Source organism: Alsobacter sp. R-9, assembly GCF_054612375.1.
The window spans coordinates 112,050-167,653 of sequence record NZ_JBTSWJ010000012.1; the positions used below are offsets into that span (position 1 = coordinate 112,050).

Annotated in this window: 52 protein-coding genes, 1 pseudogene and 1 riboswitch (2 of these 54 cut by a window edge); of the genes and pseudogenes, 14 read left to right on the forward strand and 39 right to left on the reverse strand. The window is 69.2% G+C overall.

Translation table 11 applies throughout. From position 1 onward, the window contains the following. Together ACX9GQ_RS18845 and ACX9GQ_RS18850 are read right to left on the reverse strand one after the other, a co-directional pair. A protein-coding gene (locus tag ACX9GQ_RS18845) for an MBL fold metallo-hydrolase (RefSeq protein ID WP_459631123.1) crosses the window boundary here: on the reverse strand, nt 1-187 show its 5' end (the start). The gene continues 1,397 nt to the left of window position 1, outside the view; the window shows 187 of its 1,584 coding nt (coding positions 1-187); its start codon is at nt 185-187; its stop codon lies off the left edge, out of view. 78 nt (nt 188-265) lie between these two features. Then, a complete protein-coding gene (locus tag ACX9GQ_RS18850; protein ID WP_459631124.1) occupies nt 266-961 on the reverse strand; it encodes a VIT1/CCC1 transporter family protein in 696 nt (231 codons plus the stop codon). A gap of 227 nt (nt 962-1,188) precedes the next feature. On the opposite strand from ACX9GQ_RS18850, the gene bktB reads away from it, so the two are divergent. Further along, nucleotides 1,189-2,370 (forward strand): beta-ketothiolase BktB, encoded by a 1,182-nt coding sequence (gene bktB / locus ACX9GQ_RS18855; RefSeq protein ID WP_459631125.1) that lies wholly within the window; start codon nt 1,189-1,191, stop codon nt 2,368-2,370. 38 nt (nt 2,371-2,408) lie between these two features. Here the strand turns inward: bktB and ACX9GQ_RS18860 are convergent, their stop codons facing one another. The 13 genes from ACX9GQ_RS18860 to ACX9GQ_RS18920 form a co-directional block, all read right to left on the reverse strand. Beyond that, entirely contained in the window at nt 2,409-3,041 is a 633-nt protein-coding gene (locus tag ACX9GQ_RS18860) for a TetR/AcrR family transcriptional regulator (RefSeq protein WP_459631126.1), read from the reverse strand. A gap of 364 nt (nt 3,042-3,405) precedes the next feature. Further along, complete coding sequence (locus tag ACX9GQ_RS18865) at nt 3,406-4,416, reverse strand: ArsR/SmtB family transcription factor (protein ID WP_459631127.1); 1,011 nt, start codon at nt 4,414-4,416, stop codon at nt 3,406-3,408. A gap of 50 nt (nt 4,417-4,466) precedes the next feature. Continuing rightward, on the reverse strand, nt 4,467-6,011 hold the full coding sequence (gene arfA, locus ACX9GQ_RS18870; RefSeq protein WP_459631128.1) for an arabinosylfuranosidase ArfA: 1,545 nt from the start codon (nt 6,009-6,011) through the stop codon (nt 4,467-4,469). Nucleotides 6,012-6,045: 34 nt separating this feature from the next. Then, nucleotides 6,046-6,864 (reverse strand): ABC transporter ATP-binding protein, encoded by an 819-nt coding sequence (locus tag ACX9GQ_RS18875; protein ID WP_459631129.1) that lies wholly within the window; start codon nt 6,862-6,864, stop codon nt 6,046-6,048. Next, on the reverse strand, nt 6,861-7,895 hold the full coding sequence (locus ACX9GQ_RS18880; RefSeq protein ID WP_459631130.1) for an ABC transporter ATP-binding protein: 1,035 nt from the start codon (nt 7,893-7,895) through the stop codon (nt 6,861-6,863). The genes ACX9GQ_RS18875 and ACX9GQ_RS18880 overlap by 4 nt, the downstream gene beginning before the upstream one ends. After that, nucleotides 7,892-8,758 carry an ABC transporter permease gene (locus ACX9GQ_RS18885; RefSeq protein WP_459631131.1) on the reverse strand — a complete coding sequence of 289 codons (867 nt, stop codon included), beginning with the start codon at nt 8,756-8,758 and terminating at the stop codon, nt 7,892-7,894. The genes ACX9GQ_RS18880 and ACX9GQ_RS18885 overlap by 4 nt, the downstream gene beginning before the upstream one ends. Continuing rightward, a complete protein-coding gene (locus ACX9GQ_RS18890) occupies nt 8,758-9,762 on the reverse strand; it encodes an ABC transporter permease (RefSeq protein ID WP_459631132.1) in 1,005 nt (334 codons plus the stop codon). The genes ACX9GQ_RS18885 and ACX9GQ_RS18890 overlap by 1 nt, the downstream gene beginning before the upstream one ends. A 160-nt stretch (nt 9,763-9,922) precedes the next feature. Further along, nucleotides 9,923-11,821, reverse strand: coding sequence for an ABC transporter substrate-binding protein (locus ACX9GQ_RS18895; protein WP_459631133.1), 1,899 nt, complete (start codon nt 11,819-11,821; stop codon nt 9,923-9,925). 167 nt (nt 11,822-11,988) lie between these two features. Next, nucleotides 11,989-12,927, reverse strand: a complete 939-nt coding sequence (locus ACX9GQ_RS18900; RefSeq protein WP_459631134.1) for an SMP-30/gluconolactonase/LRE family protein — start codon at nt 12,925-12,927, stop codon at nt 11,989-11,991. A gap of 135 nt (nt 12,928-13,062) precedes the next feature. Further along, nucleotides 13,063-13,848, reverse strand: a complete 786-nt coding sequence (locus tag ACX9GQ_RS18905) for an SDR family NAD(P)-dependent oxidoreductase (RefSeq protein ID WP_459631135.1) — start codon at nt 13,846-13,848, stop codon at nt 13,063-13,065. Next, nucleotides 13,838-15,229, reverse strand: a complete 1,392-nt coding sequence (locus ACX9GQ_RS18910) for an MmgE/PrpD family protein (protein ID WP_459631136.1) — start codon at nt 15,227-15,229, stop codon at nt 13,838-13,840. Before ACX9GQ_RS18910 ends, ACX9GQ_RS18905 begins: the two co-directional genes overlap by 11 nt. Nucleotides 15,230-15,243: 14 nt before the next feature. Next, nucleotides 15,244-16,641, reverse strand: coding sequence for an MmgE/PrpD family protein (locus ACX9GQ_RS18915; protein WP_459631137.1), 1,398 nt, complete (start codon nt 16,639-16,641; stop codon nt 15,244-15,246). Then, nucleotides 16,638-17,429, reverse strand: coding sequence for a phosphosulfolactate synthase (locus tag ACX9GQ_RS18920; RefSeq protein ID WP_459631138.1), 792 nt, complete (start codon nt 17,427-17,429; stop codon nt 16,638-16,640). The genes ACX9GQ_RS18915 and ACX9GQ_RS18920 overlap by 4 nt, the downstream gene beginning before the upstream one ends. Before the next feature lie 17 nt (nt 17,430-17,446). Here ACX9GQ_RS18920 and ACX9GQ_RS18925 point away from each other — a divergent pair, with 17 nt between their 5' ends. Beyond that, the gene (locus tag ACX9GQ_RS18925) at nt 17,447-18,205 is read left to right on the forward strand and encodes a TSUP family transporter (RefSeq protein ID WP_459631139.1); all 759 of its coding nucleotides are present in this window, start codon (nt 17,447-17,449) and stop codon (nt 18,203-18,205) included. 14 nt (nt 18,206-18,219) lie between these two features. Here the strand turns inward: ACX9GQ_RS18925 and ACX9GQ_RS18930 are convergent, their stop codons facing one another. The 4 genes from ACX9GQ_RS18930 to ACX9GQ_RS18945 form a co-directional block, all read right to left on the reverse strand. Continuing rightward, nucleotides 18,220-19,719 (reverse strand): tripartite tricarboxylate transporter permease, encoded by a 1,500-nt coding sequence (locus tag ACX9GQ_RS18930; RefSeq protein WP_459631140.1) that lies wholly within the window; start codon nt 19,717-19,719, stop codon nt 18,220-18,222. A 10-nt stretch (nt 19,720-19,729) separates the two neighbouring features. Next, complete coding sequence (locus ACX9GQ_RS18935) at nt 19,730-20,215, reverse strand: tripartite tricarboxylate transporter TctB family protein (protein ID WP_459631141.1); 486 nt, start codon at nt 20,213-20,215, stop codon at nt 19,730-19,732. 11 nt (nt 20,216-20,226) lie between these two features. Further along, nucleotides 20,227-21,183 carry a Bug family tripartite tricarboxylate transporter substrate binding protein gene (locus ACX9GQ_RS18940; RefSeq protein WP_459631142.1) on the reverse strand — a complete coding sequence of 319 codons (957 nt, stop codon included), beginning with the start codon at nt 21,181-21,183 and terminating at the stop codon, nt 20,227-20,229. A 62-nt stretch (nt 21,184-21,245) separates the two neighbouring features. Next, nucleotides 21,246-21,935, reverse strand: coding sequence for an FCD domain-containing protein (locus tag ACX9GQ_RS18945; protein ID WP_459631143.1), 690 nt, complete (start codon nt 21,933-21,935; stop codon nt 21,246-21,248). Nucleotides 21,936-22,104: 169 nt separating this feature from the next. Between ACX9GQ_RS18945 and ACX9GQ_RS18950 the strand changes: the two genes are divergently transcribed. Further along, on the forward strand, nt 22,105-23,457 hold the full coding sequence (locus tag ACX9GQ_RS18950; protein ID WP_459631144.1) for an MmgE/PrpD family protein: 1,353 nt from the start codon (nt 22,105-22,107) through the stop codon (nt 23,455-23,457). An 18-nt stretch (nt 23,458-23,475) separates the two neighbouring features. Here ACX9GQ_RS18950 and ACX9GQ_RS18955 read toward each other — a convergent pair whose 3' ends face one another. The 10 genes from ACX9GQ_RS18955 to ACX9GQ_RS19000 form a co-directional block, all read right to left on the reverse strand. Further along, nucleotides 23,476-24,177 (reverse strand): SDR family oxidoreductase, encoded by a 702-nt coding sequence (locus ACX9GQ_RS18955; protein WP_459631145.1) that lies wholly within the window; start codon nt 24,175-24,177, stop codon nt 23,476-23,478. A gap of 133 nt (nt 24,178-24,310) precedes the next feature. Next, entirely contained in the window at nt 24,311-25,186 is an 876-nt protein-coding gene (locus ACX9GQ_RS18960) for an SRPBCC domain-containing protein (RefSeq protein ID WP_459631146.1), read from the reverse strand. Nucleotides 25,187-25,308: 122 nt separating this feature from the next. Continuing rightward, a complete protein-coding gene (locus tag ACX9GQ_RS18965) occupies nt 25,309-27,156 on the reverse strand; it encodes a dihydroxy-acid dehydratase domain-containing protein (RefSeq protein ID WP_459631147.1) in 1,848 nt (615 codons plus the stop codon). Between the two features lie 281 nt (nt 27,157-27,437). Then, nucleotides 27,438-28,199, reverse strand: a complete 762-nt coding sequence (locus tag ACX9GQ_RS18970; RefSeq protein ID WP_459631148.1) for an SDR family NAD(P)-dependent oxidoreductase — start codon at nt 28,197-28,199, stop codon at nt 27,438-27,440. A gap of 13 nt (nt 28,200-28,212) precedes the next feature. Continuing rightward, complete coding sequence (locus ACX9GQ_RS18975) at nt 28,213-29,199, reverse strand: acetamidase/formamidase family protein (protein WP_459631149.1); 987 nt, start codon at nt 29,197-29,199, stop codon at nt 28,213-28,215. Between the two features lie 151 nt (nt 29,200-29,350). Then, nucleotides 29,351-30,241: a hypothetical protein gene (locus tag ACX9GQ_RS18980; RefSeq protein WP_459631150.1), complete on the reverse strand. Its 891-nt coding sequence runs from the start codon at nt 30,239-30,241 to the stop codon at nt 29,351-29,353. A 221-nt stretch (nt 30,242-30,462) separates the two neighbouring features. Then, nucleotides 30,463-30,879 carry an OsmC family protein gene (locus tag ACX9GQ_RS18985; protein ID WP_459631151.1) on the reverse strand — a complete coding sequence of 139 codons (417 nt, stop codon included), beginning with the start codon at nt 30,877-30,879 and terminating at the stop codon, nt 30,463-30,465. A gap of 13 nt (nt 30,880-30,892) precedes the next feature. After that, complete coding sequence (locus ACX9GQ_RS18990; protein ID WP_459631152.1) at nt 30,893-32,473, reverse strand: ABC transporter substrate-binding protein; 1,581 nt, start codon at nt 32,471-32,473, stop codon at nt 30,893-30,895. Nucleotides 32,474-32,596: 123 nt separating this feature from the next. Then, on the reverse strand, nt 32,597-33,325 hold the full coding sequence (locus ACX9GQ_RS18995) for a VOC family protein (protein WP_459631153.1): 729 nt from the start codon (nt 33,323-33,325) through the stop codon (nt 32,597-32,599). Next, a complete protein-coding gene (locus tag ACX9GQ_RS19000; RefSeq protein WP_459631154.1) occupies nt 33,325-33,492 on the reverse strand; it encodes a hypothetical protein in 168 nt (55 codons plus the stop codon). The genes ACX9GQ_RS18995 and ACX9GQ_RS19000 overlap by 1 nt, the downstream gene beginning before the upstream one ends. 81 nt (nt 33,493-33,573) lie before the next feature. Between ACX9GQ_RS19000 and ACX9GQ_RS19005 the strand changes: the two genes are divergently transcribed. Continuing rightward, complete coding sequence (locus ACX9GQ_RS19005) at nt 33,574-34,800, forward strand: M24 family metallopeptidase (protein ID WP_459631155.1); 1,227 nt, start codon at nt 33,574-33,576, stop codon at nt 34,798-34,800. On the opposite strand, the gene ACX9GQ_RS19010 is transcribed toward ACX9GQ_RS19005, so the two are convergent. The 6 genes and pseudogenes from ACX9GQ_RS19010 to thiM all read right to left on the reverse strand — a co-directional run bounded on the left by ACX9GQ_RS19010 (nt 34,772) and on the right by thiM (nt 40,272). Then, a complete protein-coding gene (locus ACX9GQ_RS19010) occupies nt 34,772-35,761 on the reverse strand; it encodes an ABC transporter ATP-binding protein (protein WP_459631156.1) in 990 nt (329 codons plus the stop codon). The two genes, ACX9GQ_RS19005 and ACX9GQ_RS19010, sit on opposite strands and share 29 nt — an antisense overlap. Beyond that, the gene (locus tag ACX9GQ_RS19015; RefSeq protein ID WP_459631157.1) at nt 35,758-36,744 is read right to left on the reverse strand and encodes an ABC transporter ATP-binding protein; all 987 of its coding nucleotides are present in this window, start codon (nt 36,742-36,744) and stop codon (nt 35,758-35,760) included. The genes ACX9GQ_RS19010 and ACX9GQ_RS19015 overlap by 4 nt, the downstream gene beginning before the upstream one ends. Beyond that, a pseudogene (locus ACX9GQ_RS19020) lies at nt 36,741-37,583 on the reverse strand (ABC transporter permease); the annotation flags it as partial. The pseudogene ACX9GQ_RS19020 and the gene ACX9GQ_RS19015, both read right to left, overlap by 4 nt. 35 nt (nt 37,584-37,618) lie before the next feature. Beyond that, a complete protein-coding gene (locus ACX9GQ_RS19025) occupies nt 37,619-38,608 on the reverse strand; it encodes an ABC transporter permease (protein WP_459631158.1) in 990 nt (329 codons plus the stop codon). A 224-nt stretch (nt 38,609-38,832) separates the two neighbouring features. Beyond that, the gene (thiE, locus tag ACX9GQ_RS19030; protein ID WP_459631159.1) at nt 38,833-39,480 is read right to left on the reverse strand and encodes a thiamine phosphate synthase; all 648 of its coding nucleotides are present in this window, start codon (nt 39,478-39,480) and stop codon (nt 38,833-38,835) included. 3 nt (nt 39,481-39,483) lie between these two features. Further along, the gene (thiM, locus tag ACX9GQ_RS19035; protein WP_459631160.1) at nt 39,484-40,272 is read right to left on the reverse strand and encodes a hydroxyethylthiazole kinase; all 789 of its coding nucleotides are present in this window, start codon (nt 40,270-40,272) and stop codon (nt 39,484-39,486) included. Beyond that, nucleotides 40,267-40,365, reverse strand: a riboswitch (TPP riboswitch). Its footprint overlaps the gene before it by 6 nt. Nucleotides 40,366-40,522: 157 nt before the next feature. Between thiM and ACX9GQ_RS19040 the strand changes: the two genes are divergently transcribed. Then, nucleotides 40,523-41,746, forward strand: coding sequence for a sensor domain-containing phosphodiesterase (locus ACX9GQ_RS19040; protein WP_459631161.1), 1,224 nt, complete (start codon nt 40,523-40,525; stop codon nt 41,744-41,746). A 108-nt stretch (nt 41,747-41,854) separates the two neighbouring features. After that, nucleotides 41,855-42,235: a hypothetical protein gene (locus tag ACX9GQ_RS19045; RefSeq protein ID WP_459631162.1), complete on the forward strand. Its 381-nt coding sequence runs from the start codon at nt 41,855-41,857 to the stop codon at nt 42,233-42,235. Nucleotides 42,236-42,304: 69 nt separating this feature from the next. On the opposite strand, the gene ACX9GQ_RS19050 is transcribed toward ACX9GQ_RS19045, so the two are convergent. Next, nucleotides 42,305-43,132: a class I SAM-dependent methyltransferase gene (locus ACX9GQ_RS19050; protein WP_459631163.1), complete on the reverse strand. Its 828-nt coding sequence runs from the start codon at nt 43,130-43,132 to the stop codon at nt 42,305-42,307. Nucleotides 43,133-43,355: 223 nt separating this feature from the next. Between ACX9GQ_RS19050 and ACX9GQ_RS19055 the strand changes: the two genes are divergently transcribed. Continuing rightward, the gene (locus ACX9GQ_RS19055; RefSeq protein WP_459631164.1) at nt 43,356-45,377 is read left to right on the forward strand and encodes a tetratricopeptide repeat protein; all 2,022 of its coding nucleotides are present in this window, start codon (nt 43,356-43,358) and stop codon (nt 45,375-45,377) included. A gap of 14 nt (nt 45,378-45,391) precedes the next feature. Here the strand turns inward: ACX9GQ_RS19055 and ACX9GQ_RS19060 are convergent, their stop codons facing one another. Together ACX9GQ_RS19060 and ACX9GQ_RS19065 are read right to left on the reverse strand one after the other, a co-directional pair. Then, nucleotides 45,392-46,468 (reverse strand): tartrate dehydrogenase, encoded by a 1,077-nt coding sequence (locus tag ACX9GQ_RS19060; RefSeq protein ID WP_459631165.1) that lies wholly within the window; start codon nt 46,466-46,468, stop codon nt 45,392-45,394. Between the two features lie 102 nt (nt 46,469-46,570). Beyond that, nucleotides 46,571-47,614, reverse strand: a complete 1,044-nt coding sequence (locus tag ACX9GQ_RS19065) for a M29 family metallopeptidase (RefSeq protein WP_459631166.1) — start codon at nt 47,612-47,614, stop codon at nt 46,571-46,573. Nucleotides 47,615-47,805: 191 nt separating this feature from the next. On the opposite strand from ACX9GQ_RS19065, the gene ACX9GQ_RS19070 reads away from it, so the two are divergent. Both ACX9GQ_RS19070 and ACX9GQ_RS19075 read left to right on the forward strand, forming a co-directional pair. Then, nucleotides 47,806-48,576: an SDR family NAD(P)-dependent oxidoreductase gene (locus ACX9GQ_RS19070; RefSeq protein ID WP_459631167.1), complete on the forward strand. Its 771-nt coding sequence runs from the start codon at nt 47,806-47,808 to the stop codon at nt 48,574-48,576. 126 nt (nt 48,577-48,702) lie between these two features. Further along, the gene (locus ACX9GQ_RS19075; RefSeq protein ID WP_459631168.1) at nt 48,703-48,966 is read left to right on the forward strand and encodes a YMGG-like glycine zipper-containing protein; all 264 of its coding nucleotides are present in this window, start codon (nt 48,703-48,705) and stop codon (nt 48,964-48,966) included. Nucleotides 48,967-48,987: 21 nt separating this feature from the next. Here ACX9GQ_RS19075 and ACX9GQ_RS19080 read toward each other — a convergent pair whose 3' ends face one another. Beyond that, entirely contained in the window at nt 48,988-50,181 is a 1,194-nt protein-coding gene (locus ACX9GQ_RS19080; protein ID WP_459631169.1) for an FAD-dependent oxidoreductase, read from the reverse strand. Between the two features lie 256 nt (nt 50,182-50,437). Here ACX9GQ_RS19080 and ACX9GQ_RS19085 point away from each other — a divergent pair, with 256 nt between their 5' ends. The 5 genes in view from ACX9GQ_RS19085 to ACX9GQ_RS19105 are tightly spaced (at most 28 nt apart) and all read left to right on the forward strand, a layout consistent with a single transcriptional unit that may run on beyond the window. After that, nucleotides 50,438-51,445, forward strand: a complete 1,008-nt coding sequence (locus ACX9GQ_RS19085; RefSeq protein WP_459631170.1) for an ABC transporter substrate-binding protein — start codon at nt 50,438-50,440, stop codon at nt 51,443-51,445. 4 nt (nt 51,446-51,449) lie between these two features. Beyond that, nucleotides 51,450-52,280 carry an ABC transporter ATP-binding protein gene (locus ACX9GQ_RS19090; RefSeq protein ID WP_459631171.1) on the forward strand — a complete coding sequence of 277 codons (831 nt, stop codon included), beginning with the start codon at nt 51,450-51,452 and terminating at the stop codon, nt 52,278-52,280. Further along, complete coding sequence (locus ACX9GQ_RS19095; protein WP_459631172.1) at nt 52,277-53,119, forward strand: ABC transporter permease; 843 nt, start codon at nt 52,277-52,279, stop codon at nt 53,117-53,119. Before ACX9GQ_RS19090 ends, ACX9GQ_RS19095 begins: the two co-directional genes overlap by 4 nt. Before the next feature lie 28 nt (nt 53,120-53,147). Continuing rightward, nucleotides 53,148-54,500: an FAD-dependent oxidoreductase gene (locus ACX9GQ_RS19100; protein WP_459631173.1), complete on the forward strand. Its 1,353-nt coding sequence runs from the start codon at nt 53,148-53,150 to the stop codon at nt 54,498-54,500. Continuing rightward, nucleotides 54,497-55,604, forward strand: partial view of a CaiB/BaiF CoA transferase family protein gene (locus tag ACX9GQ_RS19105; protein WP_459631174.1) — the 5' portion only. It continues 59 nt past the right edge of the window; the window shows 1,108 of its 1,167 coding nt (coding positions 1-1,108); it begins with the start codon at nt 54,497-54,499; its stop codon lies off the right edge, out of view. Before ACX9GQ_RS19100 ends, ACX9GQ_RS19105 begins: the two co-directional genes overlap by 4 nt.

Below are 55,604 nucleotides of genomic sequence, written 5' to 3' on the forward strand. Positions count from 1 at the left end.
CATGCGTGAGCAAGACGGCCTGGATCGACCGTGGTGGGAACGGTAAGGCCCGGTAGTTGAGCTCCTTCTCGGTCTTGGAGCCCTGGAACAGCCCGCAATCGACGAGGATGCGGGCGTCTCCCGTTTCCAGTTCGAAGCAGGACCCCGTCACGCCGAGAGCGGCGCCGTGGAAGCTGAGCCTGGCCATCGGACGTCCTCGCTTGGACCGGTGTCAGGAAAGGCTATCACGCTCCGCGGCGTCGAAGACACCGCGGCCTTGGCCTGCTCAGACGGCCCTTCCCACCAGGGCGCCGATCAAGGCGGTCGCCCCCATCGCGACGGCGCCCCAGAAGGTGACGCGCAAGGTCGGCCTGACGATGCCAGCACCCCCGGCGCGGGCGCCCAGTGCACCAAGCCCGGCCAAGGCGAGGAGCGACCCGCCCGACACCACGAGGCTGGTCCATTGCTGCGGCGCGAGCACGGCGAGGAGGAGCGGCAGCACAGCGCCCGACGCAAAGGTGAAGGCGGAGGTGAATGCCGCCTGTACGGGACGAGCGGCACCGTGCTCGGCGATCCCGAGTTCATCGCGCACATGAGCCGCGAAGGCATCCTTGCGCGTCATCTGCTCGGCGACGACACGCGCCACCGCAGGTTCCACGCCGCGATCGACGTAGATCCGGGTGAGTTCGTCCAGTTCGGCTTCCGGCGTGGTGTCCAGTTCGCGGCGCTCCCTTGCCATGTCGGCCTGTTCCGTGTCGGCTTGTGAGCTCACGGAGACGTACTCGCCCGCGGCCATCGACATGGCGCCGGCCACCAGGCTTGCAACACCCGCCACGATGACCTCGCCCGGTCCGGCAGCAGCCGCGGCCACGCCGACCACGAGGCTGGCCGTGGAGATGATGCCGTCATTGGCCCCGAGGACGGCCGCCCGAAGCCAGCCGATGCGCTCGATGAGATGGGCCTCGCGGTGCAGGGGGTGCATGATCTTCTCCGGGGAACGGACTTTCCGGAAGGATCGCCCGGCGCGGGCCTGCCGTCGATGACGGGCATCAATCGGCATGGATTGCCGCGATATTGTTCCGTCCCCACACGTCGCACCGTAGAGGAATCGACGGTCCTGCTGCTGTGGAGGGGCCCGGCGGATTTCGGTTGTGACCGGTTCTACCGGCGGGTAGGAACGAAGAGGTGCCAGTCAGGGAGTGGTCGCCCATGCGCAGCGTCGTCATTGCCAGCGGGGTCAGGACCGCGATCGGAACCTTTCAGGGCTCTCTCCGCGACAAGGCACCCGGCGAACTCGGCGCTGCGGTTGCGGCGGAAGCCATGGCCCGTGCCGGCGTGGCGCCCGAGGCGGTCGAGCACGTGGTGTTCGGCAACGTCATCCAGACGGAGCCGAAGGACATGTACCTGTCGCGAGTGGCTGCGATCGGCGCCGGCATTCCGAAGGAGAGCCCCGCGCTCACGTTGAACCGCTTGTGTGGATCCGGCCTCCAGGCGGTGATCTCGGCCGCCCAGATGATCATGCTGGGGGATGCCGAGGTCGCGCTCGCCGGAGGGGCCGAGTGCATGTCGCGAGCGCCTCACACCACCCAGGCGCTACGGACGGGCGTGAAGATGGGTGACCTCTCCTTCGTCGACATGCTCGTCAATGCGCTCACCGATCCGTTCGGCGCGGGCCATATGGGGGTTACGGCCGAGAATGTGGCGGCAAGGCACGGCATCACACGGGAGGCGCAGGACCGGTTTGCGGCCGAGAGCCAGAGGCGGGCGACCGAAGCCATCGACGCCGGTCGCTTCCGTTCGCAGATCCTCGGCGTGGAGGTGCGCAAGGGCCGGGAAACGGTGATGTTCGCCGAGGACGAGCACCCGAAGCGCGGTACGACGGAAGAGACCCTGGCGGGCCTGCGTCCGGTGTTCAAGAAGGACGGCACGGTGACGGCCGGCAATGCGTCCGGCATCAACGACGGCGCGGCAGCGGTCGTGCTGATGACGGAAGAGCGTGCGCAAGCGCTGGGACGCGCTCCGCTCGGCCGGATCACGGGCTATGCCTTTGCCGGCGTCGAGCCGTCGGAGATGGGCATCGGCCCCGTTCCCGCGGTGCGGGCCCTGATGGAAAAGCTCAAGCTCAGGGTGGACGACTTCGACGTGATCGAGTCGAACGAGGCCTTCGCCGCCCAGGCCTGTGCCGTGAGCAAGGAACTTCGCTTCGACGCAGCCAAGGTCAATCCAAACGGTGGAGCGATCGCCCTCGGTCATCCCGTGGGGGCCACGGGCGCGATCATTCTGGTCAAGGCCCTCTACGAGCTTGAGCGCACCGGTGGCCGGCGGGCCCTTTGCACGATGTGCATCGGCGGTGGGCAGGGCATCGCGCTGGCAATCGAACGGGCCGGCTGACGCCGGTCACCACTCCGGCGATGCAATCGCGGCAAGCGTCAGGCCCTTGTCCGTGAGCGGCGAGGCTTCGTTCTCGCGCCGGCTAGGGCGAGGATGAGCTTCGCCATCTCGGCTGACAGGTCGCGGACGCCAAGGCGTCCGGACGGGCGGTACCAGACATAGGCCCAGCTCACGAGGCCTCCGATCGCGAGCGCGGCGAGATGGGGATCGGCGACATCGAACTCGCCGCTGTCCACGCCCTTCTGGAGGAGTGCCGTCAGCTTGCGGTCGAACTCCCGCCGCTTCTCGTTGATGCGAGCATAGGCTGCCGGTTCGAGGTTCTTTTCCTCGCGAGTCAGCACGGCGATGTGCTTCTGGTTGTCCAGCACCGACGCGACGAAGCTTTCGGACAGTCGCTGGAGTGTCTCGGTCGGCTTCTGGCCCAGGGCGAGTGCCGCGTCGACGGCGGCCAGCGACGAGTTGATCCCGCGTCCGCAGATCTCTGCAAGCAGCTCGGACTTGGAGCTGAAGTAGGCGTAGATGAACGGCTTGGTGACGCCGAGCTGTTCGGCCACGGCGTCGAGGGTCGTGTTCTCGTAGCCCCGTTCGTAGAACAGCTCGACTGCGGCCGCAATGGTCCGCTCACGCTTCAGCGCCGCGACTTCGTCCTTGATGCCCAAGGGTGAGGCCACTGAGTTCACTGGTGGTTTCCAAAGCTTCTCATCGGTAAGACACCCTACTGGAGTCCTTGCCGAGCGTCCAGTGGCTGCGATTGAGCTCCTTCAGAAGGAGGCTTCCTTGGCGGGCCGGGCGATACCGACGCCGCGAGGTGCCGGGTGGCGGCCCGTGCGATCGAGATCGTCGGCCATCCTTCCCGCCCTGCCCGCTGGTGTACGGCGCGGGCGGCACAATGCCGACCCTCTGGGCTTTCCGGGCGCGGGATCGCGACGGATCTGCGATCGTGGATGCCGGAAAATCTCGCTGCGCGACGTCATGGCGGAGATGATCCCTCGCGCTGGCCAGCATCACGCTCGCCGAGAGGGTCGCGCAGTCCCGCTAGCCGGGACTCCGCAGGTTCAGTCGCATCACGATATCCTGGTTGTGATTGCCGAACCCCCGGCCGAAGATGTTGACGCCGCCGGGACGGCTTCCGTCGTCGTCGATGCCGATGCGCATGCGGATCGAGTGGTGCTCCGGCAGCCGGAGGCGGTCGATGGTGACGTCGCTCAGCTTTTCGCCTGCCAGCCACGTTCCGCGGGCGTCGATCGTCCAGCGCGTCAGGATCCCGTACTGAGAACCCTCCAGCTTCCACCACCGCGGCGTGTAGGTGCCGCGGCGGTCGCCGTAGTCGCCGGGTGACGTCCAGGTCCCGACTTTCACCTCGTTCACCCACAGGCTGATGTCCGAGGGCCAGTTGGTGTTGGTGCCCGGCACCTCCGACGAGAGCTCCATGATGAACTCGAGCGACTCGACCGGCTTGTTCAGCACTTTGGCATTGTTGGGGAACTTGTACTCGACGTGTCCCCTTCCGAACCAGATCAGGGCCGCCTGGACGCGGCAGGGATCGAGGAACAAGTCCGGGACGTCGAGCACACCCATGATGCTCTCCGTCGAGCACAGGCCGCACGGCGCCGACACGTTGCAGCTCGTGTAGAGGCCGAGCGGCATCTCGACCTCGATGACGTTCTGGTCGCGGTTCGTGGGCTCGGGATCCAGCCGGACGACGATCTCGTCGAAACGGGCCGTGCAGACCTTCTGCTGCCCCTTTGTCGCCTTGCCCACGGTGGTGTCGATGAGTTCCGACTCCTCCAGGATCTGAACGTTGGCGGCGATGGTCGACTGCGGCAGGCCCAGCGCATCGGCGATCTGGTTGACATTGAGCGGCCCCTGCTCGCGCAGGAGCCGCAGGATCCTGACGCGGACCGGGGACGCCAGTCCGCGCAGCACGCCGAACTGGCGCTCCGGATTGACGACGAGGAAGCGGCGGCCGTGCTTGGCCTCCTCGGTCGCCTTGGCCTGCTTCCGGCGTCCCGTCGTTGCCGGTCGCCTGTCCTGCCGGTCCAGCATTTCGTCCCCCGCGGGTGCGCCCGCCCGTTCGGGCGCACCGGCTCCATACCTTATTGTGCCGCGAGCTTCACGACTGTCCACGAAGCTGGCTTCAGCCGGGCCCGCACGTTTCCCCCGTCGACTGTGACGTCGCGCGTCGTCACCGGCGAGACCGCGTCGGGCCGGTCTTTGGTGTTGACCGCCTTCAGGTCGTCGTGGCGCAGCTCGGTCGCTTCCGCGACCGCGAGGCGTCCGAAGTTCCGGGCGTCGATCGAGACGTCGAGCTCCTGGGTCAGGTCGCGGTTCAGCAGGAACAGGGCGACACCCCCGTCGTCCGAGGCCACGGCCGAGACCTTCAGGTAGGGCGTGTTCGGCATGGGGAAGTAGAGGTCCTGCGCGCCGCGCGGGTCGTAGTAGCTCGCAGCGTAGGTCTCGGACTCGACGCGCGTGCGCAGCACGCTGCCACGCCCGAGCCGGCTCATCTGGGCGAAGGGCCAGAAGATCGTCTGGCGCCACGCGGGTCCGCCGGTCTCCGTCATGATCGGTGCGATGACGTTGACGAGCTGCGCCAGGCAGGCCGCCTTCACCCGGTCGGCGTGGTTGAGCAGGGAGATCACCGCGCCACCGAAGGCGAGCGCATCCTCCATGGTGTAGATTTCCTCGAGGATCGGCGGCGCGATGGGCCAACCCTCCTTGACGCGATCCTCCCGCCGGCGGCGCGTCCGGTACCAGACGTTCCACTCGTCGAAGCTCAGCATGATCCGGCGGTTCGACCGGCGGCGCGCCGCGACGCCGTCGGCGATCGCCACGACCTCCTCGATGAACTGGTCCATGATGTCGGGAGACGCGAGGAAGCCGCCCGTGTCGCCGGCATAGTTGTTCAGGTAGGTGTGCAGCGAGATGTACTCGGCATGCTCGAAGGTGTGCTCGAGGACCTCGTCCTCCCAGCGTCCGAAGGTCGGCATGTTGCGGCCGGAGGATCCGCAGGCGGCAAGCTCAATGCTGGGATCGATCCAGCGCATCATCTTGGCCGCTTCCTTGGCCACGAGGCCGTACTGCGTGGCGGTCTTGTATTCCATCTGCCAAGGGCCATCCATCTCGTTGCCCAGGCACCAGAACTTGATCCCGTGCGGCTTCTCCCATCCATGGGAGCGGCGCAGGTCCGACCACGCGGTTCCGCCGGGATGGTTGCAGTACTCGACGAGGTTGCGCGCCGCATCGCCGCCCCGCGTACCGAGGTTCACGGCAAGCATCGGCTCGACGTCCGCCGCGCGGCACCAGTCCACGAACTCGTTGGTGCCGAAGGTGTTCGGCTCGGTGGTGAACCAGGCGAGGTCGAGGCGCTTCGGCCGCTTCTCGACGGGACCAACCCCGTCCTCCCAGTTGTAGCCGGAGACGAAGTTGCCCCCGGGGTAGCGCATGATCGTGGGGCCGAGCTCCTTGACGAGTGCCAGCACGTCGCGCCGGAACCCGCGTTCGTCGGCGGTCGGATGGCCCGGCTCGAAGATGCCGCCGTAGACGCAGCGGCCGAGGTGCTCGACGAAGGCGCCGAACAGGCGCGGATCGGTGCGGCCGATCGCGAAATCGCGGTCGAACATCACGGTGGCTCGTCTCATGGCAGGCTCCGGCGGGCTCGAGGGAGGGAAGGGGTCATGGCGCGTCAGCCACCGTGACCGTGTCGGGCAGGAGCACGGCCTCGCGCAGCTGCCGCGAATAGGGATGTCGGGGCGCGGCGAGCACGGTGCGGGCGTCGCCGGATTCCACCACCTCGCCCTTCTGCATGATGATCAGCCGGTCGCTGATGTAATAGGCGGTGGCGAGGTCGTGCGTGATGTAGATGATCGAGATGCCGAGGTCGTCGCGCAGTGCACGGAACTGGTTGACGATGGCCATCCGCAGCGAGGCGTCGACCATGGACACCGGCTCGTCGGCGACGATGAGCCTGGGCTGCGAGATCAGGGCCCGGGCGATGGCGATGCGCTGCAGCTGCCCGCCCGAGAGTTCGTGAGGAAAGCGCCCGCGGGCTTCCGCCAGGGAGAGGCCGACCTGCTTCAGCGCCTTGTCGGCAAGCGCCTCCTCCTCGCCTGCCGAGGCCGCGCCGGCGAAACGGCGCGCCGTCAAGAAGAGGTAGTGGTCGAGCCGCTTCAGCGGATTGAACGCCTCGAACGGGTTCTGGAAGATCGGTTGCACGCGGGCCATGAAGGCATGCCGTGCCGCGGCGCCCGCAATGGTGGCGATATCATTCCCTTCCAGCAGGATCCGGCCGCTCGTCGGCTGGTGCAGACCGAGAATCATCCGGGCCAGGGTCGATTTGCCGGAGCCCGACTCGCCGATGACCGTGAAGATTTCGGGTCTGGACGCCCCGACCTCGAAACTCACCTCGCGGACGGCATCGACGCGGCGGCGCGAGAGGAGCCCCCCGCGGGTGAAGACCTTCGAGACGTTCTCGACGGAGAGGAGCGTGGTCACAGCGCGCGCTCCCCGCTGACGGCGTGGCAGGCGACTCGGTGACCGGGCCGTTCCTCGACCATGCGCGGCACCGCGGAACGGCAGACATCCATGGCGATCGGGCAGCGCGGGTGGAACCGGCAGCCGGACGGCGGGTCGGCGAGGCTGGGCGGGCTCCCTTCCAGTCCCTTGCGGGGCGTGTCGTCCCCGATCCGCGGCAGGCTGGCGATGAGGTGCTTCGCGTAGGGATGGAGCGGCCGGGCGAAGAGTTCCCGGGTCGGCGCCTCCTCGACGAGGCGACCCGCATACATGATGCCGAGCCTGTCGGTGAGGTGGGCGTGCACGCCCATGTCGTGGGTGACGAACAGGACCGACGACTGCATCTCCCGCTGGATGCCGCGCAGCATGCCCAGCACGTCCTTCTGCACCAGCACGTCGAGCGCCGTCGTGGGTTCGTCCGCGATGATGAAGTCCGGCCGGCAGATCGTCGCGAGCGCGATGGTGACGCGCTGACGCATCCCGCCCGAGAGCTCGTGCGGGTAGGCCTGCAGCACCGACGGGTCGAGGCGAACGCGCGCGAGGTGGTCGCGGACAGCCGTGTCGAAGCCGGTGCCGGGGCCACCCATGTGCCGGGCAGCGAAGTCGCGGAACGTGCTCCTGATCCGCCGCAGCGGGTTCAGCACGTTCATCGACCCCTGCATGATGTAGGAGAGATGCTTCCAGCGGACGCGCGCGGCCTCCTCTGGAGGCGCTGCGTGCAGGCCTGCGGTCCCCTTGAGGAACGAGAACTCGATCGTTCCGCCCACCATTTCGAGCGGCGGCTTGATGAGTCCGGCCACCGTCTTGATGAGCGTGGTCTTGCCGGAACTGGACTCGCCGGCGAGACCGTAGATCTCGTTGCGGCGGACGTCGAAGGTGATCCCGTCCACCGCCTTCACGTCGCGGTTCACGCCGAAGTAGCGGGTGCGGAAATGCGCCTGCAGATCGCGCACGCGCAGCACCGGCTGAGTTTCCGCGACCGTTGGGGCTTGAACCTGAACCGGCGCGCTCATGCCCCGCCTCCCCCGACCCGCGCCAGCCGGCTCCGGGGATCGATGTACTCGTTCATCGACACGGCGAGCAGGTAGAGCCCGACGAAGGCCATGACGACGAAGATGACCGGGAAGGCGATCCACCACCAGATGCCCGCGACGATCGCCGTGTGCTGGTTGGCCCAGTAGATCATGCCGCCGATGGTCGGCGTGTTGATATCGGTGAAGCCGAGCACCGACAGCGTCACCTCCAGGCCGATCGACCAGTTCATGTTGTTCATCGTCGTCGAGAAGACGATCGGCATGACGTAGGGCAGGTGCTCACGAACCAGGATCTCGCGCGTCGTCATGCCGGAGAACACGCTCGTCTGCGTGAACTCGCGCGTCTTCAGGCTCATCGCGACGGACCGGATCAGGCGTGCGTCGTAGGCCCAGCCCAGGCAGGCCATGATGACGGCGAGCAGCGCCCACGACATGGCGTCGCGCAGCACGAAGTAGAACAGGATCAGGATGGGGAAGAGCGGGATGACGATGAAGGTGTCGTTCAGCGACATCAGCGCCCGGTCCACCCAGCCACCCTTGTACCCGGAGAGCAGGCCGACGACGAGCGAGATGACGCGGGAGAGGATCGCGACCACGAAGCCGAAGGCGAGCGTGTTGCGCAGCGCGAAGGTGAGCTGCCAGAAGACGTCCTGCCCGCGCGACGTGGTGCCGAACCAGTGTGCTGCGGACGGCGGCACGTCGGGCGCCACCACGTAGACGTCGACGGGCGAATAGGGCGAGACGAAGGACAGGCCCGCCATCACGAGCACGACGCCGACCAGCACGATGCCGATGCGGAACTCGATGTTGTAGCGGATGAGGTCGCGCAGGATCGCCAGCATCACGACACCTGCACGCGCGGATCGAGGAGCGGGTAGAGCAGGTCGATGGCGAGCACGCACACCGACACGCCGAGGATCGAGACCGTCGTGACCCCGAGGACGAGCCCGTAGTCGCCGGCGTAAACGGCATCGACCAGCAGCGAGCCAAGGCCGGGATAGCCGAACACCTTCTCGGTGATGACCGCGCCGTTGAAGATGCCGCCAAGCGACATGGCGAGGCCCGTCACCTGCGGCACCAGCGCGTTGCGCATCACGTAGGAGGAGAGGATACGGCGGCTGTCGACGCCGGCGACCTCGGCATAGACGACGTAGTCCTCGGTGACCACGTTCGAGACGAGCGAGCGCATCCCGAGGAACCAGCTGCCGAGGCCCAGCAGGATCAGCGACAGGGCGGGCAGAATCGAGTGCTTGATGACGCTGCTGACGAAGGGCCAGTTCCAGCCCTGCTCGAGGTTCATGGCCGAGCCGCCGCCGATCGGCAGGATCGGCCAGAGAAATCCGAAAGCGACGAGCAGCGCCAGAGCGACGATGTAGTAGGGCACCGGGTGCAGGGCCATGGCGACGATGCCCATGGCCTTCAGGCTGCGGTTCTTCTGGTAGTAGCCGGCAAGGCCGCCCAGCAGGTTGCCGAGCACCCAGGTGATCAGGGTCGAGATGATCAGGAGGCCCGCCGTCCACGGCAGCGCGCGGCCGATAAGCGTCGAGACGGGCGTCGGGAAGGCGGAGAGGGACGGTCCGAAGTCGCCGCGCAGGATGCGGCTCCAGAACGTGACGTACTGCTCCCAGGGCGAGCCCTTGAGTCCGTAGAGCTCCTGCAGGGACCGTCGCATCTGCTCGATCGCATCGGGGGCGGTGTTGCCGAACGACGTGACGGCGGAAATCGATTGCTCGACCGGGTCGATCGGCGTCGCGTGCGTGATCACGTAGGCGAGGTTCACGCCGATGAAGACGACCAGCGCGAACTGGCCGATCCGCTTCGCGAAGTAGGCGAGATAGCCCTGCATCGTGAACCGTGCGCGAGGAGGGGAGAGTAGCCGAACATCGCCTCGGCCACGGCCTCGCCCCGAGGAGCGGGACAGGAGGCGCCGAGGGGAGCGCGGCCGATGGCTTGCGTCTTGAACAGGGGCAGGGCGCCCGTCCCGCGAGGGACGGGCGCCCTCGCCGTCAGTTCGCCGGCTTGATCTTCACGAACATGTAGCGGGAGTTGCCCCAGTTCGTGACCGGGTTCGCGTAGGGGTTGTCCGCCGTCGGCCAGCCCGTCCAGTAGGTCGTGTCCATGGCGGTGAAGACGTTGTAGGCCATGAGCGGGATGATCGGCATCTCGCGCACCATGAGCTTCACGTACTCCTTGCCGATCTCCACGCCCTTCGGGTCATCGAAGCTGATCGTGCGGGTCTGCTCGATGAGCTTGTCGAGATCGGGGTTGGACCAGCGCTGCCAGTTGCGCAGCGGCTGCGGCTTGCCGGGCTCGGCGACGAACTGGGAGTGCCAGCTGTCCATGAAGTAGGACAGGTCGTTGTGGCCGCCCCAGGTCTCGACGCTCCAGCCGATGAAGCTGTCGAAGTCGCCGGCCGCGCGCCGCGTCAGCAGCGTGCCCTGGGCGAGGTCGACCTTGGCGTCGATGCCGAACTGCCGCCACTGCTGCACGATCATCGTGCCGGCCCGGGTCATGACCGGACGCAGGTCGCCCTCGACCATAAGCCGGACCGAGAACGGCTTGCCGTCCGGCCCCATCCACTGGTTGCCCTGCTTCTTGTAGCCGGCGCGCTCGAGAAGCTCGGTCGCGGCCTGCGGATCGGGCTTCCACCAGCCCGTGCCGAAGGCGCGCGCGATTTCGTTGGCGTCACCGGGAATCTGCTCGCCCATGCTCGGCCGCAGCATCTCCGCGATCTGCTTTCCGACGGTGGGGTCGTACGGCTTGATCTTCCGCTTGCCGGTGTCGAGCTCGAAGTCCTTCAGCCAGGCCTCCATCGGGAAGTGGTACGCGTCGGGGTGAATGCCCGTCGGCGGCACGGCGATGGCGGAGATCGTGGCGGCGCCGCGGTAGGCGGCCATCACCACGGCCTTGGGATCGATGAGCAGGGCCAGGGCCCAGCGGACGTCCTTGTTCTTGAAGTGCTCGTTCTGCGTGTTGAAGACGACAGACGGGAGCGTCGGATCCGGATGACCGTACGGGAAGCCCTTGAACCACGCCCGCGTCGACTTGCCCTGCTTGGCGAGCGTGAACATGCCCTCGGGCGCGATGTCGTGGATGACGTCGAGCTCGTGGTTGAGCTGGGCGATGACGCGCTTGTCCGGCGGGCCGGGATCGACGTAGGCGAGGTAGCGGGGTGCCGGCTGGCCAAAGCGGCCGAGCGTCGTGCGCTGCCAGTCCTCGCGCCGCTGCCAGATGTACCACTTCCCGTCAGGGTCGAAGCTGTGAAGGGTGTACGCGCCCAGCGATACCGGCTTGTTGAAGTCGAACTTGACCGGATCCTCGACCTTCTCGAACACGTGCTTGGGCAGGATCCAGATACCGCCCCAGCGCACGGTGAAGTTGGCGTGGAAGCGCGAGTTCGGCTTCTTCAGCTTGAAGATGACCGTCTCGGCATCCGGCGTCTCGACGGACGCAACGTTGTTGGCAAGCACCGCGGAGAAGCGCATCGCCGGGTTCTTGATCTGGATGTCGACCGTCGCCTTCACGTCGGCGGAGGTGAATTCGACACCGTCGCTCCAGAAGATTCCGCGCCGCAGCTTCACGCGCATCTCGGTGAAGTCGGCGTTGTAGACGGGCTTCTCCGACGCGAGCGAGTTGTCCCAGGCGCCGTCCAGCCCCTTCTCGGGGTCGATGTACCAGAGCGTGTCGAGCGCCACCTGCTGGAGCCCGTTCGACTGGCTGCCGGCGTTGATCGCCCAGATGTTGAACCATCCGGCGTTCTTGATGGTGCCCTCGGGGTTCTCGAGGATCACCAGTTCCTTGCGGGGAATGTTCTGCGGGATGCCCTGCGCCTCGGCGGGCGAAACGAGGGCCCAGACCGGTGTCAGCGCGCACGCAGCCACCAGCATCGCACGGATGCGTTTCATCGTTTCCTCCTCCAGTGAAACGGTGCCTCCGGCACTCGTTGGGCTGAGTCTAACCTGTCCGCATCGCCATCATCAACAGACTGGCCAGTGTGTACCAGAACATCGGATACGAAGCCCGGGCGGCGCGGGCGCTCGCGCTTCTTCGGCGGGCGGTCTCTCCCGGCTGATCAGCAGGGCGCCATGCCGCGTGTGTTGACGTAGAGCGCGTAGAGGGACTGGCTCGCCGCCATGAACAGCCGGTTGAGCTTCGGCCCGCCGAAGCACAGGTTGGCGCACCGCTCCGGGAGCCGGATCCGGCCGATGGGCGTTCCTTCCGGATTGAACACCATCACCCCGTCGAGGGCGTCGCTCCCCATCCCCCAGCCACACCACAGGTTGCCGTCGACGTCACAGCGGATGCCGTCCGGAGTGCCGCCGGGGCCGGCGTCGACGAAGAGCCGCTGGCGTCTCAGGCAGCCTCCGTCCACGTCGAAGGCGACGATGCGCCGTGTCGGCACCGCGCGGGATTCGACGAGGTAGAGAGTGCTCTCATCCGGCGAGAAGCAAAGTCCGTTGGGTCCGAGCAGTCCTTCGGCAACCACGTCGAGGCGGCCGGTCGCGGGATCGAGCCGGTAGACGTTCTGGGGAAGTTCCGGCTCCGCCCGGTCACCCTCGTAGTCCCCGGCAATGCCGAAGACGGGATCGGTGAACCATACGGCCCCGTCCGACGCCACGACGACGTCGTTGGGCGAGTTCAGCCTCCGGCCCGCGTGGGCGTCGGCGAGGACCGTGACGGTGCCGTCGAGTTCCGTGCGCGTGACGCGGCGTCCGCCGTGCTCGCAGGTCACCAGGCGGCCCTGCCGGTCCCGGGTGTTGCCGTTGGCGTAGCGGGACGGCGAGCGGAACACGCTCACGGCACCGCTCGCCTCGTCCCACTTGAGGATCCTGTTGTTTGGGATGTCGCTCCAGAGGAGGTGCCGGGCGTCACCGAACCAAACGGGCCCCTCGGCCCAGCGGCTGCCGGTCCAGAGCCGCTCCACCGCGGCGCTGAAGAGGCGATAGCGTTCGAAGCTGGGATGCAGCGTCTCGATCCGCGGATCGGGATAACGCTCGGCCGGTTGCCACATGGCAGCATCTCCGGGGCAATGTCATCGCGCGAGGCGTAGACCGAAAGGGTCGCCGCGTCGAGCGCCGCCGATCTGCCGTGAGCGAAACGGCCCCGCGGGCCCCGTGCCCCAGCAGGACGGCGGCGCAGGCTCTGGCTAGGGCAGATAGGTGCCGCCGTTCACGTGGATCGCCTGCCCGGTGACGAACGCCGCGGTGGGCCCGCACAGGTAGCGCACCATTCCGGCAACCTCCTCCGGTCGTCCGCGCCGTCCGAGCAGGATCTTCCGCTCGGCATGATGGGCTGCCTTTGCGGGATTTGAACCCCCGCGGACGGTGTCGATCATGCCCGGGACGACGCAGTTGGCCGTGACCCCGTGTTCCGCGAGATCGTGCGCCAGCGCCTTCGTGAAGCCGACGAGTCCCGCTTTCGCGGTCACGACATGGACGCGCTCCGGGGCGCCGCTGTGGCCGGTCATGCCGCCGATGTTGACGATGCGACCTCCACCGGTGCCCGCACGGGCGAGGATGTGCGGCAGCGCCGCGCGGGTTGCCAGGAACGCGCCGTCGAGCGTCGCGCCCATGATCTCCCGCCATGCGGCGTAGTCGATGGTTTCGATCCGCCCTTCGCGCCGCAAGGCCGCGTTGTTGACGAGGATGTCGAGCCCGCCCAGGGCCTTCACTGCCTCGCCGACGGCCGCGTCCGCCGCCGCGGGATCGGCGAGGTCGCCGGTGACCACGACGGCGCGCGCACCCGTCTCGCGGACCAGCCGGGCGGTCTCGTTGGCTTCGTCCACAGCTGCCCGGGTATGGATCGCGACGTCCGCGCCCCCCTCGGCGAGGGCCAGGGCAATGGCCCGACCGATGTTGCGGGCGGCGCCGGTGACGAGCGCGATGCGGCCGGAGAGCTCCCGGGAGCCGGTCGCGGGAGATTCAGCGGTCATGGGCGACCTCCTTGAGGAACGAGACGTCCGCCTGCCGGGGAAGATCGAGGAGCGCCTCCAGCACGCGTTCGGAGGCCGCAGGGTCCACGCCACCGAAGCGCGTGTTGGCATGATATTTCGCGAGGATCTCCTCGCTCGACATCGGCTCGCGCACGCCGCCCCTCAGGCAGCCCTGGCGAGCTTCGACGACACTTCCGTCGCGTCGCGTCACCCGAACGTGTCCGGTGTAGTTCGCCGGATATTCGTTGTCGGGATCGATCACGTAGGTCACGCGCGCCGCCAGTCCACGGATGCGGGGATCGGCGATGCGCTCCTCGGTGAACTGCGCCAGACCGGCGTCGCCGTCCACGAGGGCGACGGCGACGCAGTAGGGCGTGCTGAACTTGGCACCGTAGGGTGTCGGCGGTGCCTGCTTCAGTGCCAGGGGCTCCCACAGGCGGTGCACGGTGCCCTCGCCCACGGAGCAGACGATCTCCGCGACGTCCTCCGGCTCTAACCCGTTTCTCCGGAGGGACAGGGCGCAGTCGATGTAGGGTTGCGTCATCGTCCCGCAGGCGTAGGGCTTGAAGGCGACGTCTGCCGCCACCCAACGCGCGCCGAGTGCGTCGACGAGAGGCGCGAAGTTCGGCTTCAGGGATGGCGCGAAGGCCTTGAAGAGGCCGTGGGTCCCCTCGAACACGGTCGCCGGGCCGTCGAAGCCCGCCCGCGCGAGCATGGCGGCGCGGAGGCCGGCCATCGCTGCCCAGCCGGCATGCATGCGCTTCGTCGAGGACCCGTCGGCGAGATACTCGATGATGCCGGATGCGGCGCTGCCCGCGATGCCGAAGGCGTGGCGGGTACGCTCCGCATCGAGGCCCATCGCGCGCGCCGCGGCGCCGGCTGCGGCCAGCGTGCCGAGTACCGAGGTGGGATGGAAGCCCGCCGCGTGCACGCCTTTCTTGGCGACGAGACCGAGCCGGCACATGACCTCGATCCCGGCGGCCATCGCCGTGACCACGGTCCGTCCGTCGAGCCGATCGCGCTCCGCGAGCGCCATCACGGCCGGAACGATCACCGCGCCGGAATGCACCGGGCAGCCCTCGAAGGTGTTGTCGAAGTCCTCGCCATGCGCGGCGACGCCATTGGCGAAGGCCGCTCCGCCGGCGTCGAGACCGCGCGTGCGGCCGAGCACGGTGCAGGGGCCATCGGCGTCGCAGCTGTCCACGACTGCCCGAGCGTAGCTTTCGTGGCGCGCCGAGAGACTGAGGCCGATGGTGTCGACGGCAGTGGCCGTGACGGCGGTCACCGCGGGTTGGGAAACGTCCTCGAAACGCAGGCCCGAGATCCACTCGGCGAGCCGGGCGGACAGGGTGTTTGCGGCTGAGACGGTCGGCGCGTCCATGGCGGCTCCGGAGATCAGGCGGACCTCAGCGCCGAGAGCGCAGAGAGATCCGGAAGGCGGGGAAGCGAGAGGCACAGGTCGAGGAGCCGCTCGGCGAACGCGGGCGACAGACCGCCGTAGTCGACATTGCCGCGGAACTTGACGAGCAGGTCGTCGCGCGTGAGCGGCGCGTGGCGGCCCCCGCGCATGTGCGGACGCCGTATCTCGAAGATGCGGCCGTCCCGAAGCGTGGCGCGGACGTGACCCGTGTAGTCGACGGGGTAAGGGTTGCCGGGGTCGATCACGTACCGGATGCGCTGGGCCAGAGACAGGATGCGCGGGTCGCCAGCCTTCTCGTCGGTGAACTGCGCGAGCCCCGCGTCGCCTTCGAGGAAGCCGACGGCCATGCCGAAGGGCATCGAGAACTTGGCAGCATAGCCGGATGGCGGGCGATGCTTGTCGGCGAGCGGCTCCCACAGCCTGTCAACGGGCCCCTCCGCGGCCTCGCAAACGATCTCCACGATCTCGTCGGCCCGCACGCCCGACGCCGCCAGCTCGATCATGCAGTCGATGTACGGGTGGATCATCGTCCCGCAGGCGTAGGGCTTGAACGCGATGGCATCGAGGAGGAACCGCTCGCCGATTCCGTCCAGCAGGGCGGGAAGGTTCGCTGGCGCATCGCGGCCGAACACGCGGAAGACGTTCCGGCGACCCTCGAATACCGTCCGGGGACCGACGAATCCGGCCTGTGCGAGCATCGCTGCGCGGTAGCCCGAGTGAGCGGCCCAGCCCGGGTGGAGACGCTTGGTCCAGGCGCCTTCCGTCAGGAACTCGCCGATGCCGGACGCGAAGCTTCCGGCGATGCCGAGGGCGCGCGCGAGCTGGAAGGCGTCGAGGCCGAGCGCGACCCCGGCGCCCGCGGCGCCGCCGATAGCGCCGAGCACGCCCACCGGATGGAATCCGGCCTTGTGGATGGCTCCGGGCACCACCTGGTTCACCCGGCACACCGTTTCGAGACCGGCGACGATGCCCATGAGCGCGTCGCGGCCGCTGCGCCCGTGCCGTTCGCATGCGGCGAGAACCGCGGGGATGACCATGGCCCCGACGCGGATCGGCGCGCCCTCCAGCGTGTCGTCGAAGTCCTCTCCGTGGATGGCGGTGCCGTTGACAAGCGCGGCACCCGCCGCGTCCAGCCCGCGGTCGTGACCGATGGCGGTGCACCGACCCTCGCCATCCCATCCGGCCAGCAAGGCGGCGATGTAGTCGGATTGGCGCGCGGCGACGCACAGGCCGGCGGCGTCGAGAAGGTCGTTGAGGGCGATGTCGATCGTGCGGGACGGCAGATCCTCCGGACGAAGCGCGACCAGACGCTCCGCGAAGCGCTCCGCCAGCGCTTCGCCGGGGGCGATCTTCCGGGGTGCTTCGCCGCTCATGCCTTGCCTCCGTCACGCCGCCTGCCCGCGAGGGCCGATTTCCGCAGACCGAGACGCAGCAGTTCCAGCGCGACGGCCTGGTCGTCCTCGATGTCGAGGCTCACGTCCGCGCCGAAGGTGCGGACGTAGAATTCCTGCGTCGGGGCGTCCTTCGCCTGGAAGATGAGGCCTTCATGGCCGAACGCGGCGACGATCTGTTCGATCAGCTCCCTTCGGGGCTCCTCCACGGCTTCGGTGATCCCCTCCGCCTGGACCAGCACGCGCCACGGCGAGGCGGAGCGGAGCCGTTCGATCTCCCGGAGGATGCCGCCCTCCGGGGTCGGGCGCGGATCCGTGCCCTTCCGCCCAGCCTCGGCGACGACGAGGAGACCGGCGTCGCTGGCCAGCGACACGAGCCGGATCTTCTCCTCGATGGGCATCAGAACCTGTGCGCTCGACACCTCCACGCCATCGGCGCCAAGCTGTCGAACCGCCGCGAGGTAGCGCGCCTCGTCGCCCTGGAGCCATGCCGCCTCGCTGGCGTCGCCGGCGAGGAATACGCGGATGCCTGCCGCGTGAAGCATCTCGATCTTGCGTCGCAGGATGCGCTCCGGCAGCACTCGCCAGTGGCCGATGGCGAACTTCACCCAGTCGACGTGTTCACCGGCCGTCGCGATCAGGTCGGCGATGCGATGTTCGCCGTAGCCGCGGTCAGCGACGATGGTGAGCCCGGCCTCGCGGGGCTTGGATCGCCGTGCAGCGCCTTCTATGAAGCCGAAGGGCGACGCGCCCTGATGTCCCGCCGTCATGCTGCCACTCCGATCCGATGCCTGAAGCGACGACTTTTCCCGATGCCGCCGCGCTTGCCCTGCTTGCGCTCTCGGCCACGGTGGCGGGCGCCTTCGGTGCCGTGTTCGGCCTTGGCGCAGGGGTCCTGCTGTCCTTTGCCGTGTCCGCCGTCTACGGCGTCGATGCCGTGGTGCCGATGATCACGACAGCGATGCTCGTGGCGAATGCCGGGCGCATCGTCGCCTATCGCGGCGCCGTGGAGGGCCGCACCCTCGCTGTGGCGCTGGCCGCTGCCGCGCCGGCCGCCGTGGCCGGTGCCCATGTGCAGGCGTCCCTGCCGGCCTGGGCGGTGGCGGGGGCCATCGGCCTGATCCTCGTCGCCTCGGTCCCCATTGGCCGAATGGCCCGCGCGCGAAACCTCAGCCTCTCGCCGATCTCGCTCGCCCTGCTGTCCGCCGCGCTCGGCCTCGTCGGCAGCCTCGGCATCAGTGCAGGCGCGCTTGCCATCCCGGTGCTGCTCGGGGCGGGTCTGGCCGGACCGGCGCTCATCGCGACCGACGCTGCTCTCGCCGTCGGCACGTCGATCGTCCGCACGGGCACGTTCGCCCTGCTCGGCGTCCTCACGCCCGACCGGCTGCTTGCCGCGCTCGCCATCGGTGCCGCCACCCTTCCCGGGGCATGGCTGGGTGCCATGCTGGTGCGCCGCGCGGGCGTGCGGCGGCATGCGCTCGCCGTCGAGGCCTTCGCGCTCGTCGCCGGCATCCTCTACCTCTGGCAGGCGCTGCGTCTTGCCTGAAACGCGGGGCTCCATCATGATCCCATCGCGGCCAGGCGGGCCTTTCGCGCGTCCATGACCTCCCGCACGAGCGCGACGACGACGAAGAGCACCGCGACGATCAGGAGGCCGATGGCAATCGGATCCTCGAGGAAGATCGCGTGGTCGCCACCCGAGAGCATGAGCGAGCGGCGATAGTTCGCCTCCACCAGCGGACCCAGCACGACGCCTAGGACGGCCGGCAGGAAGGGGAAGCCGGACAGCTTCATGAGGTAGCCGACGAGCCCGCCGAACAGCACGAGGCCGACATCGAACATGGTCCCGTTGATCGTGTAGATGCCGGACAGGACAAGGGCGAACACAACGCCGGCGAGGTACGGTCGAGGCCGGTTCACCAGCCAGATGCAAAGCGGCAGGATGACGATGCCGACCGCGATCTGCGCCAGGATCGCGACCAGCGAGCCCGTGTAGAGGCCGATCACCACGTCGGCGTTCTGCTCGAACAGGCGAGGCCCGGGCATGAGCCCGTGGATCAGCAGTCCGCCGAGCAGCACCGCGGCCGAGTTCGAACCCGGGATGCCGAAGCTGAGCAGCGGGATGAGCGCCGTGCTGGCGACGGTGTTGTTGGCCGCCTCCGGCGCCGCGATGCCCTCCGGCGAGCCCTTGCCGAACTCGTCCGGATGCTTCGACCAGCGCCGCGCCTCGTTGTAGGACAGGAACGCTGCGATCGAGCCACCGCCGCCCGGCATCAGGCCCTCGAAGGTCCCCACGCCGGAGCCGATCAGCTGCGGCTTCAGGAGCCGGCGCATCATCGGCAGGGAGGGAAGGCGCAGGCGGATCGCCTGCTTGAGGGCCTCGCCCACCCCCGCTCCGCCCGACTGCAGCAGGAGCTCGCTGACCGCGAAGAGGCCGACCATGACCATGATCGGCTTCACGCCCGAGAGGAGCTCGGGAATGCCGAAGGCGAACCGGCTCACGCCCGAGATGGGATCGGACCCGACCGTCGCGACCATGAGGCCGACGATGGCCGAGGCGAGCGCCTTGAGCAGGGAGCCGCCGGCCAAGGACGCGATGATGCTGAGGCCGAGGATGCCGATGGCGAAATACGACATCGGCTTGAAGAGGAGCGCGATCCGCGACAGCGGCTCGGTGAGGAGGACAAGCAACGCGAGCCCGATCAGGCTCCCCACGACGCCGGACCACAGCGAGATGCCGAGCGCCTCGCCCGCCTTTCCCTGCCGGTTCATCTCGTAGCCGTCGATCACCGTCGCGGCGGCCGAGTTCGTGCCTGGCGTCCGGATCAGGATCGCGGGGATTGAGCCGCCGTACTCCGCGCCGATGTAGACGGACGCCAGCAGCACGATAGCCGACATCGGATCGAGCGTGTAGGTGAACGGCAGCACCAGCGCCATGGTGATCGACGCGGAGATGCCCGGCATCGCGCCGCCGATGATCCCCCACACGAGGCCGACCAGGGCGGCCGGGATGAGCGGGGTGGTGACGAGGAGCGTGAGAGCCCTGAGGAGATCGTCCACGGCCGGGCCTTCAGAAGAGGAGTCCGACGGGCTGTTCCGTGCCGAGAAACTTCACGAAAACCACCCAGAAGAAGAGACCTGCCCCGACTGCGACGGCGGCGAGGCGCCAGTCGGGCCTGATGCCCTCGTACAGTGCCACCGTCGCCACGAGCAGGGCGATGCCGATGGCGAACCCGGTGTAGGGCGCGAGCAGGATGTAGCCCACGCCGATGGCGAGGAAACCCAGTGCCCGGGGCAGGGATGCCGGCGCATCCTCATCGTCCACGGGCGCGCCGGCGACGGGCAGTGCCCGGGCTCTCAGAGCGAGGACCACGCCCTTGACCGCGATCGCTGCGGCGACGAGCGCAAGGGCTGCCGCGAGAACGAGCGGGAGGCCCTCGGGGCCGACGTCGTCCGAGAGGCTGGACTGCTGGATCTGGCGTGTCTGCCAGTAGTAAAGGCCCGCCACCACGAGGAGGACGCCGCCGGCGGCGACGTCCCTGATCGCGGACCGCATGGCGGGCGTCATCACTTGATCACACCGTTTTCCTTGAAGAACGCCTCCGACTCATCGGCGAACTTCGCGATGAAGGCGGCATAGTCCTTCTGCGGGATGAAGTCGGGGATCAGGGCCTCGCCGCTGACGACCTTGAGGTATTCGGGGTCGGCCAGCAGCTGCTGCGCCGCCTTCTCCCAGATCGCGATGACGTCCGGAGGGAGACCCTGCGGGCCGGCGAGCCCGCGGTACTTGCGCAGGACCACGTTGTAGCCGAGCTCCTTGACCGTCGGCACGTCCGGCAGCGCCGCGACGCGCTTGTCGGTGAAGGTGGCGAGGATGCGGACCTTGCCGGCCTCGATCTGCGGGCGGAGCTCGACGTACTCGCCGACGCCGATGTCGAGCGTGCCGTTGAGGACGTTGAGCAGGAGCTCGCCGCCGCCGTCGTGCGACACGACCGCGGCCTGCACGTTGGCGTTCTTCTTGAGGAGCTCGGCGGCCTGCCGCTCCATCGAGGACGGCGTCGAGGCGCCCCAGCGCCCGCGCTTCTCCTTCGCGCTCTTGATCACGTCGTCGAGCGTCTTGAAGGGGCCGTCTGCGCGCGTGTACAGCAGGGTCGGGTCGGTGAAGAAGTTCACCAGGGGCTGCAGGTCCTTGTAGGTATTCTGCGGCTTGCTGAGCAGCGAGGTGAACACGAACGTCGGGGTCGTCGCGTAGAAGACGCTGCCGTCCGGCTTCGAGGTCGCCAGCTTGGTCATGGCGCGTGCGCCGCTGCCGCCACTGACGTTCTCCACGACGAACGTGGCGTTGATGTACTTCGGCAGTTGCTTCGCCAGCTCCCGCAGGAAGATGTCGCTGCCCGCGCCCGGGCTCGAATGGGTCACGAGCGTGACCACCTTGTGCGGGTAGGCGGCGGGCTCGGCCGCCGCGCCGCCGACCAGGAACGCCGAGGCGGCCGCCCCGACGATGGCTCCCAACAGGCTCCTCATGATCGTTACTCCCTTTCCGGCGGCGTCGACGCCGCTCCATTCTGCGCAGTGACGAGACGCCCTCAGGCCGGTTCGGCGTAGGCCTCCTCCCTGAGGACGGCGAGAAGACGGTTCTTGGCGTTGGAGACGTGCCGCATGTGGGCCTCGTGGGCCCACGCGCCATCGCGTGCGCGGATGGACTCGACCATCTCGCGATGTTCCCGGTTCGACACGGTGAGCCCGCCGCCCTGCACCAGGCTCCTCGCGCGGAACAGCGTGAGGCGCTTGACGAACGACTTGTACTCGCGCGCCAGGGTCGCGTTGCCGCAGGCATCCAGGATGAAGGTGTGGAAGGCGAGGTTGAGCGGATAGTAGCTGTCGAAGTCGCGTTCGCCCGCCGCGCGCTCCATGCGCTCGATGAAGTCGTCCAGGCGGGCGATGACCTCCGGGCCGGCCCGCTCCGCCAGCAGGCGACCGGCGAGGCCGAAGAGCGCCGCGCGGATCTCGTAGACCTCGCGGACTTCCTGCACGGTCACCGAACGGACGAAGTTGCCGCGATTGGGGATCGATTCCACCAGTCCCGCGCCCTCGAGGGCGCGAAGAGCCTCCCGGATCGGTCCCCGGCTCGTCCCGAACTGGGTCGCCAGCTGGTTCTCGTTGATGCGGCCGCCCGCCGGGATCTCGCCCGACAGAATGCGTCTCTCGATCTCGCGCTCGAGCACGCTCGCCAGCGAGCGGGTGCGCAGGACCTCGATGTCAGCCGTCTCAGCCATGACCGGCAGTGTGAAGCCGGACGTTGTCGATCGTCAACAATTATTGCGCCAAAGCTGTCTCCTGCGCTCTGAATGGGCCATCAAGGGCTCAAGCGAGGACCAAAGTGTTGACAATTTGCGTCTGCGTCGGTCATCTCCTCGTTCAAAGCCTTGCTCCCGGGGAGTTGCCATGAACCAGGCCGCCGTCACCCAGACCCTTGCACGCTTCGTCGTGGAATCGCGCCCGGACGACGTGCCCGCTGCGGTCTACACGGAGGCGACGCGCTCGTTCCTGAACTGGATCGGCTGTGCGGTCGGCGGGTCGCTCCATCCTGCGCTGGACCGGGCGACGGCGGCGCTGCTGCCCTTCGCCGGGCCCGCCCAGGCGACCGTTCTCGGGCGCGGCACGCGCACCGACGTCCTGCACGCGGCCCTCCTCAACGGCATCTCGTCGCATGTCTTCGACTTCGACGACACCCACCTGAAGACCATCATCCACCCGGCGGGGCCGGTGGCCTCGGGCCTTCTGGCGTTGGCCGAGACCCGGCCGCTGACCGGCCGAGACCTCCTCCACGCCTTCATCCTCGGCGTCGAGGTCGAGTGCCGCATCGGAAATGCCGTCTATCCCGACCATTACGATCGTGGCTGGCATATCACCGGCACGGCCGGCGTGTTCGGCGCCGCGGCGGCGGCGGGGAAGGTCCTCGGCCTCACCCCCCAGCAGATGACGTGGGCGCTCGGCATCGCGGCGACGCAGTCATCCGGCCTGCGCGAAATGTTCGGGACCATGTGCAAGCCCTTCCACCCGGGACGTGCCGCGCAGAACGGGACCTTCGCCGCCTTCCTCGCGGCCCAGGACTTCACCAGTTCCGATCGGGGCATCGAGGCGCCGCGCGGCTTCGCCCACGTCGCGTCGACGAAGTTCGATCCGAACGAGATCGTCGGCGGGCTCGGTGACACGTGGGAGATCGCCCTCAACACCTACAAGCCTTTCGCCTGCGGCATCGTCATCCACCCCGCCATCGACGGCTGCGTCCAGTTGCGCAACCGCCTGGGCCTCACGGCCGACAAGGTGCAGTCCATCGCGCTGAAGGTGCACCCGCTGGTGCTCGAACTGACCGGCAAGACCGCGCCGCGCACGGGACTCGAGGGCAAGTTCTCCGTTTATCATTCCTGTGCCGCCGCCATCGTCCACGGCCGCTGCGGCGAGCACGAGTACGCCGACGAGGTCGTGACGGATCCGGTGATCGTGGGTTTGCGGCAGAAGGTGACGGCAGTCGCCTCGCCGGGGATCCACGAGGACCAGGCCGACGTGACGCTGACGACGACGGACGGGCAGGTCCATCACCTCTTCGTCGAGCATGCGATCGGCAGCCTGCACCGCCCGCTGACCGACGCCGAACTCGACGCCAAGGTCACCGACCTGTCGGCACCCGTCATCGGGACGGACGGCGCCGCCGCCCTCATCGGGCGGTCGCGCGGCCTCGGCTCTGCGCCCGACGTTTCGGCCCTGATCGCCGTTGCCGCCGGCGCCCGTCGATAACCGCGGGATCGAGAACGCTCAGACCGAGCGGGTCAGGCCGCCGTCGACGCGGATGCTCTGTCCCGTGATGTAGCCGGCGCCGGGCGAGACGAGGAAGGCGATCGTCGCCGCCACCTCGTCGGCCGAGCCGTACCGGCCCATCGGCACGGACTGTCGCCGCTCCTCGGTGCCGGGCAGGCTGTCGATCCAGCCCGGCAGCACGTTGTTCATGCGCACGTTGTCCGCCGCGAAGGTGTCGGCGAAAATCTTGGTGTAGGCCGCGAGGCTGGCCCGGAAGGCCGCCGACGTCGGGAACATGGCGCTCGGCTCCGCCACCCAGGCGGTCGAGATGTTGACGATGGCGCCGCCCTTCTGCGCCTTCATGATCGGCGCGACGAGGCGCACCGCGCGCACCACGTTCAGGAAGTAGATCTCCATCCCCGTGTGCCACTGCTCGTCGGTGATCTCCAGGATGGGTGCGCGCGGCCCGTGGCCCGCGCTGTTGACCAGCGCGTCGATGCGACCCCAGCGCTCCATGGCGCCGTCGACGAGCCGCCCGAGGTCGTCGTTCGACCGGTTCGAGCCCGTGACCCCGAAGCCGCCGAGTTCCGCTGCCAGGGCCTCGCCCTTGCCGGACGACGAGAGGATCGCCACGCGGAAGCCGTCCGCCGCCAGACGCCGCGCCGCCGCCGCGCCCATGCCGCTTCCACCGGCCGTCACGATCGCCACCTTCTCGCCCATCGCGGGTCCTCCCCATTCTCGATGCTGATGCATCAATGCCATGGCGCGGACGAAGACGCGACTGCGAAGACGTCCTGCGTCGCTGGGCTGCTTGTCCGCCCGTGGCCGGGCTCTTCCCGGCCGGGCGGAACGATCAGTCGGCCCCGACGAACCGCGCCAGCTTTCCGAGCGTCTGCATGCCGAGGGCCTCCGCTCCGAAGCCGCGCGCCTGCCGGCATTCCTCGACGGAGGCGAAGACCATCGCGAGCGTGACGCGCGTTCCCCCGGCCGTCTCCTCGAAGGACGCCCACGCATCGGCGTGCTTCGGTCCGTTTTCGCCCCAGAGCAGCGTGTAGCTCATCCGCTCCCGCTCCCGGACCTCCCGGTAGCGATGGTGGTTGGGGTAGACCGTGCCGTCGGCGGCGATCATGTTGAAGACCCACTCGCCGCCGTCGCGCAAGTCGATCCGCTTCGTCCGGCAGGAGAAGCCGTCCGGTCCCCACCATTGGGGAAGCGTCTCCGGGTTCAGCCAGGCATTCCAGACTGCTGTGCGTGGCGCACCGATCATCCGTTGCAGCACCATGGTGCGGGCTGCGACATCCGCGAGGTGGTTCATGCCCTGTCCGAACCCCTGCCGGTACCCGTCCTCCATCTGTTCCGCCGCCGCAGACAGCTGGACCGTCACCAGGATCCGGCTGCCGTCATCCGCGCCTGTGAACTCCGCCGTGACGAGCGCGCTCGCGAGAGGGGCTCCCTCGGACGAGACGGTCTCGTAATTCACGGTTCTGACCTCCGGCTGGATCTCCAGCCAGCCGATCTCGCAGCGGATGTCGGATTTTCCGGCAACCCGGCACAGGGACACCTCGTGGCCGCCCGGCCGGGTATCCGCCTCGAGGAAGACCACCTCCACGTCCGGCACCGGCGCCGCCCAGAGGGCCCGGGCCGCCGGAGCCGTCCAGACCTGCCACAGGACGGGAACGGACGCGGTCACGGTCCGCTCGAAGGTCAGGCTTGCGAAACGGCTGCTCATCGCGCACCTCCCGTGCCTCGCCGAGGTGGCGTGGCCGATGCGCAAGTTCCGACGAAGCGATCCGGTTCCGCAACCTTCGGCCCTCGCCGCGATCGTTCGGCCGGGCGAGGGCCGCCAGGATCTCAGCGATGCCGATTGGCTGGGACAAAGCCGCTGCGCTTCGCCTGGCGTGCGTCGCGCACCCACACCACCCGGTCCGGCTGCAGGCCACCTCCCCTGATGGCCGGCACGGCCATGTGGCGTGCCCGGTGCAGGAGACGGGTGTCGGCAATGCCGCAGTTGGGGTGCTGGCCGCCGTTGTCGGCGACCACCTTGTCCCACGCGGCCCGGCGGGAGGCGGCGATGGCCGGGTCCTTCAGCGGCGTGCAGTCCAGCGTGTTCGCGTCTAGGTCGACGACGATCTCATCGCCCTCCTCGATCAGCGCGATCGGACCGCCAAGGGCGGCCTCGGGGCCGACATGGCCGATGACGAGCCCGACCGACCCGCCCGAAAAGCGCGCGTCTGTCATCAGGGCGATGACGATGCCGCGCTCGCGGCAGAGGCTGGTGATGCGCGAGGTGGGATCGAGCATCTCCGGCATGCCCGGAGCGCCGCTGGGGCCCTCGTAACGGACCACCACCATGTCGCGGTCCTGGAAGCTGCCGGGATCCTCGTCGAGCTTGCGCAGCAGATCGCGCTCGCCTTCGAACACGCGGGCCCGACCGCGGAACACGTTGTTCTCGAGCCCGCCCTCGACCCCGGCGAGCTTCAGGATGGCCGAGTAGTCGGGGGACAGGTTCCCGCGCAGCAGGCGCAGGCCGCCCGTGGGCTTGTAGGGCTTCGCGACCGGGAAGATCACGTCGCCGTCAGGACGCGGCGGATTGAGGCGCTCCACCTGCTGGGCGAGCGTCTCGCCCGTGCAGGTCAGGACGTTGCCGTTGAGGAGCCCCGCGTCGAGCAGTTCGCGGACGATGACCTGCACGCCGCCGACGCGGTCGATGTCGATCATCGAATGGGCGCCGTAGGGCCGCGCGTTGGTGAGCACCGGCACGACGTTGCGCGAGAGGTGATTGAACTCCTCCTGCGTCATCACGTCCTTCCAGAAGTCGCCAAACCCTGCAGCGCGGGCAATCTCCGGGACGTGGAGGACCACGTTGGTCGAGCCGCCGATCGCCATCGCGACGATCACGGCGTTGCGCAGCGAATCCTCGACCACGATATCGCGGGGCCTGAGGCCGGACTTCATCATGCTGGCGAGGTGGCCGACGAGCTGCTTGGGGAAGGTCGTCGTGCGGCGGGGATCGTCGGAGGCGGGCGCGACCATCTCCAGCGGCTGCATGCCGAGCACGCCGATGAAGGTCTGCATCGTGTTGTAGGTGAACATGCCACCGCAGCTGCCATAGCCAGGGCAGGCGTGGCACGCGATCCGCTCTCGGTGGTCGGCGTCGTGGTGCCCAGCGGCCTGGAAGGCGCTGACGATGTCCAGCAGTTCGCCCGTCGCCGGGTCCTTGCCGGGCCGGATCGGCCCGTCGGACATGATGATGCCCGGCTGGTTGTGCTCGAGCAGCGAGGCAAGGACGCCGACCGGGGGCTTGTCACAGGCCACCACGGCGATGACGCCGGCAAGTCCCGTCGCCTCGAGGTGCTCGCACATCGAGTCGTGCGTCACCTCGCGGCCGATCAGCGAATAGCGCATCTCCGGCGTGCCGTTGCGCATGCCGTCGGACGTGGCGATCGTGTACTCGGGCTGGACAAGGCGCAGGCGCAGCTTGCCGGGTTCGCTGCCGATGCTCGCCTTGAGCTCGGCATGGATCGCGTCGACCTTCTCCATCACCCCGATGTAGCACTGGCTGTCGCCCTTGGTGCCCACGACGCCCACGGAGGGCTCGTGGATCAGGCCGGGGTCCGTCCCGAGTTCCCGGGCGATCCCGAGCGTCTGGGTCGACCGGCCGGGGTGGCGGTCAATGAGTACGATGCGGTTGTCGCCCATCATATGCCTCGTCAACGATGTGGAACCGGCCGACGTCGCGGTCGGGCCAGTCGTCGGCAGATCGCTCTTTTTCCGCAGCGGCGCAAGCCCTTCGTGGCCCGGGAGCCCGCCGCGGAGCGCTCGCGGCAGGTCAAGGGCCCTTCCCGGGGGTCGTCTGTGCCGTCGGAGGGGGGCGGCTGAACCCGTTAAAGGCAACGGCGGCCCTGCCTTGGGCCGCCGTTCCATCTTCGGTTCCTTTTCCGCTCCTGTCGGCGCCCCGAGCGGCTGCCGACGCCCGGGCGTCAGAGTTGCACGCCCTTCGTCAGGGCGCCGTCGATCACGAGGTTCGTCCCGGTCGTGAAGGAGGACGCCGGGCTTGCCAGGAAGACGACGCCGCGCGCGATCTCCTCGGGCGTCGCCATGCGGCCGGTCGGGTTGAGCGACAGGGCCTGCTTGAAGAGGTCGGGGATGTTCCGCTCGATGTACTGCCAGATTCCGCCATCGAAATAGGTGTTGCCCGGCGAAACCGCGTTCACGCGGATCATCTTCGGCGCGAGCTCGAAGGCGAGCCGCTGCGAGTAGTGCACGAGCGCCGCCTTGAACGCGCCATAGGCCGGTCCCGTAAAGTCGACCTCCCGGCCCGAGACGCTCGAGATGATGACGATGGCGGGCGCCTTCGACTTCTCGAGGTAGGGCAGGGCGGCGTTCACGGCGCGCACGGTGTGCAGCATGTCGACCTCGAAGCCCTTCCTCCAGGCCTCCTCGTTGTTCTCGACCGCCAGGGCCGAGACGTTGGCGACGAGGATGTCGAGGCCGCCCAGCGCCTCGGCGCTGGCCGCGACCCAGCCTTCGAGCGCGGCCTTGTCGGCCACGTCGACGGCCTGTCCGAAGCCCTTCACGCCCTTGGCCGTCACGCCCGCGACGGTCTCCGTGACCTCGCCGGCATTGCGCGCGCAGACCGACACGTTCGCGCCTTCGTCCGCGAAGATGTCGGCGCAGCGCCGCCCGATGCCCTTGCTGCCGCCCGTGACGAGCGCGTTCAGTCCCTTCAGTCCGAGATCCATCGTGGCCTCTCTCTCAGCGGATGTAGGATTTCAGCATCGACGCCCCCAGCGTGTACTTGGGGTCGACCATGTTGCCGACGCGGACGCGGCCGGCCTGAGTGCACAGGAAATAGGCCTCGGATTCGTCGAAGCCGTAGTCGGAGACCAGCCACCGGATCAGGTCGCGGTAGGCCATGCGGGCGGCGTCCTCCATGGGACGTGCGCTGCCGACGCTCATGATGAAGTCCTCGGTCTCCAGCCGGACACCGGGGATGCTCCACCCCTTGATCAGGTCGACCTGCACCGTCAGCACTGCGGGAATTTCCACCGCGACGCCGCAGAGTTCACCGTCGCCCTGGCGTCCGTGGCAGTCGCCCATATAGAGGAAGGCGTCCTTGTGCTGCACGGGGAAGTAGACGATGGCGCCCGGCGCTACGTCCGGCAGGTCCATGTTGCCGCCCCAGTAGTCCGGCTGCAGCGACGACACCGCCTCGATCTCCGGGCTGACGCCGAGCGTGCCGACGAAGGGCTCATAGGGCAGGGTCACCCGGTCTGAGAACTTCACGCCGGCCGGCGTGACTTCCATCTTCTTGACCTTCTCGGCCAGGGGCGCGTTGAGCATCGCCGTCGTCGGCGTCGCGACGAGTCCGCCGAATTCGGGGATCAGCGCCGTGGTGCCGGCGGGCTGAGGCCCACGCGGCACGATCGAGATGATGCGGACGGCGAGGACGTCGCCCTTCTCCGCGCCCTCGACGGCAATGGGGCCGTTCTGCGGGTTGACGAAGGGCATGTTGAGCACCTTCGAGGGCAGGTCGGCCTCGGTCTTGATCGCGCCGCCGAAGGCATCCTTCGTGTGCGCGGCGACGATGTCGCCCGGCCTGATGCGGATCACGGGCTCCGCATACGGCCCGTAGACATAGCGGTACTCGCCCTGCACGGCTTCGGTGATCTCGTGCGTGCGCCCCTGCGTCCCGCGGGCCACGCCTCTCCTGCCCATGTAGGACGTCTCGAGCCAACTCATGCGTCGTCTCCCTCTTTCTTGCGATCCCTTATCTTGGGCGCGGCCGGCCCATGATCCAGACCCGGACGGGCGTTTCCGCCGCGTGGGGCAGGTCGACTGGGGCCAATGCGCGAGATGGCCGGACGCCCATGCGCAGCGGCGCACAGGTTTTTCAAGGCGCGGTCGGCGTCGCCTCCCGCCGGTAGTCCTCGCCGCGCTTCAGCAGGCCCAGATACACGGCGAGAATGATGGCCGTGACGAGGACATGGGCGATGACCATCACCTTCGCGCCCGCCGGAAGGCCATTGGCTGACGCAATTAGCAAGGCGACGCCGGGATTGCGCAGCGCGCAGATCGTTCCCGCCGACATCCGACGCGACGGCGACGGGCCGCAGGCTGCGTAAGCGAGGACGAGAGCCACGATCGTCAGGCTTGCCGATGCGACGAAGGCTGCCGGCGGCAGTCCGGCGAGCGGTCGCCACAATACGAAGAGAATGAGCGCGCCCACCGTCGCCATCAGCACGCCGCTTGCGATCAGCATCGGTCGCACGAGCTGGCGGGCCCGCGCCGGCGCGAGATGGCGCAACGCGATGCCGCACGAGAGCGGCAGCACCTGCGCGAGGAAGACCTGCTTTGCGAGGACGGCGACGGAAAGGCCCGCCTCGCGGCCGTAGACGGCCTGCAGGATGGCGATCCAGAGCGGCACCGCGCCGATGGCGAGGACTGCTACTGCAACTTGCAGGACGACGGCGAACTCCGCGTCGCCCCCCGATTGGTGCGACTTGCGAAGCGCCAGCGGTGCTCCGGGGCTGATGCCCATCAGGAGCAGGCCGACGAGAGGGCCGCTCTGCAGGCCGAGGACTTCGGCAAGGAGAATGGCCGTGATCGGCACCGCGACCAGTGCGACGAGCAGCGCTGCGACGACGGCGCGGGCGGGGAAGCCGCGGGCCAGGACCCGGGCAGGCTCGACACCGATTCCGGCAGCCGTCATCGCCAGGAACACGCAGGCCAGGGCGACGGCGCCCACGGTGTCCAGCGGCAGGACGTTCAGTGACTCCGTCATTGCGCCCACGGCTTCGCCCCCTCCGGACATGGTCCCACTGTCCGGGATACCGTTCCCACCGGCTCAGCTCAATGGCAGGGGCCGTCGAACGGGACAGGCAGGCAGGAGGCTCGACCGGGCCACGTGGACAGGGACGCAGTTCCCGGGGGCCCTCCAGCCGCCTCGGCCGCACGGCCTCCAGCGGGTCCGCGTGAGTGCGCGGTGCGGCCGGCCCTGTTCTCTCAGTCGAGGCTGATCGTCGGACGGGCCCGCAGCGTGTTGCTGACCGTGCATACGGTCTCGGCTTCATCGATCAGGGCCCGCTTCGTCGCCTCGTCGAGATCGCCGTCGATGGTAATGGCCAGATGGAGGTGCTCGACGCGGGAGGGCGGGTCGGGCGCCTTCGTTCCTCGCACGGATGCCTCGACGTGGCGAAGCCGTGCGGAAAGCCCGCGCTGGGCGGCCACGTTGCGGACGCTGAGCACGAGGCAGGTGGCGACCGACGCGTAGAGCAGGCCGAGCGGGTTGAACCCGGGCTCGGCGGGGCGGGTCACGACGTCGAGCCGCCCGCCGGTCGCCGAGACCACGACGGGCAGCCCGGTGCCCTCCAGCGTCGCCGTCGCTCCGGTCTCGCGCTGGATGATGCGGCCTGCGGCCATGGTCTTCGGTCCCTCAGTTGGCGAAGTAGGCGTCCGCCCAGTTGCTGCCGACGCCCTCTGCGCCGACGGCGAAGTTGCGAAGCTTCTTGTTCGCGATCACCACCTCCAGCGGCGAGATCATGTCGACCGAGGGAATGTCCCGGTAGATCAGCTGCTGGAACTCGTTGAACAGCGCCTTGCGCTTCGCCGGGTCGTTCTCGACGGCGGCAGCCTCGAGCAGCCGGTCGGCCTCGGCGCTCTCGTAGCGGGCCGAGTTGGAGAAGGGCAGGCCCGGCTTGAAGTTCTTCGACCAGTAGCCGCGCTGCACGCCGACCGTCGGGTCGAACACGTTGGAGAGCGACTCGATGATCAGGTCGAACTGCCGGTCCGCGTAGACCTGCTTCACATAGGCGGCGAACTCGCGCGGCTGGATGACCGCGTCGATGCCCACCCGCCGCAGCGACTGGCGGACGAACTCGGCCAGCCGCGCGTCGATGAACGGGTTGATGAGCAGGCGCAACTGTACGCGCGTTCCGTCCGCCTTCTTCGGCAGACCGGCTTCGTCGAGCAGCTTCTCGGCGCGCGCGGGGTCGAAGGCGCGCGGCTTGATCGTGGGGTCGTACCAGGGGCCGAGCGCGACGCTGACCGGCGAGGGCGACACCTTCGCCGCGCCGTAGAACACGGTGTCGACGATCCGGTTCAGGTCGAGCGCATGGGCGACGGCCTCGCGGACGCGCCTGTCCTTGAGGGTCTCCGTCTCCAGGTTGAAGAAGATCTGGTGTTGCGCGCCGGAGTAGGCGTAGTCCTGCCGCAGCACGGTGAAGCGCGGATCGGCCTCGAAGCGCGGCAGGTCCGCGAGCGGCACGGGGGCGCTGCTGCCCAGGTCGACGTCGCCAGCCTCGAAGGCCGCGGCTCGCGCCGCGGCGTCCGGCATGAAGCGGATGACGACCCGGTCGAGATAGGGCTTCGGCTTGTCCCAGTAGTTGGGGTTGCGTTCCAACACCGTGTGGCTGCCGCGCACCCACTCCTTGAGGATGAACGGTCCGGTGCCGATGAGCAGCGGCGGGCCGGGCGGGGTCGCCACGTCGACGCCCTCATAGAGGTGCTTCGGGACGATCGGGGACTCCGATGGCCCGAGGGCGACCATGAGGTAGGGGGCCGGCTTCGACAGCACGAGTTCCAGCGTCGTCGGGTCCGGCGTGTTGGCTTCCACGACATTGGCGAAGGTGCTGCGACCGCGGGGATGACCCTGCTTGAGCCGCAGGATGGAGAAGGCTGCGTCGGCCGACGTGAAGGGCTTACCGTCATGCCAGGTGACACCCTCGCGCAGCTTGAACGTGTACTGCAGGCCGTCCGGGGAGACGGTCCATGACGTCGCGAGCTGCGGGCGCGGCTTGAGGTCGAAGTCGTAGGTGACGAGCCCGTCGAAGATCTTGCCGGAGGTGAGCGGGGTCGACGTGTTGTTGATCGAGGACAGCGTCGGCGGCTCGTACTTCATCACGAAGCGCAGCGTGCCGCCTGGCTTCGGTGCCTCCGTCTGGGCTTGCGCCGCCGCGCCGGCGAGGGTCACGCCGAGGGCCGCGGAGGACAGGAGGAGGAAGGTGCGTCTCAGCATGGTGATCGCTCGCGATGGGGGGGTTCCCGATATCAGCACGCGGTCCGGCGGCGGGCAACGCGTGCTTGGCAAAAAACAAGCGCCTTCCCCGGCGGCGCGATCTCGGAAAAAGTCCCTCTCTCCTCACGCCGTGACGCGGAAGAATTGTTCTACCTCGCGTTCTCCGGAGAGAACCAGCCCGGAGAGCCGTGCCGCCGCCGTCGACCCGGCCAGCAGGAGGGGTGGAGCATCCTGCAGCCCCTTCACCGCTCGTGGCAGCATCCTGATGTCGTCCGACCTTCCCTCGGCGACGAACGCGTCGATCCGGCGCAGGCCGTTGGGGTGCCGGCACAGACTCGTGTGAAGCACCCGGTCGCGCGTCTCGTGCTCCACGACAGCCGAGAGCACGCCGGGCACGATGTCGCGGGGCAGCGGGAACCAGCGGAAGGTCGCGCGAAAAGCGTCGCCCTCGACCATGACGTCCCGGGCTGCCGTCCGCACAGGGCCGATGTCCCCGCCCTCCGCGGCGAGGGCTGCCCGCGCCGTCTCGGCGTCGGCGACCGCGACCACGAGGATCCGGATGCCGTCGCCGAGGGCGAGATAGGGCTCGAGATGATTGCCGCTGCCCGGATCCGGCGACGAGAGCTCGACATAGGCGTTCTGGAAGACGACATGGGCGCTCGACTGCCCGAGTGGCCGGGCACGGCCCGTGCCATCCTGCCCCATCAGCGCGACGGGATCGGACACGAGAAACCCTTCGCCCCGCCACCTCTCGACCTCGGCCGCGAGGTCCCGGACGACGACGCCGACGTGATCGATGGCGAGGCCCAGTGCGCTCGCCGGACCGGGCGCAGTCCCGCGTTGCAGTGCCATCAGTTCATCCGGATGCGGTTGCAGGGCTCGTCGAGGAGCGCGGCGGCGGTCGCGTCATCCTCGACCGGGAGGGTCCGGGTCTTCACCTCGGGGCGGGCGCCGGTCCAGTATCCCTTTCGCCACAGGATGTCCTGGGCCTGCATGAGCAGGATATGGGAGCGTGCCATCATGGCTCTGCCGTGTGCTGTCTGTGCGCCAGAGTGGGATATGGGGGGCGTGGAGTCACGCCCTGGCCGGGAGTTGAGCGGATGAACGACCTCACCATCGACCGCCGTCGCGCCGCGGAGCTCATGGAACAGGCGGGGATCGACGCGCTGGTGCTGTTCCAGCCCGAGCATGTCGCGTGGGCCCTCGACGTCAATCCGGGTCCGGCGGCGCTTTTCCGGCGAGCCGGCGCGGCGATGGCGGTCGTTCCCCGCGCGCCGTCGGCGGCGATGATCGGCGTCCTCCCGGACCTGTCGCGCGGCGCCGTGGCGAGGGGCTGCCAGGCGGCTGACGTGGCGTTCCATCGGATCTGGGTGGAGACGGCGAGCGTTCCGCTGCATGCCGACGGGACACCGCTCGCCAGCCTTCTCGGATCAGGGAAAGCGGATCCGCGTCCCGCGACCTTCGATCCGCGCCTCTCCCTGTCCCTGCTGGCGGAGCGGCTCGCCGCGTCGGGGCTCTCCGATGCGCGGCTCGGTCTCGACCTCGGCTTCGTGCCGGTGGCCGACATGCCGGCCATCCGCGAGGCGCTCCCGCGTGCGGAGCTGATCGACGGGACGGGGACGATCCGCCGCCTGCGCATGGTGAAGACGCCGCGCGAGATCCACCGCCTCCGCACGGCCGCGTCGCTGACCGAGGCGGGCTTCCGCCGAGCGCTGGAGGGCGTCCGGCCCGGTGCCGCGCCGCGCGAGCTTGGAGACCTCTACGGCCACGGCGTGCGCGAGGCCGCCCGGGCGGCCGGAGCCGCCACGACAGGTCTCTGGGACTACATCTCGGTCGGACCCGATCCATGGGGCGCCGGCCGGCCGGCCGAACAGGGCGACGTGATCAAGTTCGACCTCGGGGTCCTCGTGTCCGGATATTCGTCGGATTTCGCGCGCACCGTCTGCGTGGGTCGTTCCTCGCGCGCGGCATGCGAACTCCATGCGGCCCTTCGGGACGGACTGGAGGCCGGCCTCAGCCGTCTCGCACCGGGCGTCCCGCTGGCCGACGTCTACCTCACCATGCTGGACACGATCCGCCGCCATGGCGTCGCGGGCTATGCGCGCGGCCATTTCGGCCATGGGCTCGGGAACGACCCCTTCAGCGAGCAGTGGCCCTTCATCGCCGCCGACAGCGATGTCGCGGCAGAGGCGGGCATGGTGCTGGCCGTGGAGGCACCGCACTATGTGGACGGGCTCGGCGGGTTCATCATCGAGGACCAGGTGCTGGTCACGGCAACGGGCGTCGAGCGGATGACGCTCAGCCCGTACGACCTGCTCGCGTTGTAGCCGCCGCGACCGATCCCTCCGCTATCTCTCCGGACCGGTGGCAGGCGACGCGGTGGTCGTCCGTGAACGCCTGCAGTTCCGGCGCCTCGCTGCGGCATCGGTCGATCGCCAGCGGGCATCGCGGGTGGAAGCGGCATCCACGCGGCTGGTCGAGCGGGCTGGGCAGATCGCCGGCGACGGGCGCGGCGTGGCGCCGACGCGCGGGGTCCGGAACCGCCTCGATCAGGGCACTCGTGTAGGGGTGCAGCGGTCGGGAGAACAGCGTCGCGACCGGCGCGCTCTCGACGATGCGGCCGAGATACATGACGAGGACCCGGTCGGTGAAGTAGCGCACCACCGCGAGATCGTGGGAGACGAAGAGGTACGACAGGCCGAACTCCACCTTGAGGCGGGCCATCAGGTTGAGGATCTGGGCCTGCACGGACAGGTCGAGCGCCGACACCGGCTCGTCGCAGAGGATCAACTCCGGCCGCAGGATCAGGGCCCGCGCGATGCCGATGCGCTGGCGCTGCCCGCCGGAAAACTCGTGCGGGAACCGCCCCGCCGCCTCGGGCGGCAGGCCGACGAGCGACAGCATGCGCGCCACTTCGTCCCGCCGCTCCCGGGCGCTGCCGCGACCGTGCACGACAAGCGGCGCCTCGAGGATCGCCCCGACCCGGTGCCTCGGGTTGAGCGAGCCGAACGGGTCCTGGAAGATCATCTGCATCCGCCGGCGGAACGGCACCATTCGGCTGTCGGGGAGGCCGGCGATCTCCTGCTCGTCGACGAGCACGGACCCCGACGTGACCGGCGCCAGGCCCAGGATGGCCTTGGCGAGCGTCGACTTACCGCAGCCGGACTCGCCCACCAGCCCGACGGTCTCGCCGCGCCCGACGTCGAGATCGACGCCGTCGACGGCGCGCAGCAGTCCGCCTGGCGTGGCGTAGTGGGTCCTGAGGTCGCGGACGGCCAGGAGCGTCACCGGAGCACCTCCGCTCCGGCAAGCACGACGGGACACGCGACCTTTCCGCCATCGGGCAGGTCAACGAGGGGCGGGACCGCCTGGCGGCAGGATGGCAGCGCCCGGTCGCACCGCGGCGCGAAGGCACACCCCTGTCGTGGCGCGCCGGCGATGCTGCCGGGGATTTCTGCCAGCGGGGCCGAGCGATAGCCGCCCGCTCCGCCCAGGCGCGGCGAGGCAGCCGCGAGGCCGGCGGTGTAGGGGTGCCTGGGCCGGACGAAGATATCGGTCGCAGGACCTGCCTCGACCTGGCGGCCGGCATAGAGCACGGCGACGCGATCGGCCCACTGTGCCACGAGCCCGAGGTCGTGGGTGATCAGCAGGACGGCCATCGTCAGTTCGCGCCGCAGCCGGTCGATGAGGTCGAGAACCTGCGCCTGGATCGTGACGTCGAGGGCCGTCGTCGGCTCGTCGGCGATCAGGAGGTCGGGACCGCACGCCACCGCCATGGCGATCATGACGCGCTGGCGCAGGCCGCCGGAGAGGCGATGCGGAAACTCGTCCAGCCGGCGTTGCGGATCCGGCACCCTCACGAGGTCCAGCAGTTCTGCAGCCCTGCGTCGTGCTGCCGCCCGGCTCAATCCCTGGTGCAGGCGCAGCCCCTCGGCGATCTGGTCGCCGACGGTCATCACCGGGTTCAGAGACGTCATCGGTTCCTGGAACACCATGGCGACCCGACGACCCCGGATGCGACGCAGCGCGGGTTCCGGCAGCGAGGCGAGATCGTCGCCCGCGAGCTTCACGGATCCGGCGGCGATCCTGGCGCCGCGCGGCAGCAACTGCATGACGGCGAGGGCCGTGAGCGACTTTCCCGAGCCCGACTCACCGACGATGGCGAGTGTCTCACCCGGCATCACGTGGAACGACAGGCCGACGACCCTCGCTACCGGACCGAACGCGACAGTGAGGCCGTCGACCTCGAGGAGGGGCACCGTGCCGCTCATGCCTCCGGCTCCCGGGAGGCGAGGCGGGGATTGAACGCGTCGTTCAGCGCGTCGCCGAGCGTGTTGAGGGCCAGCACCGTGGCGACGATGGCGAGCCCGGGCACGGCGCTGAGATACCAGGCTGTCCGCAGCAGTTCGCGACCCGCGCCGATCATGCTGCCCCAGCTGACGACGTTGGGGTCGCTCAGGCCGAGGAAGGAGAGAGCAGACTCCATCAGGATCGCCGTGGCGACCAGCACCGACGAGCTGACGATGAGCGGTGGGAGCGCGTTGGGCAGGATCTCCTGCAGGATGATCCGGCCGTGCCCGTAGCCGAGGCTGCGGGCCGCCATGACGAAGTCCTTTCCCCTCAGGCTGCGGAACTCGGCCCGCACCAGCCGCGCCGTCGTCGGCCACGTCACGATGCCGATGGCGCCAACGACCGTGGCGAGCGAGGGCTGCGCGACCGCGACCAGCACGACGAGCAGCAGGAAGCTCGGCGGCGTCTGGAAGATCTCGATGATCTTGACCAGCACGAGGTCCACCCGGCCGCCGAAGTAGCCGGCCATGGCGCCGACGACGAGACCGATGGCGACACCGAGCACCATCGCCGCAACGCCGACGAGGAGCGAGACCCGCGCGCCCCATATCACGCCGGCGGCGACGTCGCGTCCCAGGCTGTCCGTGCCGAGAGGATAGGCCGGGTTCTGGAAGGGCCACAGCAGCGGGCGCGCCACCATGGCCAGCGGATCCTCCGGATAGAGCCATGGCGCGGCGACGGCCAGCGCGATGGCGACGGCGAGGAAGGCGAGGGAGGCGATACCTGCGGGATTGGCGAGAAGGGTTCGCCAGCCCGACCGCGTCGGGCGAAACACCGTGGGCACCGTGGTGTCGGTCATGCCGCATCCCCGATCCGGGGGTCGAGCCAAGCCTGCAGCAGATCGACGAGCATGTTCACGACGATCACCATGATCGAGGAGAGCAGCAGCACGCCGAGCAGCACGTTGAAGTCACGGCGCTGGACCGCCTCGAACGCGAGCCGGCCGAGGCCGGGCCAGGTGAAGACGGTCTCCACGACGACCGCGCCGCCGAGGATGCCGCCGATGTGGATGCCGGCCATCGTGGTCACGGGGATCAGCGCATTGCGCAGCACGTGGCGCACGGCCACGGCCGTCCCCGACAGTCCCTTGGCACGGGCGGTGCGGACGAAGTCCAGCTCGGAGACCTCCAGAACCGCCGCGCGGGTCAGACGCGCGTAGATCGCGACGTAGAAGAGACCGAGGGTCACGGCTGGCAGCACGAGGTGCCGGGCCCTGTCGATAACGAGATCGAGGCCGGTCATCCCCGACGCGATGGTTTCGCGTCCGCCGCTCGGCAGCCAGCCGAGCTTCACGGAAAACAGCACGATGAGCATCAGGCCGACCCAGAAGCCGGGCAGGGAGTAGAGCAGAAGCGCGACCAGCGACAGGACGCGGTCCGGCCAGCGGTTGGCCCGCAGCGCCATCACGCAGCCCGAAGCGATCCCGGCCACGAAGGCGAAGACCAGCGCCACGGCCATCAGGAGCAGCGTCGGCGGAAGCCGCTGCCAGATCAGGTCCGCGACCGGCATGTTGTAGCGGGGAGAGAAGCCCAGGCTGCCCTGCGCGAGGCCGGCGAGGTAGGCCTGCAGCTGGGCCAGGACCGGCAGATCGAGGCCGAAACGCGCCCGCAGCTGGCGCATCAGCTCCTCCGTGGCGGCGCCCGACTCCGCGGCGAGCACGTCCGCGGCGTCGCCCGGCGCCAGCTTCAGCAGGAAGAAGTTGAGCACCACGATCGCCAGGATGGTCGGGATCGCGGCCAGGAGGTTGCGTCGGACGCTGCGCAGGAGGCGCGCCTGTGAGGTCATGAAGGATGTCGTCGAACCACGGTCTCTGCGGAGCGGCAGTCTGCCGTGCCCGCTTCCGAACGCCAAGCCGGATCCGCGGACGCAGCGCGATCGGGCCTGCGGGGAGAAGAATGCCCTCTGAAGGTGCCGCGCTGGAGACGATCCGTTCTTTCGTGGCGTGTCGGCGCCGTGGAGACGTGGATCGAGCGGCCGCGCGAACCCGGGAAAAGGTGCTGATTCCGCTCTCAGGTCCGTGACCGCAGGGCCGCATCGACGGCGGTCCGGATATCGCGTGCCGCTGCACGAGGATCCGGACTCCCGGCGATGGCGGCGACCACGGCGAGGCCGTCCGCGCCGGCCCGGATGCACGGCTCCGCCGCGTCGGCCGTCATGCCGCCGATGGCGACGACGGGTCGCCGGGACAGTTGCACGCATCGCGCGAGGCCGGGGATGCCCATGGGCTCCGCCGCGTCCGGCTTGACGCCGCGGGAGACGACGGGACCCACGCCAAGGTGGTCGACGATGTCCCATGGAACGGACGCCATCTCGTCCGGGTGCGTGATCGAGAGACCGATGACGGCGTGTTCGCCCAGGATGGCGCGCGCTGCCGCGGGAGGCAGGTCGTCCTGGCCCACATGCACGCCGGCCGCGCCTGCCGCGAGCGCGACGTCCGGCCGGTCGTTGACGATCAACGGCACGCCCGTGCCGGCGAGCGCGGCGACGAGAGCGCGAGCCTGTTCCAGCAGCCGTCCCGCCTTGGCGGCAGGGTCGCGCAGCTGCACCAGCGTCGCGCCGCCTTGAACCGCCGCAAGCACGACGTCGACGAGTTCGCGCCCGGCGGTCAGAGGGGCGTCGGTGACGAAGTAGACCCTCAGGTCGACGTTGCGGGACACCGGTCAGGCCTCCGTGGAGATCGCGTGGAGGGCATCCAGCAGATGCACGGCAAAGCTTCCGGGTCCCTGCGCGGCGGCCGCGGCGCGCGTCGCCGCCGCCTTCATCAGGGACAGCGCCGCGACGGCACCATCCCGGGGGCCGGCCACGGCAAGGCACGCGCCGACGAGCGCGGTCGTGGCGCAGCCGGTTCCGGTCACGTCCTGGCTCATCGGATGGCCGCCGGTGATGCCGCTCACATCGTCGCCGGACACCACGTAGTCCGTCGCGCCGGTGATGGCGACCACGGCGCCCGAGCGCGCCGACAGCGACCTTGCCGCGGCCAGCGCCTCCTCGCTTCCGGCCGCCGAGTCGACGCCCCTTGGCCGGGCGCCGGAGACCCCGGCGAGCGCGATGATCTCGCTGGCGTTGCCGCGCACCACGGCAGGGCCCCTGTCCAGCAGTCCGGCGGCGACCCGGTTGCGATAGCCGGTCGCGCCGACGCCGACGGGGTCGAGCACCCACGGCACGCCTGCCTTCGCTGCAGCCGTCGCCGCCCGCTCCATGCCGGCCACGAAGCCGGCATCCAGCGTCCCGATGTTCACCACCAGTGCGCGCGAGAAGGCGACGAACTCCTCGACCTCCTCCACCGCATGAACCATCGCCGGGGAGGCGCCTGCGGCGAGGAGGACGTTGGCGGTGAAGTTCATCACCACGAAGTTCGTGATGTTGTGCACGAGCGGCCGCTCCGCGCGCACGGCGCGCAGGACGCCAGCCGAAGCCTCGGGCGACGGTTGCAGTTCCGGCAAAGTCATTGGTTTCGCCTCCCTCCGCCGGAATGACCCGGATCAGGTTCGATGGGTTCGGCCCGCTGCCGTCTCAGCCCGAAGGCACCCCAGGACGTCGGGACGGTAGGGCCGGCGCGGCAGCTGCGCAAGCGGTTTGCACGGCAGGCTTCGGGTGCGCCGGCCACCCCGCGGGACCCGGGGCGACCGGGGCTCGGCAACGGATTCGTCAGAGATTCCCGTCATACGATCGTCGTAACCGACGCCCGAGGTGCAACCCGTGCTGACTTCAGCCCTGAATGCCAAGGTGGACTCCCCCGAGGGGGTGCAGGTCGCCCTTGAGGCGATCCGCAAACACCTCGGCATGGAGGTCGCGTACATCTCGGAGTTCAGGGGCGACGAGACGGTGTTCCGGATGGTCGACGCCCCCGGCCTCGAGCACATGATCAAGCCCGGCGACCGGATGCCGCTGGACTCGGTCTATTGCCGGCACATCCTCGCCGGGCGCCTGCCCGAGTTGATGGCGGACACGTCGGACTACGACCTCGCACAGAGCATCCCGATCACGAAGAGCGTTCCCATCGGCGCGCACATGAGCGTCCCGATCCGGGGCAAGGACGGCACGCCTCTCGGGATGTTCTGCTGCCTCAGCCCCCATGCCAACGGCACGCTCAATCCACGGGACCTGCAGATCATGCGGGTCTTCGCCGATCTCGCCGCGGCCGAACTCACCCGTCAGGATGAGACGGAGACCACGGCGGCGCGCAAGCGCGAGGAGATCGCGGGAGTGATCTCGGCGCGCGCCTTCTCGATGGCCTACCAGCCGATCTGGAGCTTCAGCCAGCGCCAGCCGTCCGGCTTCGAGGCGCTCTGCCGGTTCCGCCCGGAGCCCTACCGGTCGCCGGACAAGTGGTTCGGCGAGGCGTTCGGTGTCGGCCTCGGCGTCGACCTCGAGATCGCCGTGCTGCGGTCCGGACTCGAAATCCTCCCCATGCTGCCCGAGCCGATCTACGTCTCAGTCAATGCCTCTCCCGAGACCGTGCTGAGCGGTCGGCTGGCCGAAGCCCTTTCCGGCGTTCCGGCTCGCCGGGTGGTGATCGAGGTGACGGAGCATGCCCCCGTCGGCGACTATGGTCAGCTGCTCGCGGCCCTCGCACCGCTCCGCGCCGCCGGCTTCCGGCTGGCCATCGACGACGCGGGGGCCGGCTATTCGGGGCTCCAGCACATCGTCCAACTGCAGCCCGACATCATCAAGCTCGACATGAGCCTGACCCGCTCGGTGGACGTGGACCAGGCGCGCCGGGCACTCGCCGCCGCGCTGATCTATTTCGCGGCCGAGACCGGATGCACCATCGTTGCGGAAGGCATCGAGACCGAAAGCGAGATGGAAACCCTTCGCCTTCTCGGTGTCTGCAGCGGGCAGGGCTACTTCATCGGGCGCCCGACGGACGAGGCCGGGGTGCGGGCCCTGCTGGCCCCCGCTGTTCTGCGGAAGACGGCGTAGGCGACCCCGGCGCCGGAGTGGACGAGGCCTGCGCAATGGGCCGGACTTGACCCGCGGCCTCGGGCGGCGGGAGACTTCGACCTCCGATCCCTTCAAGGGGACATGCCGATGTCACTCAACCGCCTCGCCCTCGCCATCCTCGCGTCCTGCGCCCTCGCCGGGTGTCAGACGCCGGAACAATCCCTCATGAGCGCACAGGACATGTGCGCCGCCTCCGGCTACCGGCCCGGGACGAAGACATTCAACCGGTGCGTCCAGACCGCCTATCGCGACAACCGGATGGAGGCACAGGCCGCCAACAACGCGGTTCTGGCCGGGGCAACCGCGGGCCTCGTGGGCGGCGCGGTCGTGGCCGCCTCGACCTATCCCGGCGGCTACTACTACGGCCCGGGGCCATACTATGGCGGGCCCTACTACAGGCCCCGCTACTACGGCTATGGCTACGGCGGAGGCCCCTACTACGGAACGGGCGTCTGGTACGGCTGGTAGCCGGACGCAGGCTGGACCGGAAGCCACGGCGGCCCCCGGTCCAAACCGTCCTGCAGACGTCGCGCCGGATCAGCACCGGGTGGCGACGATCTCGAGATACGCGCTCGGCACCACGACCGTGCCGTCTCTGGCGGTGTTGAACTCTCCGATGAGCGCGAGGATGTCGTGCTCCAGCGCCTCGGCCTTCGCCGGATCGAGAGACGCGAAGGCCTTGTGGACCGGTCCGTAGACGGCGCGGAACAGGTCGACGAAATGGGCCGGCGACCGGTACCGGAAGGTGAAGAACCGCCGTGTCGATGCGACCTCGGCGTCCCGTCCGAAGAGCTCCGCGACGTAGGGTTCCGTCCCCCAGAGCGCCGGCGACTTGACCCCTGCCGGCGGCGGAACGTGGGTCCCGATCACCTTGAAGAGGCGGCCGATGAACCCGTCAGGCGTCCAGTTGGCGAGACCGATGCGTCCGCCGCTGCGGCAGACCCGGGCGAGTTCTCGTGCGGTGCGGGCGTGATCCGGCGTGAACATGATGCCGAACGTCGACAGCACGACATCGAAGCTGCCGTCCGGGAATGGCAGGGCCTCGGCGTCGGCCTCCTGGAAGTCGACCATGAGCCGCTCTGCCCTGGCGCGGTCCCTGCCGCGCTCCAGCAGCGCTCCGACGTAGTCGGTGGACACGACGTCGGCGAAGCGTCGTGCTGCCGCCAGCGTGGCGTTGCCATTGCCGGCGGCGACGTCGAGCACACGCTGGCCTGCGCGCAGGTCGACGGCCTCGCAGAGGGTTTCGCCGACGATCTGCAGGGTGGTTCCGATGATGGCGTAGTCGCCGGAGGCCCATGTCGACTTCTGCCGTGACTTGATGGCCTCGAAGTCGACGGTGGGCGGGATCTGCTGAGCAGCGGACATGGCGTCTTCCTTCCTGGTTCCGGGCCGCCAAAGTCTGCGGCCGGGGTGCGCGGGTCCGACGGTCACCGCGACTTGCGGTTCCGCGTCCTTGATCTAGTCTCGCCTGACTGGCGTTCGTCCTGGCGACGGACCTCGCCCCGACGGTTGTCCCGAGCGCGATCCGCAAGAGGGAGACTGGGGGCGAGGGATCGGAGCGGGCGTGGGAGCCGGCGTGGAAGCGGCCATGGAATCGGCGGGAGAGCGGCAAGGCGGGCTCGAACTGCGCTTGATCGGGCCCCTCGTGGTGTCGCGCGACGGCGTGGAACAGCGCCTTCCTCCCTCCCGGAAGGTTCGCGCCCTGCTCGGGTATCTGGCGCTGGCGCGGGGGCCTGTCCGCCGCGGTGAATTGTGCGAGATGCTATGGGAGGTTCCCAGCGACCCCCGCAGCGAACTCCGCTGGTGCCTCAGCAAGATCCGGGCGCTGGTGGACGAACCGCAGCGGCGGCGGCTCCACGCCCGCGACGACTCGGTCGCTCTCGACCTGTCGGACTGTTCCGTGGACGTGCGTTCCGTCCTTCCCTTGCCCACGCCGGCGGAGGAGCCGCTTGGCCTCGACGAGATCCGCCGACGCCTGTCCCTGTTCCGCGGCGAACTGCTCGAAGGCGTCGAGATCGACCACAGCCCCCTGTTCGATACCTGGATCGTGGCGCAGCGCCGGCGCCTCGGCAGCTGTCGGGCCTCGCTGCTGGAACTGCTCGCCGCGCGGTCCGGTGGCGAGGAGGCTCTCGAGGCGCTGGAGATGCTCGTCCGCCAGAACCCCTTCGACCTTCAGGTCCAGGAACGGCTCATGGTCGAGCTGGTTCGCCGCGGGCGCCTGCGCGAGGGCGAGCAGCATCTCGAGGCCGCGGTGAAGCTGTTCGAGTCGGATGCGGTGGATCCTGCGCCCCTCCGATCCGTATGGCGGAGGAGCAGGGTCCTGCACGCCGCCGGGGGCGTCCCGTCCGACCCGTTGCTGAAGGCGGAGCCCGGCGTCCCCCGGGCGATGGCCGCGGAGCCCATCGTGCCCTCGGCCACGCCGCGGCGTGCCTCCATCGCGATCATCCCGTTCGCGGGCGTCGGGCCGCCGTCCGGGAATGCCACGTGGCTGCCGGCGGCTCTGGCCCATGACGTCATCACGCGGCTGGCCAAGCTCCGGACCCTGTTCGTCATCGCCCAGGGCTCTGTCCTCGCCCTGCATGAACGGCAGTACGGCGCGCAGGACTCCGCCCGCATGCTGGGCGTGGACTACGTCGTCGGGGGCACGCTGCTGCAGAGCGGCGAGCGGCTCGTCGTCCAGGCGGAACTGCTGGAGACGCAGTCCACGCGGGTCGTCTGGGCAGAAACCTTCGACACGCGCCTCCAGGACGCCCTTGCCGTGCTCGAAGGCATCGGCAACCGGATCGTGTCGTCGGTGATTGCCGAGATCGAGGCTCTCGAGCGTCACCGTGCGGTGCTGAAGGCGCCGAGTTCGCTCGATGCCTGGGAGGCCTACCACCGCGGCCTCTGGCACATGTACCGCTTCACCCCCGACGACAACGGGCAGGCCCGCCACTTCTTCGCGCAGGCGGTGCGGCTCGATCCCACGTTCTCGCGTGCCTTTGCCGGCCTTTCATTCACCCACTGGCAGGATGCGTTCCAGGGCTGGGCCGCTGATCCACGCGCCGCCACGGAACTCGCGCAGACCCTCGCGGGGCAGAGCCTCGAGGTCGACGACCGCGATCCGGCGGCCCACTGGGCCATGGGGCGCGCGCTATGGCTGCGGGGCCGGCTGGACGAGTCCATCACCGAGCTCGAGCAGGCCGTCCATCTCAGCCCCAACTTCGCGCTGGCGCACTATAATCTCGCCTTCGTCCACTCCACGACCGGCGATCCGTCCGCGGCGATCGGGTTCTCGGACCAGTCGCGGGAGCTCAGTCCGTTCGACCCCATGCTGTTCGGCATGTTCGGTTCGCGCGCCATGGCGCTGGTCCGGCTCGGGCGGTTCGACGAGGCCGCGGACTGGGGCCTTCGGGCGGCGACGCGCCCCAACGCCGCGGCGCACATTCGCGGCATCGCCGCGTTCTCGCTTGCCCTGGCGGATCGTCTCGACGAGGCCCGCGCCCTGCTGGGCGCCATTCGCGCCGACGTCCCCGGCTACCGGTTTGCCGATTTCCAGCGTGCGTTCCGCTTCGAGGCGTCGGCGTCCGAGCTTTTCCGCAAGGGGGCGAGAAGGCTCGGCGTCGACTGAGCCGGCGCCATCCTTCAGGCCGTCGCGTCGTCGATCGCGGCGATCACTGCACGGGTGACGTCTGCTGTGCGCGCCGTGCCGCCGAGATCGGGCGTGTGCACCGACCGGTCCGCAGTCACCCGCTCGATCGCGCCCATCAGCCGGTGCGCGGCCTCGGGCTCGCCGAGATGTTCCAGCATCATCACGACGGACCAGAAGGTGCCCACCGGATTGGCGACTCCCTTCCCCATGATGTCGAAGGCCGAGCCATGGATGGGCTCGAACATCGAGGGGAAGGCGCGTTCCGGATTGAGGTTGGCTGTAGGAGCGATCCCGATCGACCCGGCCAGAGCGGCGGCGAGGTCCGAGAGGATGTCCGCATGGAGATTGGTGGCGACGATGGTGTCGAGGGATTCCGGCTTGTTGACCATGCGCACGGTCATCGCGTCGACCAGCATCTTGTCCCACGTCACGTCCGGATAGCCGCCGGCGACCTCCGCGGCGATCTCGTCCCACATCACCATGCCGTGGCGCTGGGCATTCGACTTGGTGACGACGGTCAGCAGCTTTCGCGGACGGGACCGGGCGAGGTCGAAGGCGAAGCGCATGATGCGCTCCACGCCGGCCCGGGTGAGCATCGACACGTCGGTTGCGGCCTCGATGGGCAGGCCGCGATGCACCCGCCCGCCGACGCCGGCGTACTCTCCCTCCGAGTTCTCGCGGACGATGACCCAGTCCAGTTCCCTGTCCCGCACGCCCCGCAGCGGCGAGACGATGCCCGGCAGCACCCGCGTCGGGCGGACATTGGCGTACTGGTCGAAGGACTGGCAGATCGCGAGACGCAGGCCCCACAGCGTCACGTGGTCGGGGATCTCGGGATGGCCGGCTGAGCCGAACAGGATGGCGTCGTGGTGCCGGATGCGGTCGAGGCCGTCCGCCGGCATCATCGCGCCGTGCCGCTTGAAGTGCTCCCCGCCCCAGTCGAAGGCGTCCACCTCGAAGGCGAAGGTGTTCGTCCTGCGCGCCAGGGCCGTCATCACCTCCAGCCCCGCCGACACCACCTCGCCGCCGATGCCGTCGCCGGGAATGGCGGCGATCCTGTAGGTTTTCATGGCTGGGAACTCCGGTCTGGGCCGTGCGCGGGATGATGCGGCTGGTGATTTACCGGCTGCCCCGCCCGCCTCGCAACCTCCACCTGCACGGCGACTTGGTCATCACGGTGCGGCGGGCTTCAGCGGATCGATGACGAAGCGCCCGTTCTCGATGACGGGCAGGCCGTCGAGCGAGAGGCTCGCGTTTCGCAGGCACAAGCCAAGGTGCGTCGCGGCGCTGTTCCTGCCGCCGAAGACCACGTCGTCGTTGCTGCCGATCTCGACCTGGATCGATCCGAGGAAGCCCTCGTTGTCCGCGCCGCCGCCCCCGGCGTCGGGGGTCTGCTGCAGCGGCTGGAGCCAGCGGGCCCGGTGATCGGTGCCCCAGGCCATGTGCCCGGCCATGAAGCAGCTCTCTGTTCCGCCCGCCTCGATCTCCGCGCGGATCAGCGCGGCGTCGAGGCCCCCCTCGAAGGCCACCGCCTTGCCCTGTCGGAACGTGATCGCCGTCGGACGCTCGATCATCCGCCCGAGTTGGAAGCAGCAGTCGCCGACGTCGAGGACGAGGACACCCTCCGTGGTGCCCTCGCGCTGCGCCGCCTGCACCATGCCGCCGCCCCAGAAGTCGAGGTGGCCGGGCTCGTCCGCCGCGCCGTAGTGGGCAAGCCCGGCCCGCCCCGTCTTGTCCATCACGAGGTCCGTGCCCGCAGGGGAGGTGATGCGGATGGTCCTCGCCGCATCGAGGAGCGCCGCGCCTGCACGCGTCCGGCGACGCACCTCCGGATCCGCCTTGAGGCGCTCCATCACGTGCACGGGCTGCATGACGCAGAGAACGCGCGCCCCGGCGTCGAGCGCGGCGCGAATCTCGGGCCGATAATGAAGCTTGAAGGTCGTCATGTAGACGATCAGGTCCGCCTGCCGCCATGCGTCCGTGAGGGTCTTCGACGGAAGGGGGCGATTCGCGGCGAACACCATCTGGTAAGCCTCCGCGCCCAGCGAATGGGCGGCGCCCAGGCAGGCGGCGGCGTAGGCGGGATTCCATGCCGTGTCGGTAATGCACAGGCAGAGCTCGCCGGGCGACAGCCGGCACATGGCGAGCTGGTGCCTGAACAGGTCCACCAACTCGACGGCGAAGGCGTGGCTGGTGAAGCTGCGCCCGTAGGCCATCGTCGTCCCCTTCGTGCGGTGCCCGTTTGGTCGTCCCGCTCAGGGTGCCGGGTCGTGTCCGGGCGGGTCAAGCTCGGGCGTGGCCGCTCATCGCGGCACGTCGGGAGCCACCCGTGGTGTCACATGGCCGTGGATGGCCGGTTCTGCGACAATGCGGGGCGACCCATCCTCGCCAGTCACGGGAGGCCCCCATGGCACGCGTCTTCATCACGGGCAGCACGCAGGGGATCGGGCGAGCAGCCGCGGAGCACCTGATCCAGGACGGTCATCGCGTCGTCCTGCATGCGCGCTCGAAGGAGCGAGCCGAGGAACTCGCCGAGGTGGCCCCTCGTGCCGCCGGCATCGTGGTCGGTGACCTCGCCAGCGCCGCCGAGACGCGTTCGGTGGCGGAGCAGGTCAACACCTTCGGGCGCATGGATGCCGTCATCCACAACGCGGGTGTCTACCTGGTCGGTGAACGGGGTTCCACGCCGGAGGGGCATGCGACAACCCTCGCGGTCAACTGCCTCGCCCCCTACCTGCTGACGGCCCTGCTCCTCCGGCCGGACCGGCTCGTCTATCTGAGCAGCGGCCTGCATCGCGGCGGGGAGGGGTCGCTCCCCGACATCGACTGGAAGCGCCGTCGCTGGGATGCCGGACGCGCCTATGCCGAGAGCAAGCTGCACGTCGTGGCCATGGCCCTGGCGCTGGCGCGTCGCTGGCCCGGCGTCTTCAGCAACGCGGTCAACCCCGGCTGGGTGCGCACCCGCATGGGCGGCCACAGCGCCCCCGTCGACCTCGACACGGGGCAGCGAACGCAGTCGTGGCTCGCCGTCAGCAACGAGCCGGCTGCACGGGTGAGCGGGCGCTACTGGCACGCCATGCGCGAGGAAGCCCCTGCTCGCGAGGCGGCCGACCCGGGCTTCCAGGAGAAGCTGATCGCCACGCTTGCGGACCTGACCGGCGTGCGGCTGCCCGAATAGTGTCGTCATGCGGCGTCGCCCGTCGCCAAAAGGGACGGGCAGCATAGTGGCGGGATGCTGGGCCATGGCGAAGCATCGCGTCACGGCAAGAATGGCGACATCGCAACATCGTCCGCGAGGATTCCGATGAAACGCTCCCTTTGCCTGGTTCTTCTCCTGACGCTCACCGCCTGCAACGCGGATTCGCAGTCGCAGCGCACGGTCGGCGGTGCCGCCATCGGCGCCGGCACGGGCGCGCTGATCGGGGCCGCGGCGAACGGCGGCCGGGGCGCCGCGGTCGGCGCCATCGCCGGCGGTGCTGCCGGCGCCCTCATCGGCCGCGCCACCACGCCCAACAACTGCATCTACCAGGATCGCAACGGGCGCCGCTTCACCGGTCCCTGCCCGTAAGAGTGGGCCGGACGGACAGGGTCAGGCGGGGAAGTCCGAGAACATCGCCATGAAGCGCCGGTCGATCCGGTCCTTCCAGCGCCAGACCCAGGCACCTTCCACCGCAAACCAGCGGCCGCGCCCGGCGATGGCCCGTCCGTCGCCGGTCGCCAGGATCGCGAGGGCCGTCCGCTGGGGGTGATGCTCCCGTAGCCGCTCTCCTCTCGCGCGACGGGACAGGTTCTCGGCGAGAACGGGGCCCTGGCGGACGGCATAGACCCCGGCCTTCTCGCGCGGGTCGTCCATCCGCGTGGCGCAGTCGCCCACCGCGAAGACCGCATCGTGGCCCTCGACCTGCAGGGTCGGCCCGATCCGTACAGACCCGTCGGACGTGACGGGAAGTCCCGAAGCCGCCAGCCAGGAGGGGGCACGGGCTGCGGTGGAGACGAGGACGAGATCGGCGGCAACGCTGCGACCGTCGGCTGCCGTGACGCGGCCGGCGTCGATCGCGACGGCGCGGAAGCCGTGCTCCACCCCGATGTCGAGGCGCGCCAGCGCTGCCGCGGCCCTGCGACGGACGCCGGCGTTCATCGTCGGCACGAGCAGCGAGGCGGCGAGAAGCACGATCGAGGGTCCGCCGCCGAGGCGGGCCCGGAGCGCGCAGACGAGTTCGAAGCCCGCCGCGCCGCCACCGATCACGGCGAGGCTCCGCGGGCGATCCGCCAGTGCCGCCTCGAGCCGTTCCAGCAGGCGACTGATCGGCTTGACGGCCACGGCATGGCGGTCGGCCCCCTCGATGGCCGACAGGTCCGGCGTAATGCCGACGTCGAGCGACAGCGTGTCGTAGGCGAGGGGCTCCCTCCTCGCCAGCAGCACGGTTCTCGCAGCGAGGTCCACGCCTGTGGCGGCCGCATTCACGAGTTGCGTTCCCGTCGCCGCTGCGAGTCGGTCGAGGTCGATGTGCATGGCATCGCGGTCGTACAGCCCGGCGACGTGGCCAGGCAGCATTCCGGAATAGGGCGTGGACAGCCTGTCCGTGACCAGCGTCAGATGCACGCCCGGGACCGGCGAACGCGCGAGCGCGGTCATGACCTGGACATGCGCGTGCCCTCCTCCGACGAGGACGATGCGATGCCCACCGGAGCCCCTGCCGTTTCCGCTCATCTGCCGCGAAGCGCTCCCCGGAGGCTCAGGCGCCCCGATCCCGGCAGGCCGACTGCACTCCCGTCGCCGCATTGAAGCGCATCGGTTGGAACGCGTCTTCCGGGAAACCCCGGGTGCGACGCGGTTTCTCCGGTCTTCGAGCGCGGTGGCGCGTCATTGAGCACGGACGATGCGGCGTGGGGCAGTTGCCGAAGGAGTGAGCGCGTTCCAAATTTTCGTACACATCTTGCGAAACTATGATCTTTTCGGCATCGCCCCATGGTGCTTCACTTCGTCCCCGACGCCGGTGCAGGCGCGACCTGCCCGGGACAGCGCGGAGGGGAGCGTGATGGATCGTCGCCAATTCCTGAAGACTACGGCCGGTGTCGCAGCGACGGCGCCGTTCGTCAGCGTCTCGGCCTTCGGGCAGGGCAAGCCGGTGGTCAACCTGCAGTTGGGCTGGCTGCTCTCGGGCAACCAGATCGGCGAGGTCTGCGCCAAGGCGATGGGCTACTACGACGCCGAGGGCATCGAGCTCAAGTTCCAGGCTGGCGGCCCGAGCATCGACGGCGTGGCCGTCGTCGCCGCGGGGCGCTTCGAGGTCGGGCAGGTGTCGTCCAGCCCTTCGCTCATGCTGGCCGCCTCGCAGGACATCCCGGTGGTCTGCTTCGCCACGGGCGCGCAGGAGCACCCCTACGCGTTCTTCTCGCTGAAGAAGAACCCGGTTCGCGAGCCGAAGGACCTTGTCGGCAAGAAGGTCGGCATCCAGGCCACCGGCGTCATCCTGCTGCGCGCGCTGATGGCGAAGAACAACATTCCCGAGAAGGACGTCACCATCGTCACGATCGGCGCCGACATGGCGCCGCTGATGACCGGGCAGGTCGACGTCGTGACGGGATGGCTCACCAACACGACGGCGCTGAAGGTGCTGGGGCCGGACCGCGTCGACATGCGCCTGTGGGACACCGGCGTGAAGCTCTACGCACTGCCCTATTACGCCACCGCGCAGACGATCAAGACGAAGGCCGACGTGCTGGCGAAGTTCGTCCGCGCCACGGGCAAGGGCTGGGCCTACGCCCATGCCAATCGCGACAAGGCCGTGGACTTCCTCGTCAAGGAGTTCCCGAACCTCGTCGCCGCGGACGAGCGGGAGGCGCTCGACGTGATGTTGAAGTTCGCCTTCTCGCCGAAGACCGCGGCTGAAGGCTGGGGCACCATGGACCCGGCCGTCTGGCAGGACCAGATCGCTCTCTATGCCCAGCTCGGCCAGTTCTCGAAGCGGACGCCCAAGCTGGAGGAGGTCATGACCATGGACATCCTCAAGATGACGGCCGACGGCCGGCCGAAGGTCGGCTGATCCCATGTCGGACGCGCTGCAGGCGGCGATGGCGGCCGGGACGTCGGCATCGCCGGCGGACGTCGGCGAGCCTGCCGTCGCCTGCCGCAACGTCACGGTACGGTTCGTCACCGACCGTCGCGTCGTGACGGCGCTGGAGAACGTGTCCTTCTCGGTGGACAAGGGCGGGTTCCTCAGTCTCCTGGGGCCCTCGGGCTGCGGAAAGTCGACGCTCCTGCGCGTCGTCGCGGACCTCGTCGCCCCGTCGGGCGGCCAGGTGTCCGTCTTCGGCATGAGTCCTCAGGACGCGCGCCTCAAGCGCTCGCTCGGCTTCGTCTTCCAGGACGCGGCCCTGCTGCCATGGCGCACGGCGCTGCAGAACGTCGAGCTCCCGCTCGAGGTCGGCGGCGTCAAGGCGCTGCCCAAGGGAGCGCCGACGCCGCGCGAGCTTCTCGCGCTCGTCGGCCTCTCGGGCTGGGAGGGGAGCTATCCGCACGAGCTCTCCGGTGGCATGCGGCAGCGCGTCTCCATCGCGCGCGCCCTGCTCGGGGGGCCGCGGCTGCTGCTGATGGACGAGCCGTTCGGAGCGCTGGACGAGATCACCCGTGACAGGCTCAACGAAGAGTTGCGGCGCATCTGGCAGGAGACGGGCACCACGATCCTGTTCGTGACCCACTCGGTCTACGAGGCGCTGTTCCTCGGCGAGCAGGTGCTGGTGCTGGCCGCCAATCCGGGCCGCGTCGCGGATCTGGTGCAGGTCGACCTGCCGCGCGGGCGCGACCTGAAGATCAGGGACACCGAAGCCTTCGTCGCCGTCGCCGCGCGCCTGCGCGAATCGCTGGGGAGGGGAGCGTGACCGTCGCCGCCGACACTCGTCTTCTCTCCGGCGCGTCCGACATCGCCGCCGCCGAGCAGGAGTTCCTGCGGCGCAAGCGGCGCGAGACATGGCGTCGCCGGCTTCTGCCGCTGGCGGGCATCCTGTTCGCGCTGGGGTTGTGGGCCTCGCTCGTCTACCTGTTCAAGGTGCCGCCGTTCATCGCGCCGTCGCCCGCACTGGTGGTGACGACGCTGTACAACAAGTTCGGCTTGCTGATGACGAACCTGCTGCCCACCGCCATCGAGGCGGTCGCGGGCTTCACGCTGGGCAACGTCACGGCCATCATCATCGCCACGGCCTTCGTCCACAAGAAGACGCTGGAGGAGGCGTTCTTCCCGATCGTGGTGATCATCAACACGATCCCGGTCGTGGCAAAGGCGCCGATCCTCGTGCTGCTGCTCGGCAACGGCATGGAGCCGAAGATCGCCATCGCGGCGCTGATCTGCTTCTTCCCCACGCTGGTCAACATGGTGCGCGGGCTCGAGTCGGTGAATCCGCAGGCGATGGAACTGATGCGGGTGCTTTCCGCCTCCAAGACCGAGGTGTTCTTCAAGCTGCGCCTCTACAACTCGCTGCCGTACCTGTTCTCGGCACTGAAGATTGCCGCCTCCACCGCCGTCATCGGCGCCATCGTCGGCGAGTGGATCGGCTCCACCGTCGGCATCGGCGCCCTCATCATCCAGGCGACATACGCCTTCGACAGCGCACTGCTGTACGCCACCGTCATCGTCGGCTCCTGCTTCTCCATGGCCTTCTTCCTGGTGATCACGCTGGTCGAGCGGCTGGTGGTGCGGTGGCAGGCGCCGGTCGGCCACTGAACACGACGAACCCCGAGGGAGGGGACGCATGAATCTCACGGACCGGATCGAGGAAGCCGCCGGCAGCGCGCGGATCGTCGCGCGCAACGACGTGGTGGTCGTAGGCGGTGGCCCTGCCGGCTTCGCCGCCGCCGTCGCAGCACGACGCGAGGGCGCCTCCGTCACCCTCGTCGAGCGCTATCCCTACCTCGGCGGCCTCGCTTCGGGCGGCATGGTCCTCGTCCTCGACGACATGCACAACGGCGACGAGGTCACCGTGCAGGGCCTCTGCATGGAGATGATCGAGCGCATGGCGCGGGTCGGCGCGGCGGTGTTTCCGCCGCCCGAGGACCGCCGCCAGGGCTGGGACGTCTATCGCAAGTGGGCACGCTGGGGTGCCTTTGACTTCCGCGCGCAGTCGAAGCCGCAACCCATCGTCATGGCCGCCGCCTTCGACCCCGACGGCTGGAAGCGGATCTCCAACGAGATGATCGCCGAGGCGGGAGTCGACCTGCGTCTTCACTCGTGGTTCTCGAAGGCGATCGTCCGCGATGGCCGCATCCGCGGCGTGATCTGCGAGACCAAGGCCGGCCGCGAGGCGATCATGGGCGAGGTCGTGGTGGACACGACCGGCGACCTGGACGTTGCCGCCGCCGCGGGCGCGAAGTTCAACGAGGGCAAGTACATCGTCACGACCGTGTTCCGCCTCGGCGGCGTCGACACGGAGGCCGCCGAGCGCTTCCGCGAGGAGCAGCCCGAGGAGTACGCCGTCCGCGACCGCGCGGCGAAGCGCGTGATGGGCGGCTCGTGGGACTTCTGGTGGCTGAAGACGCCACTGCCCGGGATCGTCTGGTGCAACTGCCCGCACATGACGGGGTTCGACGCGCTGAAGGTCGAGGACCTGACCCGCGCCGACTTCGAGGGTCGCAAGCGAATCTATGCGCTCGTCGACCATGTCCGCGAGACCATGCCTGGCTTCGAGAAGTGCTTCGTGGTCGATGTCGCCCCGCAGTTGGGCGTGCGCACCACGCGTCTGCTGGAGGGCGAGTACGTCGTCACCAAGGACGACGTGATGGACCGCCTGTGGTTCCCGGACACGGTGGCGCGCGGGCGCGACTACTACACGCCGTACCGCTCGATGCTGCCGCGCGAGGTCGACGGCCTGATCGTCGCCGGCCGGCACTACTCGGCCACCGAGAGCGCCCAGAAGATGTCGCGCGAGATCCCGCCCTGCATGTCGATGGGCCAGTCGGCCGGCGTCGCTGCCGCGCTCGCCGCCGCGGGCGCCATTTCCCCCAAGCGCGTCGACCCCGCCGCCATCTGTGCCCGAGTCCGGGCGCAGGGCGGCGATCCGGGGGACCGTCCTTCCGCCAATGCGAAGCTCATGGAGAACGCCGCGTGAGCGAGACTGCCGAACTGCCGCTCGCCGGCATCAAGATCGTCGACTTCACCCAGGTGATGATGGGGCCCGTCGCGACGCAGGTGCTCGCCGACTTCGGCGCCGACGTCATCAAGGTGGAGCGCCCGCCGACGGGCGATCTCTCGCGCACCTCGTTCCCCAACGATCCGGCCGGCCTCACGGGTCCCGTCTACTGCTCGCTCAACCGCAACAAGCGGTCGATCGTGCTCGACCTGCGCCGGGACGAGGACCGCGACGCCGTGCTGCGGCTGCTCGACAGCGCCGACGTGGTCGTCAACAACTTCCGCGCCGGCGTGATGGAGCGCATGGGGTTCGGCTGGGAGGTGCTGCGCGAGCGCAACCCGCGGCTGATCTTTGCCGTCGGCACCGGCTATGGCCTCGTGGGCCCCTACGCCCACAAGGGCGGGCAGGACGTGCTGGCGCAGGCGCTGTCGGGCGTGATGGCGCGCCGCTCGAACGACGACCTGCCGCTGTCGATCTACTCCACCACCTTCGCCGACTACTCGGCCGGAATGCACCTCGTGCAGGCCGTCCTGCTCGCCATCCTGCAGCGGCAGAAGACCGGAAAGGGCCAGCGGGTGAGCGTTTCGCTCTACGATTCGATGCTGGCGGCCCAGACGCAGGAAGCGGCCTCCGCCATGATGCGCGGGCACGAGGTGAACTGGGGCGCGATGCCGCTCACCGGCGTGTTCCGCACCAGCGACGGCGCCCTCGTCATGGTGGGCGCCTTCAAGGCCCATCCGCTGCGCGACATCGGCACGGCGCTGGGACTTCCCGCCCTGCACGAGGACCCGCGCTTCCGCGACCATGCCGCGCAGGTGGCCAACAAGAAGGCGCTGCACGCCATCTTCGGCGAGCGCTTCGCGACGGACACGACGGCACACTGGATCGCGCGGCTGGAGGAGCAGGACCTGCTCTGCGCGCCGGTGCGGACGCTCACCGAGGCGCTGGCCGACGAGCAGACGCGGATCAACGGCATGATCCTCGAGACCCGCAACAGCATCGAGACGGTGCGGGTCGTCGGCTCTCCCGTCCACCTCGAGGATGCGCCGGTGACGATCCGCATCCCGCCTGCGGAACTCGGCC

Coding starts and splice junctions, on each gene's coding strand:
- ACX9GQ_RS18900 (WP_459631134.1), bottom strand. CDS start 12,927: ATGTGGCAACCGGCCGAGCGTTATCCCGATCCGCGGATCGAGACGCTG.
- ACX9GQ_RS18905 (WP_459631135.1), bottom strand. CDS start 13,848: ATGACCGCTGAATCTCCCGCGACCGGCTCCCGGGAGCTCTCCGGCCGC.
- ACX9GQ_RS18865 (WP_459631127.1), bottom strand. CDS start 4,416: ATGCTGGACCGGCAGGACAGGCGACCGGCAACGACGGGACGCCGGAAG.
- ACX9GQ_RS18935 (WP_459631141.1), bottom strand. CDS start 20,215: ATGCGGTCCGCGATCAGGGACGTCGCCGCCGGCGGCGTCCTCCTCGTG.
- ACX9GQ_RS19015 (WP_459631157.1), bottom strand. CDS start 36,744: ATGAGCGGCACGGTGCCCCTCCTCGAGGTCGACGGCCTCACTGTCGCG.
- ACX9GQ_RS19025 (WP_459631158.1), bottom strand. CDS start 38,608: ATGACCTCACAGGCGCGCCTCCTGCGCAGCGTCCGACGCAACCTCCTG.
- ACX9GQ_RS19045 (WP_459631162.1), top strand. CDS start 41,855: ATGTCACTCAACCGCCTCGCCCTCGCCATCCTCGCGTCCTGCGCCCTC.
- ACX9GQ_RS18890 (WP_459631132.1), bottom strand. CDS start 9,762: ATGCAGGGCTATCTCGCCTACTTCGCGAAGCGGATCGGCCAGTTCGCG.
- ACX9GQ_RS18970 (WP_459631148.1), bottom strand. CDS start 28,199: ATGGATCTCGGACTGAAGGGACTGAACGCGCTCGTCACGGGCGGCAGC.
- ACX9GQ_RS19100 (WP_459631173.1), top strand. CDS start 53,148: ATGAATCTCACGGACCGGATCGAGGAAGCCGCCGGCAGCGCGCGGATC.
- ACX9GQ_RS19085 (WP_459631170.1), top strand. CDS start 50,438: ATGGATCGTCGCCAATTCCTGAAGACTACGGCCGGTGTCGCAGCGACG.
- ACX9GQ_RS18920 (WP_459631138.1), bottom strand. CDS start 17,429: ATGACGGCGGGACATCAGGGCGCGTCGCCCTTCGGCTTCATAGAAGGC.
- ACX9GQ_RS18895 (WP_459631133.1), bottom strand. CDS start 11,821: ATGAAACGCATCCGTGCGATGCTGGTGGCTGCGTGCGCGCTGACACCG.
- ACX9GQ_RS19075 (WP_459631168.1), top strand. CDS start 48,703: ATGAAACGCTCCCTTTGCCTGGTTCTTCTCCTGACGCTCACCGCCTGC.
- ACX9GQ_RS19005 (WP_459631155.1), top strand. CDS start 33,574: ATGAACGACCTCACCATCGACCGCCGTCGCGCCGCGGAGCTCATGGAA.
- ACX9GQ_RS18955 (WP_459631145.1), bottom strand. CDS start 24,177: ATGGGCGAGAAGGTGGCGATCGTGACGGCCGGTGGAAGCGGCATGGGC.
- ACX9GQ_RS19065 (WP_459631166.1), bottom strand. CDS start 47,614: ATGGCCTACGGGCGCAGCTTCACCAGCCACGCCTTCGCCGTCGAGTTG.
- ACX9GQ_RS18940 (WP_459631142.1), bottom strand. CDS start 21,183: ATGAGGAGCCTGTTGGGAGCCATCGTCGGGGCGGCCGCCTCGGCGTTC.
- ACX9GQ_RS18980 (WP_459631150.1), bottom strand. CDS start 30,241: ATGACGGAGTCACTGAACGTCCTGCCGCTGGACACCGTGGGCGCCGTC.
- ACX9GQ_RS19050 (WP_459631163.1), bottom strand. CDS start 43,132: ATGTCCGCTGCTCAGCAGATCCCGCCCACCGTCGACTTCGAGGCCATC.
- ACX9GQ_RS18975 (WP_459631149.1), bottom strand. CDS start 29,199: ATGAGTTGGCTCGAGACGTCCTACATGGGCAGGAGAGGCGTGGCCCGC.
- ACX9GQ_RS19060 (WP_459631165.1), bottom strand. CDS start 46,468: ATGAAAACCTACAGGATCGCCGCCATTCCCGGCGACGGCATCGGCGGC.
- ACX9GQ_RS18960 (WP_459631146.1), bottom strand. CDS start 25,186: ATGAGCAGCCGTTTCGCAAGCCTGACCTTCGAGCGGACCGTGACCGCG.
- ACX9GQ_RS18850 (WP_459631124.1), bottom strand. CDS start 961: ATGCACCCCCTGCACCGCGAGGCCCATCTCATCGAGCGCATCGGCTGG.
- ACX9GQ_RS19080 (WP_459631169.1), bottom strand. CDS start 50,181: ATGCGGCGACGGGAGTGCAGTCGGCCTGCCGGGATCGGGGCGCCTGAG.
- ACX9GQ_RS18950 (WP_459631144.1), top strand. CDS start 22,105: ATGAACCAGGCCGCCGTCACCCAGACCCTTGCACGCTTCGTCGTGGAA.
- ACX9GQ_RS18925 (WP_459631139.1), top strand. CDS start 17,447: ATGCCTGAAGCGACGACTTTTCCCGATGCCGCCGCGCTTGCCCTGCTT.
- ACX9GQ_RS18885 (WP_459631131.1), bottom strand. CDS start 8,758: ATGCTGGCGATCCTGCGCGACCTCATCCGCTACAACATCGAGTTCCGC.
- ACX9GQ_RS18985 (WP_459631151.1), bottom strand. CDS start 30,879: ATGGCCGCAGGCCGCATCATCCAGCGCGAGACCGGAGCGACGGCGACG.
- thiM (WP_459631160.1), bottom strand. CDS start 40,272: ATGACTTTGCCGGAACTGCAACCGTCGCCCGAGGCTTCGGCTGGCGTC.
- bktB (WP_459631125.1), top strand. CDS start 1,189: ATGCGCAGCGTCGTCATTGCCAGCGGGGTCAGGACCGCGATCGGAACC.
- ACX9GQ_RS19090 (WP_459631171.1), top strand. CDS start 51,450: ATGTCGGACGCGCTGCAGGCGGCGATGGCGGCCGGGACGTCGGCATCG.
- ACX9GQ_RS19000 (WP_459631154.1), bottom strand. CDS start 33,492: ATGGCACGCTCCCATATCCTGCTCATGCAGGCCCAGGACATCCTGTGG.
- ACX9GQ_RS18990 (WP_459631152.1), bottom strand. CDS start 32,473: ATGCTGAGACGCACCTTCCTCCTCCTGTCCTCCGCGGCCCTCGGCGTG.
- arfA (WP_459631128.1), bottom strand. CDS start 6,011: ATGAGACGAGCCACCGTGATGTTCGACCGCGATTTCGCGATCGGCCGC.
- ACX9GQ_RS19070 (WP_459631167.1), top strand. CDS start 47,806: ATGGCACGCGTCTTCATCACGGGCAGCACGCAGGGGATCGGGCGAGCA.
- ACX9GQ_RS18945 (WP_459631143.1), bottom strand. CDS start 21,935: ATGGCTGAGACGGCTGACATCGAGGTCCTGCGCACCCGCTCGCTGGCG.
- ACX9GQ_RS18965 (WP_459631147.1), bottom strand. CDS start 27,156: ATGGGCGACAACCGCATCGTACTCATTGACCGCCACCCCGGCCGGTCG.
- ACX9GQ_RS18915 (WP_459631137.1), bottom strand. CDS start 16,641: ATGAGCGGCGAAGCACCCCGGAAGATCGCCCCCGGCGAAGCGCTGGCG.
- ACX9GQ_RS18910 (WP_459631136.1), bottom strand. CDS start 15,229: ATGGACGCGCCGACCGTCTCAGCCGCAAACACCCTGTCCGCCCGGCTC.
- ACX9GQ_RS18880 (WP_459631130.1), bottom strand. CDS start 7,895: ATGAGCGCGCCGGTTCAGGTTCAAGCCCCAACGGTCGCGGAAACTCAG.
- ACX9GQ_RS18995 (WP_459631153.1), bottom strand. CDS start 33,325: ATGGCACTGCAACGCGGGACTGCGCCCGGTCCGGCGAGCGCACTGGGC.
- ACX9GQ_RS19055 (WP_459631164.1), top strand. CDS start 43,356: ATGGAATCGGCGGGAGAGCGGCAAGGCGGGCTCGAACTGCGCTTGATC.